The following is a 57,671-nucleotide window of genomic DNA, read 5'->3' as shown; positions in this document are numbered from 1 at the left end:
CGCAATGACAAAAAGGACCAAGCCAGAAATTTTGGCTCAGCAAACTGTCGCTCAATCAAAACTATTCTCTATCGAGTCTCTCGACTTACGCTTTTCAAACGGTGAAGAGCGCACTTACGAACGCATGAAGCCTAGCGGGCGCAACGCAGTAATGATGGTTCCGATTACTGAGCATGGCGATATTCTATTAGTGCGTGAATACGCCGCGGGTACTGAACGCTATGAGCTCGGCTTTCCGAAAGGGCTGATTGATCCAGGTGAGCAACCGAGTGAGGCCGCAGTTCGTGAACTCAAAGAAGAGATTGGCTTTGGTGCCAACAAGCTTACTCCACTCAAGGAAGTGATCCTCGCTCCCTCATACTTTTCTAGCAAAATGACGCTGTTTATCGCAGAAGACCTCTATCCAGAGAAGCTAGAAGGTGATGAACCTGAACCGCTGGACATTGTGCGCTGGCCGCTTGCTCAAGCCGAAGAGCTATTAACGCATCTCGACTTCTGTGAGGCTCGCAGTATTACCGCCCTACTATTGACCCTTCGATCACTCAATAATAATTAAAGCCATAAGCGCACTCGAAGAGTAAGAGAATATTTATGCCAACAACAAAAGATTTGTCTCATCTCCTACCCTCTGTGATTGAGGTTGCTCGCTCTGCAGGCCAACTCATCTTGGAGATCTACGAAAAGAAAGATTACGAAGAGTTCACCAAAAGTGACGATACGCCAGTCACTAGTGCCGATCTAGCAGCGCATAAGCTGATCTCGAAAAAGCTCAGTGAGCTAACCCCAGACATCCCAGTATTGTCTGAAGAAGCCGCTGACATTAGCCTAGAAAAACGTGCGCAATGGGATCGTTACTGGTTAGTAGACCCATTAGATGGAACGCAGGAGTTCATCGCAAGAAGTGGTGATTTTGCAACAATTATCGCCCTAATTGAGCATAACAAACCGGTAATGGGTGTAGTGTATGCGCCTGTTTCTGGAGTGAGCTATTACGCTTACAGTGGCAAAGGGGCTTGGAAGATCCCAGATCTTAATGACAGCGTTAAAATTAAAACGCATCGTCACGAATTGCCAAACCAATCCATCGCAATGGCGATCAGCCGTCGCCAAGACATCAACCGCATCACGAGCCGCATGAGCTCGGCCTGGAACTATGACTTGGTGCCTCTTGGCTCTGCCGCACTGAAAGCCTGTTTAGTCGCGGAAGGCGCTGTGGATTGTTATCTACGCCTTGGACCTACTGGCGAGTGGGATACCGCAGCAACCCAGTGCATTGTTGAGGAAGCTGGCGGTCGTATCTTGAGTACGCAATTAGAACCGCTCTCTTACAACGAAAGAGAGACCCTTGAGAACCCAAATTTCATCGTGCTTGGTGACGCGGACTTACCTTGGGCTGAGATCCTACAGGGCAAAGACTAAAGCCACTTAGTCTCATAACAATCTAATATTCAAATAAAATGGGCACCTCAGTGAGGTGCCCATTTTTTATCTTGCTCTCGGATAACTAGCGGATAACCAACGGATACCAGCTCAGAAATCGATACTGGGCTAGAAACGTCCTTGGTAGCTAAACTGGTACTTACCTTGGCTATCTGGGTTACCTAACCACTTAAGCTGACTCTGCATGGCTGGCGGGAACTCAGCCCCTGGTTTAAACCATGCTGCCGAGGTGTAGCTTTGATTAGGCGTAACACTCGCAGAGAACTCACTATCCACTTGGTCGCTCTTCTGAGTACCTTTCGCTGCAATAGTGTTGTCTTCACAAGTTATGTCTGCAATCACTGGGCCTAGGTCTAAAGAACCCACCGGAGAATCAACGGCAGCACCAGACCAAGCAAGCGTACCTTCGCCCGATTGACACCAAGGCTGAGTATGAATCGCATGTTTGATTGTCAATTCAACTTGCCCACCAATCGAAACAGGCACTGGAATGGCTGGGGCATATTTCATCACGTTCGCAGCAGGCATTGATGCCACTAAGTTTTCCGCATACGCGCCACTCATGCTGTACCCAACACGCCCTTTTCCTGACAAGTTCATGTCACTATTGCGACCAAAACGAACCGCTAGCTCTGCTTTGGCTTGGAACAGTTTAGAGAACTGGAAGTCCCACTGTACTGAGCCGTAATTAACACGCTGCCACACGACATTGTTAGCGCGACCTTGCCAAACCGTCCCTTCAACGCCTTCAATGTTCAAGCCACGAACAACAGGTGCGTGCTTGAGAGCAAATGAGGCCGGTAAGTGCAGCAACAGACTAACCGAGAAAAAGACAATAAAGATGCCGCCAAAGAGCAAACCTAACTTCAAAGATAAACCGCGTTTCACATTAACCTCGTTTAAACTGTAGTCGGTTGACGTCAATAACCCCGGGGCTATCAGAACGGTCAATATCCATGAACTCAACCTCAACACCCTGCTTTTTTTTCAGGTATGTTAGCCAATCTACGAACTGATTAAAGGGTACAGGTTTAACCCATACTTGCAGCATCTCGCCACGTGGCTGTACACGAATTAACTCAATCTTAAAGCGACGCATAGAAGCAGGTACGGATTGGTTCAACGGCTGACTGGCACTGATGCCGCCACTGCCTCGTAGTTCAACCACTTCATTGGCTTTGTTGGTTACCCAAGCCAGCAGTTGCTTCTCGCTCTGAATGCGGCTTTGCGCGAGTTCAGCTCGCTGACTGAGTGGCTGTATTAGCCCCCAATAAACCACACCTACCACCAATAAAATTGAACAGCCGACAACTAATCGCTGCTCCCTTTGACTTATTGAAGTCCACCACGCTTGGAGTGGTTCAATCATATTTCTCATCACTGATCTCCTTGCGCAGGTTACTGACGGGGTTTAAGAGTAAAGCTGCCAAACACGGCATCGCCATTACGATTCAATGGCCCTTGCTCAACGGTAAACTTCTCTTCGAGCTTCACTCTCGCGGTCTCAAAATGTTGGAAGTCAGAGCTTTTAGCCTGTAGTCGAACCTCTGAACGGTTGCCATCGTAGCGAATGCTTTCGACTTCAATCGATTTCACCTGCCCTAAAGTCTCTGGCAACAAGGTTAGCCAACCGAGTAAGGTATCACCATCGCCTGAGCCGCCATACTTCTTGGCTTCATCGTTCATTTGACGCTTAAGGTAGCTCACAGTTGGAATACGCTGTTTACCTGGCAATACAGTTCTAAAGATGCGCTCACTTTCCATTCGGTAAGCTTCAGCTTGCGCTTCATATTGCTGAACCTTCAACACCTGTTGAGTCACAATCACCGCCACCAGCAAACAAGCCGCAATTGCCACTTTTTGCCAAACACGCCAATATTTACTGAATGAAGATTTGGTTTTAAAGGTGCCAGTCAGTAAATTCACGCTGCTTGTGATCGCTTGTTGGCTCAGTAGAGACATCACCAACTCAGCAGGCTTAGCTTGCCACTCCACTCCACTTTGCTGCTGAACGTCGTCGCTCGGCATTGAGGTGTAACTGAAGATCGTCGCAGGCTTTTCTTCGTCATCAACGACAACCCAATCACTTTGCAAAAACATTGGGAGCCATGCTTCACTGATTGATACCGCCTGATAGTTGCCTTGGCGCAATAGCCAATGCTGGTCTATCTGCAACGCACTGATGCCTTGCTCTTCCAAAGGCACAGCTAGCGTATCTGGTAGTACCTTACGGAAGACAATATTGGCTTCACGGAACTGTTCTAAAGCTTGTTTTAGCCATTCACGTTCAACACCACACACGGTCGCATGAGTAGCGTCTTTATCTAAAATAGTCAGGTGTAAGTCTTCGATATCTTGTGCAACTTCGTCTTCTAACAAAAACGGCAGCATAGAATCGAACTGGCGAGCAGCACCTTTCGGGATCTCAACACGCTTAATTAAGCATTCATTTCCCGGCAATAAAGCGATGCAGCTGCGCTTTTCAGCGTAGGGCGTTAACTCATCAAGCTGCTCCCAGCTAGACAATTCGCCACTTGCTATCACTTCTTGTTGGCTTGTCGACCAAACTAACCACTGCACAGGGCTTTGTGGTTCGCTACTCAGTCGAACGGTCAGAAACTCGCTCACTGATTCCTCCAAAACGACGGCGTACTACCGTCACTGTTTCTCGATTACTACTATAGAAAAGCGTCCGTATACGTACACGCGACTGCTCAACTAATACCTCTGCATCTAGCTCAAAATAGGCGCTATCTACAGTTAAATATGCTTTGGCTTTTTTGCTGACTTCGCCACTGACACCAGCAATGGCAGACTCTTGCATAAAAGCATCCACCGTATCCCAACCATCAAATGGACGTTTGTCTATCAGCTGTTTCGCATCCGATTCACTTAATCCCGGAGCAAACATCGCTTCCAGTAGAGGCGCTTGCTTTTCCGTTAGTGTATTCACGTTCAAACGGAAGTCATCGCTCGGTAGAGCACAAACAAATGGGCGAACCTTATTCATCACCTCACCCGTGACTTGATAAACCGCTCGTAACTCTGATTCGTCTGCCATTAAGCCATTAGCCGTCAAGTAAGATGGCTTCATCGCCTCATAGGTACTGTCTTCTACGCCAGCTGAAGAGGTCGCTCGAGTATCGCTATCCACAAACTCCCAGCTTGAATGCGCGATAACCTCGGCTTGATAAGGCTCTACATCTTGGTTTTCCAATAAGGTTTGCCAAACTGTCACTAAATAAGGTGTCTGGTTGCTTGAAGTCGTCGTAACGCCAGCTAGCGCATTGAGATTAAAACACGCTTGAGCATCAACGATACGCCCCTTCACTTGGCCATAATCAAGTGGGTATACTTGTTCTTCTAACGCCCACGGCTGGCTTAAGTTTACGGTATCACTGTCTTTGTAGCTTTGCCTAATTCCGTCTTGCACAAGCGCTTCTACGCCAATGCTGTACCAATAGGCCTGTTGGTAGTTCAGCTGGTTACCGACACGTTTAAACTGAGTAAACAGACGCTCAGACATACTGCCAGCAATGGTTGCCATGATAGCCAGTAGCATCAAAATAATGATCAGCGCGACACCACGCTGTTTACGGCCAAAAGCCGAACTTGTCGCTACAAGCTTGTTAGGTCGATGAGTCATTATTCCCCTCACTACCACCTGAAGAGTCACTGCTTGAAGAATCATCAGCCTGATCTAGGGTCCCACCGGGAGTAAGATAAACTCGTTCTATCTCACCGTAATCTTTCAGTGTCAGCTTGAGTCTCACCGCTTTAGGCAGTGACTTGTCGGTTTGCCACTCTTTACCCCAGCGACTCCCATCATAAAACTCGATTTCAAAGCCTTCCACATCATCAAGCAGCGGAGTAATCACACCCTCCTGGCCTGCAGGAGTATCGGGATAACGCCACCATACACGCTCAAGCGTTTCCTCTTTGATGCGGTAGCCAACCTTGGTGACTTCTCCGCGAGGAAACTGTTGCTGTGGATTATGCCAACCAAGGCGAGTAAACATGATGCCAACACTGTCGGAATCCAGTAGATACTCTTTCATTAATATCAGCTTAGATGATGCTTCTTCACCGTTGCTACGAAATTGTCGTACTGCCATCTGGCGAAAATCATTATCTAAAATGACCAAACTACGTTGCAGTTGATTCAAACGGGCACTGCGCTCGATTGAAAGCTCGTTGCTTCGTTGAACCTGATTTACGACCTGATAAGCCGCCATGCTCAATGTGGCAAAGATAGCGATCGAGACCAAGACTTCAATTAAGGTAAAGCCTCTCCCTTTTGAAGATAGACCTTGTTTACGAGGCACACGTTTACTAAAGGACACGCTCTTAGTTGACCACATAACTGCGCACCGTAACGACTGGAGACGCTTGCTTACTGGTTGCTGCACTCACATCAAACGCCTTTAATAAATCATCGCTGGTATCTATCGGTGTCACCTTCCAGAACCACTCTCTTCCCGCTAGCTCTTGTGTACCCTGCGTTTTTTTGAGCTTCTCTGGATGCAGCATCACCAAGGCCATTTGATTATCGACAACCATAGCGGCGAAGGTTTTTTCTTCTAAGTAACTGAGTGTATTGATGTGCTGGGTTACAGCTCGAATCACACTGATCGCCGCAGTAGCGAAAATAGCAAGTGCCACCAACACCTCAAGCAGAGTCATTCCTCGAGAACCAAGAGTCATACCACGAGAGCGATAAGGAGAACGGTTATTCTTCTTCATCTTCTTCTCCCGGTTCAAGTAATCGAATGACACCATTGTCTAACACGCGAATACGCCAACCATCTTGTACTGTGTCACCCGTACTTGGGTAGAAAGAGAGCGTAAAAGGTGTTGTTTCAGCACTCGACAAGATGTAGATCTGCGGTGGCTTCGGCTTCTTTTCCTCTTCAAGATCAGCAAACATATCTTCATCAAATAAGCTTCCCGGATTAAAAAGGCGATCGTCGTCTTCCCAAGCACCGCCACCAAGTGTCAGCGTCAGTGCGAGGTCTTCTGGTAATTCAGTGGAAGAAGGGATCTTTTCGAACTCGGTTTCTTGCCAACCATCAGACTTCAAAGTCATCAGAACGTAAATCGATTTCTTTTCATCAACACGAACGCCAAAATCCAAACCGCTCAAAATAGCTTCTTCATTGAGTAGCTGAACTCGCTGATAAAAACTTTGGGCGTATTTTTTGGCAACATCTTTACTATTGGTAGGAATGGTCGCGATAACCGCGACCGCCGTTACTGACAGTAATACCAGTACCAAAAGAATCTCAATCAAGGTGAAACCCGGCTGTGTTTGCTTAGTTTTCACCTTTAGACTCCATTTGTTTACGTCCTACCATCAATAACGAATCAAACAACAATAACGCATCAAGCAACAAGCCGAGGCTTATTGAAAGTCTTGCATGTTCCAGTTGCCGATATCCGCAGCAATACCTTCACCACCTTCTTGGCCATCAGCACCAAGAGTAAAGATATCAATAGTGCCGTTATCACCAGGGCTTAGGTATTGGTACTCGTTACCCCATGGGTCGTTTGGCAGACGCTTGATGTAGCCACCGTCACGGTAGTTACGAGGCTCTGGGCTGCTTGGCTTAGAAACCAATGCATCAAGACCTTGATCCGTTGTTGGGTAAACGCTGTTATCCAGTTTGTACATATCCAGCGCGTTCTCTAGCGCCACGATATCAGTGATGGCTTTTTGTTGGTCAGCCTTCTCTTTGTTGCCCAATAGGTTAGGTACAACAAAGCTCGCCAATACGCCAAGGATAACCACAACAACCATCACTTCTAATAGGGTAAAGCCTGATTGTTTCTTCATTTTATTTTTCATTATTTTCTCCAAATTACAGACCGCGAGTTAAAGGTAATGATGTCCTTCTTCTCGATAATCCAAAAACTAACGTCTGATGAGCAATACGTTAACCGCTCATTAAATTGTTCATTTCAAGCATCGGCATTAGAGTCGCCATCACAATGAACAGCACTAAGCCTGCCATCAAAGCGATAAGGGCTGGGGTAAATATGCCTAGGGCAATATTCACGGTCGACTCAAAGCTTTGGTCTTGGTTATCTGCCGCTCTTGTCAGCATCTGTTCCAATTGACCACTCTGCTCACCACTGGCAATCATATGCAGCATCATCGGTGGGAAGAGTTTGGTTTGATCCAAGGCTTTACGCAGGCTCGCTCCTTCTCTTACGCTATCCGATGCTTGTAATACTTGTTGTTTCACATGGTGATTAGACATCACGTCAACCGCGACCTTCATCCCTTCAAGGATGGGAATCGCACTCGAGGTACAGATAGAAAGTGTTCGTGCAAAACGAGAGGTATTGATCCCTTTTGCTATCTTGCCGATAAGCGGAATGCTCAATAATTTGCGATCCCAACTCATGCGAACGCCCGGCTTTTTCAGTGCGGTCTTAACCAGAACAATCACACCAATGATCAACAACAGTAATTGGATGCCCCAATTCTGGATAAATTCACTCGATGCCAATAAAAATTGTGTCGATTGAGGAAGCTCTTGGCCCATTTGGATGATCGGCTCGACGATTTTAGGTACCACGGTTGCCAACAGGAACGAAACAATCGTCACCGCAAACACCACCAGCACCACTGGATAGATCATCGCTTGTAGGAGTTTAGATCGCATTTTCTGACGGTTTTCCGCGTAATCAGCTAATCGTTCCAATACCGCATCTAAGTGCCCTGATTTCTCACCTGCCGCAACCATGGCTCTAAACAGCTCATCGAAGATATGTGGGTAATCAGACAGGCTGTCAGCTAGCGAGTAGCCCTCAGTAACTTTAGAGCGAACCGCCAATAGCATAGTTCGAATACGTGGCTTTTCAGATTGCTCTGCGACTGCCTTCAAGCACTCTTCTAGAGGCATACCCGATTGAACAAGCGTTGATATTTGACGAGTAATCAAGGCAAGGTCAGGCGTGCTGATACCTCGCTTAAAGCTAGTCGAAGGCTGTGACCCCTTCGCCGTTTTTGCTTTGGCTTCGGTCATTTCGACCGGCATCAAGCCTTGCTCTTTTAAGCGCTGGCGAGCCTGACGAGCGTTATCCGCCTCAATCGAGCCCTTTTTGCTTTTACCTTTAGCATCCAGCGCTTTGTATTCAAATGCCGCCATACTAGACTTCCTTGGTCACGCGCATCACTTCTTCTAGGGACGTTACCCCTTTCAGAACTTTGCTCAAGCCATCCTCTCGAATACTTGGGGTTGTGCCACGAATTGCTTTCTCAATCGCTTGTTCGCCCGCCTCGCTATGAATCAGCTCTTGAACCGACTCATCAACCATCAGAAGCTCATGAATGCCGGTACGGCCTCGGTAACCTTTATGGCTACAGTGCTCACACCCTTTGGCATGGTAAAGCGTCAGGCTGTCTTTTTTCTTCAGTCCAAACAGCTTCTTTTGCTCTTTGTCCGCTTCATAAGGTTCTTTACAGTCGTTACACAAGGTACGAACTAGGCGCTGTGCCAGAACACCAAGCAGTGAAGAAGATATAAGGAAGGGTTCGATGCCCATATCACGCAGACGCGTAATCGCACCTACCGCGGTATTGGTATGGAGAGTCGACATCACCAAGTGACCCGTCAAAGAGGCTTGAACGGCAATTTCTGCGGTTTCTAAATCACGGATCTCACCAATCATAACCACATCGGGATCTTGACGAAGAATGGCACGTAAACCACGAGCAAAGGTCATATCAACCTTAGGGTTCACTTGTGTTTGACCAATGCCATCGATATCGAATTCGATTGGGTCTTCAACGGTAAGGATGTTACGTTCGTTGCTGTTTAGCTCTTGCAGGCCTGCATACAAGGTCGTCGATTTACCCGAACCAGTAGGACCCGTTACCAAGATAATACCGTGCGGACGTTGAATCAGTTTACGGAAGTTCTCATGGTTCTCTGCCGTCATCCCCAAACTGTGCAAGTCTAGACGAGTCGCGTTTTTATCCAACAGACGCATTACCACGCGTTCACCGTGTGATGAAGGCATGGTAGACACACGAACATCGACCGCTCTACCACCAATACGCAGAGAAATACGACCATCCTGTGGCACGCGTTTTTCCGCAATATCTAGCTTAGCCATAACCTTCACACGTGACACCAACAGCGGAGCCAGTTTACGGCTCGGTGCAAGAACATCACGCAACACACCATCAATGCGGAAACGGATAGACAGTGACTTCTCAAAGGTTTCGATATGGATATCTGAAGCGCCTTCTTTGATCGCCTCACCCAGCATCGCATTGATTAACTTGATGATTGGCGCATCGTCTTCTGACTCAAGCAAGTCTTCATCTTGTGGCAACTCTTCCGCCAACGAGAAGAAGTCGTCGTTGTCGGCACCAATATCTTCCATTAACTGACGCGCTTCCGACGAGTCACGCTGATAAGCATCGGTCAGTTTTTTATCAAATTCGTCTGCGCTGATCGCTTGTGGCGTAAAGCCATTTTTCACAACGCGGCTGACTTCAATGATCGCTGCCGATTTCAGAGGCTCTACATAATAAAGCACCGGCGCGCGCTCTGGATGTTGATATTCCAACACCATCTTGTAGCGGTTCGCAAAGCTAAACGGCAAGCGCTGATAAGTACGTGCCGCCCCTACCAATTCAGCCATTATTCTGTTTCCATTTGATCGATGAAGGCTTGGATCTCAGCCGGGTGATTCATATCGGCACCAAATTTAGGCAATACTGGGATGTTATCGTCATCCAACAGTTTCAAACCTTGCTCCGCCTTGTACAACTGCTCAGCTCGGATGAAGTTGTATTTACGCTGAGTGATACCATCAGCCGTCATGCCATCACGAATTATGGTTGGCTTAATGAATACCATTAGGTTCTTTTTCTCAACCTGAGTACTGGTTGATTTGAACAGGTGCCCAAGCACTGGAATATCACCTAAGAATGGCACCTTAGATTCACTCTCTAATGCGCGCTCATCGATCAGACCACCAAGTACCAACATTTGACCATCTTGAACGATCACTGATGTATTCAATTGACGCTTAGCAAAACGCACATCAACCGCGCCATTCGCGCCCAATACGTTTGATACTTCTTGTTCAATATTTAGCTGAACTGAGTCGCCTTCGTTGATTTGTGGAACAACCTTCAGCTTGATACCCACTTCTTTACGTTCAACGGTTTGGAATGGATTATCGTTACTTGAACCGGCTGTTGAACCTGTTAGAACAGGCACCTCTTCACCCACAATGAATGACGCTTCGCCGTTATCCATTACCGTAATACTTGGAGAAGATAGAATGTTTGAGTTTGAATCGGTCGCTACCGCGCTGATCAGTGCAGTCCAGTCACCCATCACCACACTCATAGCCGCACCATTAACACCAGAAAGTGCTGATGCTAGTGTTGAATAGTCGCCCTTTTCAGTAGTCGTCTCATTACGTTGGAAGTTACCATCAGAGTCGTAGACTGCAGTGGTCGTTTCAGTGTCTTTGGCCTCTTCTAGACCAACCATTACGCCACCGATTGATGCACCTGTGTTGCCGTACTGAATCACAGCACCTGTATCAAGGTTACCCCATTGCACACCAAGGTTGATGCCGTCACCCTCAGCCATTTCGACAATTAAGGCTTCAATCAATACTTGAGCACGACGAATATCTAGCTGAGCGATCACATCTTGCAACGCGTTCATAATGTCTGGTTGGGCAGTAATCACTAACGAGTTGGTATCACTGTGGGCAGAGATCATCACTTGGTTACGTTGCGATGAGCTACCTTTGGTTGATGACTGTTTCTCTGATTGCAGGTTGTCCGACACACCTTTCAACACATCAACTAAATCTTCAGCTTTCGCATACTTAAGGTAGATAACTTGGTTGTTACCCTTAGTAGCCATTTCGACATCAAGTTGCTCGATAAGCTTTCTTAGGCGGCTACGAACCTTAGGGTCACCGGAGATAAGGATTGCGTTGGTACGCTCATCAGCAACCAATTTAGGTTGAAGGAAGGCAGGTGTATTCTTTGCGTCTGTGGTTTTGTTCAAAGCATCTACGATACGCACCATCTCAGCGGCTGAAGCATTCTTTAGCTCAACAACTTCAATTTCTTTGTCACCAGCTTGGTCAACACGCTTGATGATTTCCGCTAAGCGATTTACTACCGCCGCTCGGCCTGTAATAAGGATGATGTTGGCTGGGTCGTAGTGCACAACGTTACCCGCGCCTGCGTTGTCGTTCAATTGACGAAGCAAAGGAGAAAGCTCACGAACCGACACATTACGCACCGTCACAACTCGTGTCACGACGCTATCGCCGTTGATTGAGTCACGGTCACCGACTACTGGAATTGCCGATGTTTTAGAGTCTTTGGCTTTGATGATCTTCAAAACACCCGAGTCCATCTCAACGACCGCGTAGCCGTACACCTCTAAAACGTTTAAGAAGAAGCTGTAATATTGCTCTTCGTTAAGGACGTCGTAGCTACGTACATCGATTTTCCCGCGCACCGATGGGTCAACGATGATCGTCTTCTCTAGGTTACGACCAACGATATTAATAAACTCTTGAATATCAGTGCCCTTAAAGCTGGCACTAAAATCACTAGCGATGGCTGCGGGTGTGCAGATTAAGCTTCCTGCCAGTAACCATGCACTTTTCTTAAACCAATGCTTCACGTACTTCTCCTACACTTTCGTCCTTCGTTAGACGCAAAGTTTTAAAATTCAATAAACACTTCATGTTGTTGCCCATCTCGCTCAACGACGAGATTTAGCTCTGTCAGCTCTGAGATGGAACGGAATATGTTGCCCATAGCGGCGGGGTCTGTCAGGTCTTGCCCATTTAACTGAGTGGCAATATCTCCGTTTTGGAGCCCAACAGAGTTAAAAAGTTCTGAATCTTTGCCAGGGCTCACACGATAACCAATAACACTATCGTCGCGCTTCACCTGAGACAGGCGAACATATTGGAAGATTTGTTGCGGATCTTTCATTATCTTCGCTTTAATTTCATCCAACTTCTCTTCTGCAGAAGCGGGGTTATTACCACGAACAGATGAAGAAGCACGAGGTGGCGCAGGGGCTGATACCGCCAAACGCTTGTACTCAATACCTTCAAGCATCAAGGTTTCATCACGGCCTGAGTTATCAATGATCACGCGATCCACTAACACGGCTTTGAGCTTAGCTCTGGTGCCTTCTATCTCTTCGTTAATTCCGTAGGTTGCTTGCGTGCCACGATTAGCAATCACAGCTAAGCTTAATTTAGGATTCGAACTGGCAACCGCACCCACCAATACCAGGTTCAATCGCGTCTTTGGTGCATCTTGGATCACTTGTTGCTCAACCACTGGAGCCGTAGTTGGGTTATAGGCACCAAAAAGGTTACTCTTCTGCAAAGATGAGATATCAAGGGTCGATTGAGGTGCAGAAGACGATGAAGCCGTTGCTTTCCAAGGCACGACTGTTTGCTCGGCAGGTTCAATAAACCATGCAAGCTGTCCTAAAATCCATGCAGAAGCTGCAATCAACACACAACACGTAGCTAGGCTCAGTTTCTGCTGAAGTACAAATCCATTCTCTAATAAGCGGCTCAACACAGGAGAATTCCCTACGCTATTTTTGAGCTCTAAAAAGTTCACTTTCCTTGCCCCTTTTCATGACGACAAACGCTGCAAATCATTAAACTTTCAGCTTTTTTATTCATTCGTTCGATACCGAGCTTATTTAAGCATAAGATCCTGAACTATATCATAGCAAATCTATAAATCGGCATAACATGGCTATTTTGTAATATGACTTGAAAAAAATGCCAACCGCCTCCACTTAAAGCTTCTACTTAATGTGATAAGCATCATCAAAAACATGTTGCGCACTGTTCATTACAGTTAAACCGCATTCATTTCTCACTTAATAAGGCACAGCCCTATATGAAAACTGCTAATGAAGCTGTCAGACTCGATAAATGGTTGTGGGCAGCACGCTTTTACAAAACCCGGTCGATTGCTCGCAACATGGTCGATGGTGGCAAAGTCCACTATAATGGTCAGCGCAGCAAGCCAAGTAAAATTGTCGAACTTGGGGCAGTAATTACACTGCGTCAAGGTAATGAAGAAAAGACGGTGACTATCGAGAAAATCTCTGCCCATCGCGGTGGAGCTCCGATCGCTCAAACCCTCTATGAAGAAACCACCGAGAGCTTGGCAAAGAGAGAAGAGTTTGCCAAACAGCGCAAACTGAATGCTCATAACCCAGCTCCAGAGCGTCGCCCTGATAAGAAGCAACGTCGTGACATCATCAAGTTCAAGCATCAATAAGCTAGAAGGAATAGCCAAATGGCAGACCCAATGTCTACAAGTAATGTTCTAAATCGCTACCTATTTGAAGATCTATCAGTACGTGGTGAATTGGTACAAATGGATGAAGCGTACCAACAGATTATTTCTAGCAAGGAATACCCAGCACCCGTGCAAAAACTACTGGGTGAGCTATTGGTTTCAACAACGCTACTAACTGCGACCCTAAAGTTTGAAGGTTCGATCACTATGCAATTGCAAGGTGACGGCCCAGTATCTCTAGCAGTTATTAATGGCGATCACGATCAGAAGATCCGTGGTGTTGCTCGCTTTGAAGGCGATATCGCTGACGACGCTGGTCTGCACGATCTTATGGGTAAAGGCCACCTAGTGATCACTATCGATCCTAAGAAAGGTGAGCGTTACCAAGGTATCGTTGGTCTTGAAGGCGACACTCTTGCTGAAGTACTTGAAGGTTACTTCGCTAACTCTGAGCAGCTTAAGACTCGTCTATGGCTACGTACTGGCGAGCACGAAGACAAAGCACACGCTGCAGGTATGTTGCTGCAAGTTATGCCTGACGGCACTGGCACACCAGACGACTTCGAGCACCTAGAGCAGCTAACAGACACAGTGAAAAACGAAGAGCTGTTCACTCTAGAAGCCAACGAACTGCTTTACCGTTTGTACAACCAAGAGAAAGTACAGCTGTTCACACCGCAACCGGTTGAGTTCTTCTGTGGTTGCTCTCGCGATCGCAGCGCGGCGGCTATCATTACCGTTGCTCAAGAAGAGATCTACGACATCCTAAGTACAGAAGGTAGCGTTGCTCTGCACTGTGATTACTGTGGCACAAACTACTCGTTCGACAAGAACGATGTTGATGCTTTGTACGCAGAAGCAGCAGATAAAGGCAGCAATACGGTTCATTAATTTACGGCGTACCAAAAACACGTAATTTACCCCAAAAAGGTCAGCACTCAGCTGGCTTTTTTTGTGATCAAAATAGCGCAAACTCCTTAACATTTCGTAATAAAATCACCGCTTAATTTTAATCAATTAATAATGTTCTCGCCCCTAGCGCAAAGGTTTGCGTACAGGATAGACTAGTTGGGCCAATATGTGACGAGACGCTTAAAACCCCAAGGTTAATATGGATATTTTTTGAGCTGTATCCCTGTTTCCCCCGAGTCTCGTTGCTAGCATGGTGAGCAGATAACAATAAAAAATTAATACAAAATCCCTACAAAATATCCTACAAGGAGCACCTATGACCGTTATGGAACATACTAAGGCTGCACAAATTGATCTAACTAAGCACGGACTGACTGGCGTTACTGAAGTTCTTCGTAATCCTAGCTACGAGCAGTTATTCGTTGAAGAAACACTGCCAGGTTTGGAAGGCTACGAAAAAGGCGTAGTAACGGAACTAGGCTCTGTTGCGGTTGACACTGGTATCTTTACTGGCCGCTCACCAAAAGATAAGTACATTGTTAAAGATGACACGACCCGCGATACCATGTGGTGGTCAGATCAAGGCAAAAATGACAACAAACCGATTACAACTGAAGTATGGAATGAGCTGAAAGAGCTTGTGACAACTCAGCTATCTGGCAAGCGCCTGTTTGTCATTGACGGTTATTGTGGTGCTAACCCAGATACGCGCTTAAGTGTACGTATTATCACTGAAGTAGCGTGGCAAGCGCACTTCGTTAAGAACATGTTCATTCGTCCAACTGACGAAGAACTGGCAACGTTCGAACCTGATTTCGTGGTAATGAACGGTGCTAAAACAACCAACCCTAACTGGGAAAAACAGGGTCTAAACTCTGAAAACTTCGTTGCTTTCAACCTAACAGAGCGTGTTCAAATCATCGGTGGTACTTGGTACGGCGGTGAGATGAAGAAAGGCATGTTCGCAATGATGAACTACCTACTGCCTCTACAAGGCATCGCTTCAATGCACTGTAGTGCAAACGTAGGCGAGAAAGGCGATGTAGCCATCTTCTTCGGCCTATCTGGTACAGGTAAAACAACCCTATCTACCGATCCTAAGCGTGAGCTAATCGGTGATGATGAGCACGGTTGGGACAACGACGGTATCTTCAACTTTGAAGGTGGCTGTTACGCGAAGACCATTCGTCTATCTAAAGAAGCAGAACCAGAAATCTACAACGCTATCCGCCGTGATGCACTGCTAGAAAACGTAACGGTTCGTGGCGATGGCTCTATTGATTTTGATGACGGTTCTAAAACTGAAAACACTCGTGTTTCTTACCCGATCCACCACATCGACAACATCGTTAAACCAGTATCAAAAGCAGGTCATGCTCAAAAGGTTATCTTCCTGACTGCTGATGCATTTGGTGTACTACCACCAGTTTCTAAGCTGACCCCAGAACAAACGAAGTACCACTTCCTATCTGGCTTCACAGCGAAACTAGCCGGTACAGAGCGTGGTATTACTGAACCAACGCCAACGTTCTCTGCGGCATTTGGTGCGGCGTTCCTTACTCTTCACCCAACTCAGTACGCTGAAGTACTTGTGAAGCGCATGGAAGCAGCTGGCGCTGAAGCGTACCTAGTAAACACAGGTTGGAACGGAACTGGCAAACGTATCTCTATCCAAGATACGCGTGGCATCATCGACGCAATCCTAGATGGCTCTATCGACAAGGCTGATACTAAGGTTATCCCTATGTTCAACCTAGAAGTGCCACTAGCGCTACACGATGTTGACCCAGCGATTCTTGACCCACGCGACACGTACACTGACCCGCTACAATGGGAAAGCAAAGCGAAAGATCTAGCAGAACGCTTCATCAACAACTTTGACAAGTACACAGACAACGCTGAAGGTAAGTCACTGGTTGCAGCTGGTCCTCAACTGGACTAATCCAACCATCTGCTCGGGCTTAGTCAAAAGCGAACGCCCAATTTAAAATGATATTTTTGTAGCAAGCCCCTCTTTTGAGGGGCTTTTTTGTTGATGCTTGACCCTTTTTGTTCCACTCTGTTTTAAGACTATTGAGATTTAAGGCTTTCAGGGAATGAAAAAGGTATTCATGGTGTTTGGCATTGTGTTGGCTATCGCCGTTGCGGTGATCGCAGCGTTGCTATTAAGCCTACAAACTCAATACCGCGCCGATGTTGCTAACTTTTTTATCAAGCATACGATTGAACAACCGGTGCTCATTGAAGATGTTGAGTATCAGGCGCCTTATCACATCACCTTGATGGGCATCACCCAAAGCCAATCTGAAAAACACCCCCCTCTGTATATCGACAAGGCCGACATCTGGTTCAGCCCAGACTCTCTTCTTGATGCTAAGCTGGTTTTGGACTCTGTATTGATCAGCGGCCTGCAGTTAGAAGCCGACGATCTGGACACACTCACATCAGTGTTTACCCAACCAAACCTCAAGCTCCGTCAGCTAGCGATCAATAATCTAGATTTCTCAACTCCAGACTTTAATGCACGAGGCATCGACCTTCAGATCGCCGATCCCGTGTGGGATAACCAAAGCTCACTACTACCCTATGGCAAAACCCAACTTTCAGCCTCGCAGTTATACTGGCAAGGCGAAGCCTTCGATAATCTGTTGATTGACCTAGACCTCAAACCGAGTGACAGCACCCTTTATGGCGCTTCCTTTGATTGGCGTGGTGCCAAGATTTCTGGGCAAGCTGAACAATATCAACATGACTGGTCGTTGGTGAATGTGACGATTGATGGTTTGCGATTAAATGAAGAGCAAACTCAAAGCCTATTGAACAAAGAATGGGATGTGGCAGGTATTCAGATCAACCACATCAATAGCTTAGATATTCTGCGTAGTGACATAGAGTGGAAAGATGGTCACCTTGTAGCCTTTGATGCCTCACTAGAAAATATCCAATTGCCTTTTGAACTGTGGAAGCAACAGAAAGCCATTTTCTCTCTGCAAGCTGAAGGCGTCACCTTGGACAATGATCAATTCATCGATCCAAGTCTCAAGCTGAACCTAAACCCCAACCAAATTTTGGTTGAAGACTTCTATACACAATTCCTACAAGGCAGTATTCAGCTAAATGGCAAGGTTACCCCTACTACCATTCATTTGGCACAGCTTGATCTTCAAGGCATCAAATGGATTACCGAAAGCCAAGATAATCATCTCCCCGCCTCACGCTTAATACCTTGGCTTACAGAGCTTCAACAAGCCTCTATAGACCGACTAAATGTAGAACGCACCCAACTCATCCAGCTTGCAGAGAAACCTTACTGGCAGGTATCAGGGCTGCATGTCGAAGGGCATCACGTTCAACTGCTGCAAAATAGAAAGCTAGGTTTGTGGCAAGGTAAATTAATGGCCAGCGCCAACGATGCCAGCTACCAAAGTATCCTCAGCGCTCAACCTGTGGTTGAAATGAATAGCGAACAAGGGAAATGGACGCTGACACGCCTGTTTATGCCATTAAAGAATGGTTATGTTGAAGCCAATGCAACACTCGACTTTAACCAAATCAGCAAGCCGTGGAGTATAGATATATCTGCCGATGGCTTGCCTATCTCGCCAATGCTGCAACAACTGGAATTACCGCTTGATGCAACCGGTTATGGCGAATTCGAACTTCAAGCAGCCGGTTTGTATGGTGACTCACTGATGCTTGGCTATTCAACCACAGGCCAACTCACTGGTAGCGTTCGCCAAGGCGTGATGACCTTTAACGACATTCTTTCTGAAACCTCAACCGATAACGTATTCGAGATCCCAGAGCTCAATGCGAATTTTGACCGTGGCCGTTTCACACTCGAACCAATGCACATTATTGGTGCATCCGCAGACGAGGAAGGTTCGCAAAGGGTTCAAACGTTAAATGGTCAGGTAACGGGAGAGCTCGACTTGCTTAAAACCGATCTACACACGCTTTCGATTACTCTGTCCGACCAATGCCATCAAATCTCAGGAAAGCTTGACCACGCTGAATATTCAGAGATTGATGACTGCCAACAAAAAAGCGCCACTCCACAGGAATAGCGCTTTCAATCGATAACTCAATCTACAATCAAGCAAACGTTCATCAAGGAATAGTAACGCTATTCACTCACCTTGCTATCAGTCGATAGTATCTTCTTGTAGTCAGGGATCAGCATATAGGTTCCGGTAAACTCTACCGCTTCCACATCGCCACTATGAATGGTCACGTGAATGATGATACGCGCCTTTCTGCCTGATGCGAGGCGGTCCAAGTCACCACTGATACCGTCTAAAGAAGTTGAAGCGACAGGGTTTTGCTCGACCGGATGACGATAACGAATATTACTGTCTGCTAGAACGATATCACCGGTTAAGCCGCGCTCTTTCATCAGTAGCCATGTCATACCCCAGCCCGTTAAGGTTGCTAGCGTAAAAGCTGAACCTGCAAACATGGTATTGTGCGGGTTCAGGTTTGGATTCAGTTGAGCACTACACTCAAATTGGTAACCCGTGTACTGGTTAATCTTAATGCCCATCTTGTCACTGATAGGGATCTGATGCTCCCAGCGCTGCTGCAGCTCATTACACCATTCCGGTTTGCGCAGTACGTCTGCCATTGGATCAAGATGCTTAACCATCTGCTGGTGACGCACAGGGCCGCGTTGGTCATTAATCTCACCACGACGTTCAAAATCATTCTTCTCATAGAATGAAATCGCATCTTCGCGTGCATTACACACCAAACGCTTGGCACCTTCTTGGCGAGCCAACGACTCTAGCGCGACCAAAATCAGTGAGCCCATGCCTTTGCTACGACGAGAGTTTTTCACCGCCATATAGCGGATCTGACCTTCGAGATCGGGAGTGATATACAGACGGCCGATCGCCATTGGGCGGCCTCGACCATCGACAATCATGCGATGGTGACTCATGCCATCATATTCATCGCGCTCTGAACCGACAGGCATTCGCCATGGTTCGCGCAACATCTGCCAACGAAAATGGTAATACTTGTTCAGTTGATTTTCGGTGGTTGGAGTTATGAGTTTAAACATGCTTATTCCTTTAAGCCTAAACCTGCAGCCAGAATGTTACTGGACCATCATTGACCAATGACACTTTCATGTCGGCTGCGAATCGGCCACGTTCCGTTGGCAACACTGATTCACATTGGTCAGAGAAATAGTTGTAAAGACGCTCTGCATCTTCTGGGTGAGCACCGCGAGAAAAACCTGCTCGTGTGCCTTTCTTGGTATCGGCCGGCAGGGTGAATTGAGATACCACTAATACCTTACCTTCTACCTGCTTCACGTTGAGGTTCATTTTATCGTCTTCATCTCCAAAGACACGATAAGTGGTCACTCGTTCCATCAAACGTTTGGCTTTGGCTTCATCATCACCTTTTTCTACGCCTAACAGAACTAATAAGCCTTGCTCAATCTCACCAACTACTTCGCCATCAACACGGACGGCAGCTTCACTTACTCTCTGGATCAGTGCTATCACTGTTGTTTCCTTGCTCTGTGATTTTGTCGTTATCCGAAGAGTGTACCATTTCTTGCGTGTCACTCCACTGTTCGTGCTCACCGAGCGCAGCCGTCACCTCAGCACCAACCAGTACGATCAGCCAACACAAATACACCCAGACAAAAAGAATCGGAATCGCTGCCAAAGCGCCATAGATCAGCTGATAAGAAGGGAATTGAGTAATGTAGGCCGCGAAGCCTTTCTTACTGAGTTCGAACAACAGAGCCGCAACCAGAGAGCCTGCTGCTGCGTGAGAAAAATGTATCTTTTTGTTGGGGACCAACAGGTACAAACCGAAGAACGCAAAGAAAGAGAGAATCAAAGGAAGTTTGCGAATCACGGTATTAAAGGCGCCAGATACCACTTCATTTTGTAGCAGACTGAGCGATGTCACATACGAAGTAGCCGCAATGCTCGCCCCAACCAAGATAGGCCCAAGTGTTAGCACCATCCAGTACATAGAGAAAGACAACACTGCACGTCGTTTCTCATTAACACGCCAGATGTAGTTTAGGTTCTTATCGATATTCGAGATCAACATCAGTGCTGCGATAAATAAGAACACACTACCGACCGCTGTCATCTTACCCGTGTTTGCAACAAACTCGAGCAAGGCACCATGCACCGCATCTCCTGACGCTGGGACAAAGTTGGTAATGACGAAGTTTTGAATCACGATACCGACATCAGCAAAGATAGAGAATGACGATAAGATAGAGAGCAGAACCGTCAACATCGGTACGATTGAGAGCAAAGTAATGTACGCCAAGTAACCCGCATTCACGTTGACTCTATCGTGCGTCATTCGCGCCAAAAGATAGCGAGAAAAATGAATGCTGAGTGTGCCGACCTTTTTTATCTTCAACTTGTAACTCCCTTGTAACTCGTTCATAGTCCTAATTATTATTCCGACATATCAATCACAGTGAATAAATGTTCAAAAATAGCGTAGGAAAAAGGCTAGAGAACAAGGCAACCCTTCTCGGCAAAGAATAGTTTTGATAAGTAGTTATTCTACAATCAAAAACTCTAACGCCGTTATCGAGCATTTTAACAAGCTAGATTGAGCGGATATTTACTACGATTGATATTATTTAACTATAGGAAACTAGGATGCCTTATTTAATAGTTATAGTCCTCTCTATTTTTACTCTTACTGGATGCCAGTCAGCTTATTACTCCGCAATGGAGCAAGTGGGTTACCACAAACGTGACATTATGGTCGACAGAGTAGAAGACGCAAAAGAGTCACAGCAGGATGCTCAGGAAGAGTTTACCAGCGCACTTGAAGCGCTCAGCAGCCTGACTAACTTCAGTGGCGGCGACCTAGAAGACATGTACAACCAAATCAACGACAAATACCAAGACAGCGAAAAAGCCGCTCAAAATGTCAGTGATCGTATTGCTGCAATTGAAGATGTGTCGGATGCTTTGTTTGAAGAGTGGCAGGGAGAGTTAGACCTCTACACCAGTGACTCACTGCGTCGCTCAAGCGAGCAAAAGCTGCGCGAGACTCAATCCTCTTACAAGACCATGTTGTCAGCTATGAAGCGTGCAGAGAAGAAAATGGATCCGGTACTCAATACCCTTCGAGACAACACGCTTTACTTAAAGCATAACCTCAATGCGAGCGCGGTTGGTTCACTGCAAGGCGAGTTCATGAGCTTAGAAAAAGACATCGCCTACGCGATTAAGCAGATGAATGCTGCTATCGAAGAATCGGATAAATTCCTAGCTCAACTGAACCAGAAATAACATCAGTAGAAACTCATTAGACAGCCCGTATGAACCCAATCATTATTACTGGCGGCCCTGGTGCCGGAAAGACTACACTAATTAATGCCTTGGGAGATACGGGTTACCCAACCTTTGCCGAGTCCTCTCGCCAGTTAATAGAGCAGCAGAGTCAGCTTGAAAACGGTATCTTGCCTTGGCTAGATCTTCCGGGCTTTGCTGAGCTTTGTTTAGGTGTGATGAGCGAACAGAAAGGGCAAGCCAGTCAGCACCCAATTGCGTTCCTCGATCGCGCCATTCCGGACATCTGTGGATATTTAGCTCAGGCGAAACTAGAGATAGATGCGACCTATCGAGAAGCAAGCCAAGGCTATCACTCACAAGTCCTCTTCTGCCGCCCAGAGGCTTCGATTTATGTTCAAGATAATGTGCGCCCTTATCCCTTTGAAGAAGCATTAGAGATTCACCACACGCTAGTCAGCGTCTATCAAACGCTAGGTTATGAGGTGGTTGAAGTGCCATTTATGTCGGTCGCTGATCGAGTGCAGTTCGTTAAAATTCACTTAGCAATCAAAGCTACGCTCTAACTCAGTAAGCACCTCTTTCCTGCCACCAGTGCATATCGAAGAGAGATTCCAGATATTTCGTTCCTCAATTCTGGAATGACGATTCACTGAATACATATCGAATATGCTCTTCGTATCCCGTTTACTCGTAACCACCAAACAAACACCCGTCATTCCCTACAGCGAGGCACGAGCGTGATAGGGAACCTCACACAGCTTATGGTTTCCGATACTTTTCTAAACTGCACATAAAACAAAAAGCCCTGAGCAGCTTGGCTACTCAGGGCTTTCTTATTTACTTAGCTAGAAGCTAGTCAGCTGGCAATTAAGCCTTAGCTGGACGTGCTGCGCGCTTACGTTCGTTTTCAGTAAGAAGCTTCTTACGGATACGAATGCTTTCTGGCGTTACTTCTACTAGTTCGTCTTCGTCGATGAACTCAAGAGCTTGCTCTAGAGTGTGACGGATAGGTGGCGAAAGAACCTGTGCTTCATCAGTACCAGATGCACGAACGTTCGTTAGCTGCTTACCTTTCAGACAGTTTACTGTCAGGTCGTTTGAACGGTTGTGAATACCGATGATTTGACCTTCGTATACTTCATCCGCGTGCTCAGCAAATAGACGACCACGTTCTTGTAGGTTGAATAGTGCGTAAGTCAGAGCTTTACCAGTAGCGTTCGAGATTAGAACACCGTTGTTACGTTGACCGATTACGCCGCCTTTGTGAGGACCGTAGTGATCAAATGAGTGGTAAAGAAGACCAGAACCAGACGTTAGAGTTAGGAACTCAGTTTGGAAACCGATAAGACCACGAGAAGGCATCATGAAGTCCATGCGAACACGGCCTTTGCCATCTGGAGACATATCAGTTAGTTCACCTTTACGTAGACCGATGTTTTCCATGATGCCACCTTGGTGCTCTTCAAGCACGTCGATAGTCACAGTTTCAAACGGTTCAGTTAGGTTGCCATCTTCGTCTTTCTTGATGATAACTTCTGGACGAGATACAGCTAGCTCGAAGCCTTCACGACGCATGTTTTCGATCAGGATAGATAGGTGAAGTTCACCACGACCTGAAACACGGAAGCGATCTGGGTTATCAGTTTCTTCAACACGTAGTGCAACGTTGTGTACTAGTTCTTTTTCTAGACGCTCAAGAATGTTACGTGAAGTAACGAACTTACCTTCTTTACCCGCGAACGGAGAAGTGTTTACTTGGAACGTCATTGTTACTGTTGGTTCGTCAACAGAAAGCGGAGTCATTGCTTCAACATTGTTTTGGTCACAGATAGTGTCTGAAATCTTCAGCTCGCCAAGACCAGTGATTGCAATGATGTCGCCAGCGTTAGCTTGCTCAACTTCGTGACGGTCAAGACCTAGGTAACCAAGAACTGTACCTACTTTACCGTTACGCTTCTTACCGTCAGAACCAACGATAGTTACTTGTTGGTTTGGCTTAACAGAACCACGTGTAACACGAGCAACACCGATAACACCTACGTAAGAGCTGTAATCAAGTTGCGAAATTTGCATTTGTAGAGGACCGTCAAGGTCAACTGCAGGCGCGTCTACTGTATCAACAACAGCTTGGAACAATGGTTCCATGTCTGTACCAGTTTCGCCTTCTTCCATTGTTGCCCAACCGTTTAGAGCTGAAGCGTAAACAACGGTGAAGTCTAGTTGCTCATCAGTAGCACCTAGGTTGTCGAAAAGGTCGAATACTTGATCCATAACCCAATCAGGACGAGCGCCTGGGCGGTCAATCTTGTTGATTACAACGATTGGCTTAAGACCGTGTGCGAATGCTTTTTGCGTTACGAAACGAGTTTGAGGCATTGGGCCGTCAACTGCGTCAACGATAAGCAGAACAGAGTCAACCATAGACATAATACGCTCAACTTCACCACCGAAGTCCGCGTGTCCCGGGGTATCTACGATGTTGATGCGGTAATCGTTCCAGTTGATTGCTGTGTTCTTAGCAAGAATGGTAATGCCACGCTCTTTTTCGATGTCATTCGAATCCATGACACGCTCTTCAGCTTCACCACGAGACTCAAGAGTGCCTGACTGTTGTAGCAGTTTATCAACCAAAGTCGTTTTACCGTGGTCAACGTGCGCGATGATCGCGATATTTCTTAACTTATCAATCTGTGGAGTAGACATGGATTCTCGATTCACTCATAAAAGTAGCCGTCACTTATCTCAAAAGTTTGGATAATAACCGCTAGCTTGATTTAAAAAACGGTCAATAATATACCAGATTCTAGACAAAAACCCAGAAATATGTGATCTGAACCAAGGCTTTTTTCTTAGTTAGCGATTCATATCCTCTTAACTTTGATTCAGTACAGTGTTGGGTAGCCCGATTCGTAGGATTCTAAAAAAGCATCACGCGCGAGTCACAAGCCAAATCTCCGGCAAAATGACAAAAGTGGATTGACAACTTAGGCAATTCATTGCTGAATGGTGTTCGCTTATTGTCTCATATTGGTGCACAGACAAACGATTGCACCAACAAGGTGCAACTAGAGATCATTTTGGTGCAAAAAGTAGATTGAGCAAAACTTAAAAACAGTTAAATTATTGAAATTAATGGAATAATTTTTTTGGCACGTTTTTGGCTATAGATAAATCAGCATCGATTAATGCACTTATAGACATTAATCAATGCTAGTTTCAACCGAATCGAGCTAATACCGAATTAATAACACTGGAGGTTATCCAAGATGTCAGTAGAAAATGTACTATCCCTGATCCAAGAGAACGAAGTTAAATTTATCGACTTACGTTTTACTGATACAAAAGGTAAAGAGCAGCATATCTCTATTCCTTCTCACCAAGTTGATGCAGACTTCTTCGAAGAAGGCAAAATGTTTGACGGCTCTTCAGTAGCTGGTTGGAAAGGCATTAACGAATCTGACATGGTAATGATGCCAGACGCAGCATCTGCTGTACTGGACCCATTCACAGAAGACGCAACGCTAAACATCCGTTGTGACATTCTTGAGCCTGCAACAATGCAAGGCTACGACCGTGACCCACGCTCTATCGCTAAACGTTCTGAAGAGTACCTACGTTCTACAGGTATCGCAGACACAGTTCTAGTTGGTCCTGAGCCAGAGTTCTTCCTATTTGATGACGTTAAGTTCTCAAACGACATGTCTGGTTCTTTCTTCAAGATCGATGACGTAGAAGCAGCTTGGAACACAGGTACTGACTTCGAAGGCGGTAACAAAGGTCACCGTCCTGGCGTTAAAGGCGGTTACTTCCCAGTAGCTCCTGTAGATTCATCTCAAGACATCCGTTCAGCAATGTGTCTAGTAATGGAAGAGATGGGCCTAGTAGTTGAAGCTCACCACCACGAAGTAGCAACTGCGGGTCAAAACGAAATCGCTACTCGCTTCAACACGCTAACAGCGAAAGCTGATGAAACTCAAATCTACAAGTACGTTGTACACAACGTTGCTCACGCATTTGGTAAAACAGCGACATTCATGCCTAAACCACTAGTTGGTGATAACGGTTCTGGTATGCACGTTCACCAATCTCTAGCAAAAGACGGCGTTAACCTGTTTGCTGGTGATAAGTACGGCGGCCTATCTGAAATGGCTCTTTACTACATCGGTGGTGTAATCAAGCACGCTCGTGCAATCAACGCGTTTGCTAACCCATCAACTAACTCGTACAAGCGTCTTGTACCTGGTTTCGAGGCACCTGTAATGCTTGCTTACTCAGCACGTAACCGTTCTGCTTCTATCCGTATCCCAGTAGTACCAAGCCCTAAAGCACGCCGTATCGAGCTACGTTTTGGTGACCCAGCAGCTAACCCATACCTATGCTACTCAGCAATGCTTATGGCTGGCCTTGACGGCATCAAGAACAAGATTCACCCAGGCGAAGCTATGGATAAAGATCTATACGACCTTCCTGCAGAAGAAGCAGCTGAAATCCCAACAGTTGCAGAATCTCTACAAGAAGCTCTAGCAGCGCTTAGCGAAGACCGTGAGTTCCTAACAGCTGGCGGCGTATTCTCTGACGACTTCATCGATTCTTACATCGCTCTGAAATCTGACGACGTACAACGCGTGAACATGGCTACACACCCACTTGAGTTTGAACTGTACTACTCAGTTTAATCTCTGGTAGAGATAAGCCATTTCTTACTGCAACCTTGTAAGAATCGCTAACTAAATATTAGGCTCGCCTCGCAGGCGGGCCTTTTTTATATTCTCTCGATGCTCCCCTCCTCGTACCATACCTTAGACAAAAGCCCTCAGAGGCTGTCGCGCTACATACAATAAAATCAAAACCAATAAAACCAATAAAACCAATAAAACCAATAAAACCAATGCCAAACGTGAAACCACCCAAGGGTGGAAAGAGGCTAAAGATATGAAAAACATACTGTTCCTAATCGGGTTAACAGTCGCGTTCTCGTGCTCTGCTCAAACTGTGTATACCTGGGTCGATGAGGAGGGCGTACTCCACTTTAGTGACACACCGACCGATCAAAGCGCTAAGTCTCTTCGCCTGCCTGATGTACAAGCATCAGCACCCGCCCCTAAATTTGAGGCCTCGACTCCCGTTGACGCTGCAACTTCAACAGCAACGCCCGCTCAAGCTCAGCTACAAACCGAAACCAAAGAACGCGAGGCACCGACTCCGTTAACACTCACTATGCTGACACCCATCCATGATCAAACTATCCGTAGTAACCGCGGTTTAATCCCAATTCAAATCGAGCTTAACCGAAAACTCGGTATTGGAGAGCAGCTGCAATTGATGCTCGATGGCCGCCGTTACGGGGCTCCTCAAACCCAACCTAACTGGGAATTAAAAGGTATCGATCGAGGTACTCACACCATTGCAATTCAAGCACATAGAAGCGGCAAGCTTATTGCATCTACTAGTCCAGTCACCGTGTATTTACATCGAGCGACGCTCAAGTAGGCCAATGTGTTAAAAGAGACTGAATTACCTCTACTTTTCACCTAATCGAAGCAGCTTTCAGCAACTCTAATGAATTATCTTTAGCTTCTGGTTGATATGCGCCATACTTGAACTTAGCTACGCACCAATTTGGTGCAGTGAGAAAAACACCAGTTCAAGGACGAAATAGTGAATCGATCAGCCAAAAGCGACAGCATAGATACACATCATCTTTCCAGCGCCATTCTCGACAATATGGTGACTTCGACATTAATGCTCGATGAGCAACTCTATGTGCGATACGCCAATCCGGCGGCTGAACAACTCTTTTCACAGAGTGCGCGACGCATTGTTGATCATCCACTGAGTCAGCTTATCCAACACGCCTCTCTTGACTTGGCACTGCTGACCCAACCACTACAAAGTGGCCAAAGCATTACCGATAGCGATGTGACCTTCGTTGTTGATAACCGCCCTCTGATGCTTGAAGTAACGGTTAGCCCAATCTCGTGGCAACGTGAGACGCTGCTATTAGTTGAAATGCGCAAGATAGACCAGCAAAGACGACTCAGCCAAGAGCTTAACCAACATGCACAACAGCAAGCGGCTAAGTTGCTAGTACGTGGATTAGCTCATGAAATTAAGAACCCATTGGGTGGTTTAAGAGGTGCTGCGCAGCTGCTTGGAAAGATGCTCCCTGATCAGTCTCTGAATGAGTACACCCAGATCATTATTGAGCAAGCCGACCGCTTACGCGCTTTAGTCGATCGCCTGCTTGGCCCACAAAAGCCAGGAACCAAATCAGAAGAGAACCTTCACCAGATACTCGAAAAAGTAAGGCAGCTGGTTGAGCTCGAATCGGGTTCGACGCTCGCTATCGAACGAGATTACGACCCAAGCTTACCAGCGATTTTGATGGACTCTGCGCAAGTTGAACAAGCCATGCTCAATATCGTGAGTAATGCGGCGCAGATTCTAAAGACTCAGGAATCTGGGAAAATCACCATTCGCACCAGAACGGTGCATCAAGCAAACATTCATGGGCAGCGACACAAACTCGCTGCTCGAATTGAGATCAGCGATAACGGCCCGGGCATCCCCGACGAATTAAAAGACACACTGTTTTACCCAATGGTCAGCGGACGAGAGGGTGGCACAGGCTTAGGGTTATCGATATCTCAAAACCTGATCGATCAGCACAACGGAAAGATTGATGTTGAGAGCTGGCCAGGTAACACCACATTCACGATTTATTTGCCGATATAAACCAAGCGACACTTCTCGATGAGAAAGTGAGCTTCATGGCAACGAAGAATACGAACAATAAAAACAACAATGATTATCACAATAGATTTGGCTGCAAAGGAATTGAATTATGAGTAAGGGATACGTTTGGGTCGTCGATGACGACAGCTCTATCCGCTGGGTAGTAGAGAAAACACTTTCATCTGCGGATATAAAGTGCGAAACATTTGCTGATGCAGAGAGCGTGTTGCTTGCTCTTGAGCGCGAGACGCCAGACGTATTAGTGTCTGACATTCGCATGCCTGGCATCGACGGGATTGAGCTGTTACATCAAGTACATCAACGCTCTCCTGACCTGCCAGTGATCATCATGACCGCGCACTCCGACCTTGATGCTGCAGTAAATGCTTACCAAAAAGGTGCCTTCGAATACCTACCAAAGCCGTTTGATATCGACGAGACACTCACGCTAGTAGAGCGAGCGATCGCACACAGCCAAGAACAGAAGCGCGAACAAGCCAGCGAAGTCACTGAAGAGACCAACGCACCGGAGATCATCGGTGAAGCACCGGCGATGCAGGAAGTTTTCCGAGCTATTGGTCGCTTATCTCGTTCATCCATTTCGGTGCTCATCAACGGTGAATCTGGTACGGGTAAAGAGTTAGTAGCTCATGCCTTACATCGCCATAGCCCAAGAGCAAAGAAGCCCTTTATCGCCCTAAACATGGCGGCTATTCCTAAAGACCTGATTGAATCAGAGCTATTTGGTCACGAGAAAGGTGCCTTTACCGGAGCCAACAGCGTTCGCCAAGGACGCTTCGAACAAGCCAACGGCGGCACACTGTTTCTTGATGAGATCGGTGACATGCCACTCGATATTCAGACCCGCTTATTACGTGTGCTTTCTGATGGTCAGTTTTATCGTGTCGGCGGTCACTCTGCGGTTAAAGTTGATGTGCGTATCGTAGCGGCAACCCACCAAGATCTTGAACGATTGGTGCATGAAGGCGATTTCCGTGAGGACTTGTTCCACCGACTCAATGTAATCCGAATTCACATCCCAGCACTGCGCGAACGTAAACAAGACATTGAAAAGCTGACTCATCACTTCTTGGCATCAGCCGCTGAAGAGCTCGGTGTTGAAGTGAAAACACTGCACCCAGAAACTATCATGAAGCTAAACCAGCTCAATTGGCCGGGTAACGTGCGTCAGCTTGAGAACATTTGTCGTTGGTTGACCGTAATGGCGAGCGGCAGTGAAATACTCCCTTCGGACTTACCGCCTGAGCTGTTGGAAGAGAAAGTAGTGACCACTTCCGGTACTGGAGATAACTGGCAACAATTGCTTGCGAATTGGGCAAAATGTGCGCTTGATTCAGGAGAAAAGGAGCTGCTGACTTATGCTCTGCCAGAGTTTGAACGTATACTGCTAGAGGCTGCACTCAACCATACTAATGGTCATAAACAGGATGCAGCGAAGGTTTTGGGATGGGGACGAAACACCCTAACTCGCAAGCTTAAAGAACTGTACTAGGCATTATATGACTCTCGATGCAGCTACTTTTTAACCAAAAAAGTGTCGCTTGGTTTGAATAGTGTCGGTACAATTACAGTACACTATTCACCAAAGTTGTAGCTAAAGATGTCTTTGAAAACACAAATTACATTGAGAACCGCAGTGGTTCTGCCCTTCGTGATGATATTTCTGTTCACTATGGGCGTAATGGTTTTCACTCAAAAGCAAAGCTACAAAGAGATGGTGAGTGATATTAGTGCACGTCAGCTAGCATCACTCACTGACAACGTTCATCAAAGTCTTTCCGATTTTTTAGAAAAACCCTTTCACGCGAACCTCTCCCTCAGCCACAACATTGGTTACCACAAGCTCTATCAGCCCGGTAATCTCAGTAAGGTTCAAGATTACATCCTTTATAAGTTTTCCGACCATTTCACTGCCGTGCCGCAGTTGGATGTGATCGGCTTTGGTTCTGAAGATGGCAACTATGTCGGTTTTCGCAAAGAGGCCAACAACGGCTACACCTTAATGGTGCAAGATGAACGAACCCAAGATCAACTCGTCATCTACCGCGGTAGCAAGATTAGCGAAGACATTCGCTCGGTCATTTCCGGATACGATCCGAGAGTCCGCCCTTGGTACACACCGGTTGCTAATGAGAAAAAAGCTGTATGGTCACCAATTTATGCCAATGCGGATGAACGCCAAGAGATTACTCTTTCAGCCCTCGCTCCTATCTATTCCGACAATGAGTTTAAAGCGGTCATCGTCAGTGACATCAAGATCAATACCTTTAACGCATTCCTGAAGAACTTAAAAGACAAGACCGATGCTTCTGTCTATATCATCGATCAGCAACAACGCTTAGTCGCACACTCCGGTGGCGGCAGTATTGTCTCTTGGGGAACAGGTAAGACACACAAAGGCCAACGCTTACTGGCGACAGAAAGTGCCAACCCAGTAATACGAGAGAGTGCCAATTACGTTGATCAACTGCATTTGATTGACGACATGGGCGTACAACGCTTCAGGTTCACATTGGATGGCGAGCAATACTTTAACCAAATAACACCTTATGAAGATAAACATGGCCTCACTTGGTTTATTGGTATGTCGATTCCAGAAAGTAACCTGCTCGGTGAATTGCCAGAAAACCAAAGAGACAGTTGGCTACTTGGACTCGCGCTTAGCTGCATTGGGATTATCGCAGGATTAATTGCTTTTAATCGTGTGACCCAACCCATCACCTCCACCGCAGACGCCGCAAAACGCCTTGCCAAAGGGGATTGGGACAGCAGTATGCCGAAGTCAGGCAATATCTACGAAACCAGTATGTTGGTAGAGGCCTTCAACGAAATGGCCAACAACCTGAAAGCGTCATTCCAGCAATTGCAGTCTCAACTGACCTATGACTCATTGACCAAACTCTACAGCCGAGAAGGCTTTATCGATGCAGCAAAGAAAAACGCAGTAACCGAAAAAGGCACTCTGTACTTGGTTGGTATCGATCGCTTTCGAGACATCAATGATAGCCTAGGTCACTACAATGGCGACCAACTGCTGATCATCTCTGCCGCTCGCTTGAGAGGCACGCTACCATCGGATTACCTGTTGGCGCGCACGGGCGGTGATGAGTTCGCGATATACGCGCCTAACGTCACCCAAGAGGAAGACGTTCAACTGCTTGCTAACCGCTTGGTTCAAACCTTTGCTTCTCCGTTTGCAATGGAATCTGAAAGTGTTGTGGTTAAGGTTTCGATTGGTGTTGTACATGTCTCAAACGATCAAGATATTACGTCGTGGCTTCGTAACAGCAGCATTGCACTCAGCAATGCTAAACAAGATAAAACACGCGTCAGCATCTATAGTCCTGAGATGGGTAACGCCTCTCGACACCGCACTAAGATGTTGGCTCGACTGAACAAAGCGATTGAGCTGCAGCAATTTGAACCCTTTTATCAGCCAATCATCGACCTAGAATCAGGCACCACGATAGGCGCTGAGGCTTTGGCTCGCTGGGTCACCGACGAAGGTATTATCTCACCACTGGAATTCATTCCACTGGCAGAAGAAACCGGGCTTATCTACGACATTGGTAAGCAGATCCTGCACAAATCTTGTCGAGATACTGCAATTGCAATTGAGTCAGGAAAATGGAGCGAAGACTTCTCAATTCACGTTAACTTATCTGTCGATCAGCTCAGTGAAAGTGGGTTTATTAGTTTAGTGAAAAACACGCTAAGTGATACCAAACTACCGGCCAAAAACCTTACGCTGGAAATCACTGAGTCACGCATCATCGATAATGACCCAACCATCATCGACAATATGCTGACTCTCAAAGCATTGGGAATCTCAATTGCCATTGATGACTTTGGTACTGGTTATTCGTCATTGGCCTACCTGCACAAACTGCCATTTGATTGCTTGAAGATAGACCGCAGCTTTGTCAGTAAGCTAAACAAAGAGAATCTAGACAGCTCTATCGTTGCAGCCATCGTCAACATTACCAAAGGCTTCAAGGTCAGCTTAGTCGCCGAAGGCGTTGAGACTCAGCAGCAAGCAGACCTACTTAAACAGCTGCAATGCCCGCAAGCACAAGGGTTCTTATACAGTCGTCCAGTGCCTTTTGACCAGTGGCCAACCGATCTAAGTAATGCTCAACAGAATGCTAAAACCAAGCAGAATACTGAAGCTAAAGAGAGCATCAGTTAAACCAAGCTGACAGCCTCGAGTGAACAAACCACAGATACAAAAATGCCAGCATGATGCTGGCATTTTTTATGTCTCTATTTTTTATGTGCCTACTCTCAATCGCGCGATTAGATCACGCGAGAGAATTGCTGCTGGCGAGCCTTAGCACGTAGGTATTTGTCGAAACACATACAGATGTTACGAATCAACAAACGGCCACGCAGAGTCACGCGAATCTCTTTGTCGTCGACTTCAACCAACTCATCATTAATGAAGGTTTGTAGAAGCTCTAAGTCTTCCTTGAAGTAACGATTAAAGTTAACCGAGAACTCAGACTCGATCATGGTCTTATCAAGCTTAAAGTTACAAATAAGCTGCTTGATCACTTCACGACGTAGAAGGTCATCGCTATCGAGTGCCACACCTTTCCAAAGTGCGTGGCGCAGGTCGTTGACCTGAGCGTAGTATTTCTTCAGCTCTTTTTGGTTTTGTGCGTAGGCATCACCCACCATAGAGATAGCAGAAACACCGAAACCAATTAGGTCAGCTTCACCTTGGGTCGTGTAGCCTTGGAAGTTACGATGCAGAATGCCTTCACGCTGTGCAACCGCTAGCTCGTCTTCAGGTAGAGCAAAGTGGTCCATACCGATGAACTGGTAACCCGCACCCGTTAGAGTCTCGATAGTATCTTGCAGGATGGCCATTTTCTCTTTTGCTTCCGGCAGGTCTTCATCTTTAATCTTACGCTGCGCCGCAAACAGTTGTGGCATGTGCGCGTAGTTAAATACCGATAGACGACCCGGCTTCATCTCAAGCACTTGCTTCAGTGTTTCAGCGAATAGCGCTTGAGTCTGCTTTGGCAGGCCGTAGATCAAATCTAGGTTAGTCGAACGGAAGCCTAGCTCTTTAGCACGTTGAACCATCGCAATGATGAACTCTTCATCTTGCTCACGGTTAACTAGCTTCTGCACTTCTTTATTGAAGTCTTGAACACCGATACTCAGGCGGTTAAAGCCTTCGTTACGTAGGTGATCGAGCACATCGAGCTCAATCTCACGAGGGTCGACTTCGATACTGATTTCAGCATCCGCCGTGAAGTTAAACTCATCACGCAGAATCATCATCAAACGAGTGATTTGAGTCTTGCTCAAGAAGGTTGGTGTGCCGCCACCGAAATGCAGTTGAGTCACTTCGCGACCATTAAGCAGAGACGCACGCTGGCGGATTTCATGCTCAATCACATCTAGATACTCATCCGCTTTGTGCGAGTGACGAGTAATAACCTTATTACAACCACAGTAGTAACAAAGCTTGTGGCAGAACGGGATATGCACGTAAAGAGAGAGTGGACGCTCTGGGTATTGCGTACACGCCATGTCGTAATCAGCGACGGTAAACGCTTCATGAAACTCCAACGCAGTTGGGTATGAGGTGTAACGAGGTCCCGAATAGTTGTACTTGTTTAAGATCTCTTGATCCCAAACGATTTGCTGATTCGTTGTTACTGGCTTGCTCGACATAGCGGTACTTCCAATTTAGATCCGCGAGAACCTAAGGTCTCTCAAATCATTTTACATACATTAAAATATAGACGGGTTATTTTGCCACACGACTTGTAAGGTCGTTTCAAGACAAAATCTTTTTTTCAGATAAAAACTCAGAACTGCTAGCTTGATCACTAACAATGCACCGAAATACAGGGGTGCAAGAGGTAAGAAGGCTCATTCAGCACTCGGGATTAAAGATAATGAATCTTAAATACACCGTGTATTAAACGAGCCTCTATATTAATAGTCTTAGCGACTAGATCATCTGAATATTGATTTGGTTGTTGAGAGGTTTAACCTTCTCCTGCAACCTTTTCAAATCTTCGATAACCGCATCGTTCAAGCGAGTCTCTGCCTTGTGGCGTGTGAGATTCTGCTGCATGCGTTCTTTCTTCGTCAGTTCCTGTCTTTCCTCTCCGCGCGCCATATCTTTAACGATGTGGTACAGCTCAGAAAGAGCAGGATATTCAGAATCTAAATCGACACGCTCATCACCCTGAACGTTATCCATAATGATACACACTCGGATACTGATCTCAGGTAAATCACACTGCCCTTGAATGCCCGCTAAACACAAAGTATTTACGTTGTCGTAAATCGTCGCGTTACGTTTTTCAATGGCTAGTGCTTGATGCTGCTTTTGCAACTCCGTCTGCTTCTTCACTTGAAGTAGAAGGTAACCTGCGTAAGAGCCCAAGCCGAGAATGATAATTCCACCAGCAATTGCTAATAAGGTTACGTTCATTGGCTATTAACCTTTAAAGCTGTCTAAGTCGAAGTCTTCGAATTGAGATAGCAAGTCTTCGTCAGAGCTTGCTTTCTTCTTAGAGGCAACTGGTGCTTCTTCGAAGATCTCTTCTTCATCTTCTTCTGGCTCTAACAGACCTAAGCGGCCCATTAGGTGTTCGATGCGATCAAGCTTCTCGTCAACGAACTTCTGTAGACCTGCACCTAGGTTTTCACCATTTTCGAGGCGATCTAACAGCGTGTTCAGTTGAGCATCGTTCTCAAGCATCTCTAACTCTTGTTCGTTAGACAGCTTACGCTCTTGTTTCGTTGGCTTCTTCGCTGGTTCAATAATCAGCGGGATTTTTTTCTTGCTGCCTAAACGAGGGTCGCGAGCTTGTGCAGCTTTACGCTGTTTTGCTTCGCTACCATCTGAGTGACGGCTGCCAGATTTTAGGCCTTTACGCTTTTTAACACGCTTACGTTCACGACCTTCAACATCAGATTCGCTACGGTTACGAGTAACCATAGGTTCCGGAGCGCCAAGAGCTCCCGGCTTTCTTGATTTTTTACTACGAGCCATTACTGCACTTTCCTCAGTAAAATTACATCATTTCCAAAAAATTCTAGTTCGAGCTTATCCCGCTCTGCCAAAAACTGGAATGTTTGACGACTAAAGAAGACAACATGAGTCGGGTCATTCTTATAGTGCCAACCAGCAAACGCATCTACGTCTATTACTAGCTTAGTCATAAGACCAATCCAGCCTCTGGGTTTAACTAAATTCAACCATTGCTGCCACACTTTGTCTGGGTGATAAATATGTTCAATCACCTCGGTGGCAGTCATAAAGTCGTACGTTTTTTCCAACACAGAAGTCTCTGGGTGGTAATAGATATCGTACAACTCCATGGTGTGTCCGGCTTCTTCTAACATGATAGATAGCGTAGGGCCTGGGCCACAACCAAAATCCAACCCTTGTGAGTTAGATGAAATTTTGTCTGTTAGTGGATCTGCGATGCGAGATAAAAAGCGGCGATAGCCTGCATCACTAGGATCGTTCTCATGGAGATCATAGTGTGCTTTTTCTTCTTTTGCTTCTAACCTTTGTTCAGGTTTAACAAATACCAGTTCACATTGCTGACACTGCAGATAGGCTCTGCGTTTGTCTTCAAAATAGTGATTCACGCCTTGGTGATGGCATAAGGGACAAGTATACATAGCACATCCTTAAACAGGGATGCGAAACATACCAGAAACTGCGTTTATAGTGGAGAGGTATTGGGTGTTTTTTCATCAAATCAATAAAAAAAGCGATAGGAAAACCTATCGCTCTCTAAATCTGCCTATATCGGCCAAAATTTGCATACTCAACTTGGTACACAAATCTCCATTTGTTATTGGTGCTTTCCATGCCAAATTTGTTTGTTGTTCATCGTCCTGATGAGTTTTGGCTATCCTTTTCTAACACCTTGTTGCTGGGCTGTCCTAGCCTGATCCATTTCTGTCTATACCGTTAGACTAGATGATCATCCATATCTAAGTCAGCTCCTAGCTGATGGCGGTTACTTTACCGTGTTACAAAAAGACTACAATAGTGCGAGTTCACACTTTCGAACACAAATTGATCACACATAGATAAATCAGACATAAGCGATTGATTCATAACTGGTGGCAATCAAAAGAAACTAACCAAAAAGAAAACGCCCCGACCATAATTGATCGGGGCGTCTCTTCAATCTCGCTCGAACGTACATTTCCTCACTCTGGCTAAGAGCAAGAAACCGACAAATTAGTGTAGACCACCAACGTACTTCGATAAGGTATCAATTTCTGCGTCTGTTAACTTTTTAGCTACATCACGCATCATCGCATTCATGTCGTTATTACGGTTACCATCGCGGAATTTTTCAAGTTGAGCCTTGATGTAATCTGCGTGTTGACCAGAAATCTTAGGGAAACCAGAAAGTTCGGTACCGTTACCACGTGGGCCGTGACAAGCAATACACGCCGTTAGGCCGCGTTCTGCGTTACCCGCCGTGTAAAGAACCTTACCTTCATCTACTACATTTTCAGGAGTAGAGTTACTAGAGATAGGTAGAGATGCGTAGTATGCCGCTAGGTCAGCCATATCTTCTTCAGATAAAGGCATCGCCATTGCACCCATTACAGGTTCGTAACGACCTTGCTTACCACCACTTGTCATACCTAGCTTAAGCTCTTTTAACTGCTTCTCTAGGTACTTCTCATGTTGACCAGCCAGCTTAGGGTACTGAGTGATCAGACTGTTGCCGTCAGCACCGTGGCAGGCAACACATGTTTGTGATTTGGCTTTACCAGCTTCAATACTACCTTGAGCCCATACTGAGCAGCTGGCTAAAAGACTCAAAATTAGCGCTAATTTCTTCATGACATTCCATTATAATTATCAAGCTTCCAGTACCACTCTATGTTGCCACTCATGGTACAATAGGCGACCTTATGCCGAGCACGGTTATTTTACACAAATTCACAAAAAAGTAATCAATCGACTACACAAAGTCGAGATGGAGTTAACAGTGAGCGTAAAAATTCATTATCAAAACACGCATTTCATTACCAGTGCACCTGATATTCGTCATTTACCAGAAGACGAAGGGATCGAAATTGCGTTTGCAGGACGCTCCAATGCTGGTAAATCTAGCGCACTAAACCGCGTTACAAACCAAAAAAGCTTGGCGAAAACCAGTAAGACACCAGGTCGAACTCAGCTAATTAACCTATTTAAGGTGACAGACGGTTGTCATATCGTCGATTTACCTGGATATGGCTTCGCTCAAGTACCACTTGAGATGAAGAAAAAATGGCAGAAGTCACTAGGTGAATACCTACAACGACGTGAAAGCCTAAAAGGTCTAGTGGTATTGATGGATATCCGTCACCCAATGAAAGACCTTGACCAACAAATGATCTACTGGGCTATCGATAGCCGCATCCCAGTACAGGTTTTGTTAACAAAAGCAGACAAACTGAAAAGCGGTGCGCGTAAAGCACAGCTACTGAAAATCCGTAACGATGCAAAATCTTTCGGTGGTGATGTAGCAGTTGATGTCTTCTCTTCTATGAAAGGCATCGGTGTTGACCAACTGCGTGCCAAGATGGATGAGTGGTTCGCGCCAGCGCTTGCAGACCAGCTTATCGATGAGCTAGCAGACGAAGAACACAACGATTCAGAGTAGTCTCTATATAGAGGGACTCGATCACGACTATCAAGTGATCGCACCTTATCAATACCCTGCCTTATATAGGTGGGGTATTTTTTTACCTATAAATTAGCGGGTTAAACTCAAAAACTAAGGATAAAAAACAAGATAAACCCGTTATAAGCAACAGAAGTGGACCATACTAAAAAACAGACTTTGATAAACAGAATATAGAGAAAGGAATACTCATGTGGAAAACACTCTTGGCCGTAATGGCAATGATGCTGATACCTGTTATAGGCCACGCCTCTGAAGCAGAACCCACGGAAGCACCGCTGATCAACGTCGATATGACCTTAGACCTCGACGGTATGGAAAAGTACGCTCAGGAAGCAACTGAGTCACTCGAAGTGATATCACAATCTTTGCAAGCCATCGTCAATAATCCTAACCTCAGCGACGAACAACAACTGGCGCTTAATCAAACGGTTGAAAGCATCAACAAGCTTGCAGACACAACCAAGACCTCGCTCAATCAACTGCCACAAGCCTTAGATCAATCACGCGTCGCCTTTAAACAGACAAGCCAAACGTTGCTCGATGATATCCAAACCAAAGTCATCATCGCGCTGGTTGCCGTTGTCGGTGTGATAATTATCGCTCTGACCGCTATTTACCTGCTAATCCTCAAGCCCATACAACAAACCTTGGTTAAAGCGACCAACAATATCTCCTCTATGGCGCAATCTATCCAAATCACTGCCGAAGCACTGAAATACAGCACCGAGAAGCAGCAAGAAATCATGGACTACATTGAGCATTCACCTACTCAATGCTCTGATAAATAAGGCGTGAGCCATCAATCCTTTATCGGCAACTTGTAAAATAAAAGTTATTTCAAATGACAAAACAATCAATTTAAGTGTGGATTTAAATTACCAATTGCTGATCAAATTCCAGATTTAGGACAAATTGTGGATTAGCTAGAGTGTGAGAAAAAGAGTAATACAAGGCACTAAAAAGAAGCGGATTTACAGGGGAATGGTAGGTTGGAAATATTTTTCTTTCGCACAAGAAAAAACGCCCCAGTCAAATGCTGACTGGGGCGGCTGAATCAGCCTAATCCAATAACGTGAAACAAAAGGTCTGAAAGATAGAACATCTTACCTCTGTACCCTACGAGATTTAATGTACAACAATTGCTCAGAAATGAAAACAACTTTTGTAGTTTTTTTTCATGAATGTTTTATTAAAACACCTAAAACCTTTTCACGATTCAACTTTATTCGAGACAAAAAAAAGCCAGTGTTTGTGCACTGGCTCATACTAATTTGCGTAATAAGGTCAAAAACTGATTAGTGGGCTTGATCCCAGTTGTCACCGTGGCCAGCTTCCGCCACAAGGGGGACTTCTAGCTCTGCAGCTGATTCCATCAATTCTTGTACTTTACTTTCAATTTCGGCTAAAGATGACTCTTCTACTTCAAATACCAATTCATCGTGTACTTGCATCAATAACTTAACTCGACCATCGCCTTCCGCTTGGATCCATTCATCAACCAATAGCATCGCTTTCTTGATGATGTCTGCCGCTGTACCTTGCATTGGCGCGTTGATCGCCGCACGCTCAGCTGCTTTACGACGCATGCCATTACGAGATTGAATTTCAGGAAGGTGCAAACGACGACCGTAAATGGTTTCAACGAAGCCCTGCTCTGAAGCGGCACTGCGTGTGTCTTCCATGTACTGCATTACACCAGGGTAGCGCTCGAAGTAAGTATCCATGTAATGCTGTGCTTCGCCACGAGGAATGCCTAGCTGCTTAGCTAAACCAAAGGCACTCATACCGTAGATAAGACCGAAGTTAACAGCCTTGGCACGACGACGTTGTTCTGTCGTTACATCCTCAATATTAACGCCGATGATCTCAGCCGCCGTTGCTGCGTGGATATCTTTGCCTTGTTGGAATGCTTCCAGAAGCGCTTTGTCACCCGATAGGTGCGCCATGATACGCAATTCAATTTGAGAGTAATCGACCGCTAGAATCTTCCAACCATGCTGTGCAACGAATGCTTGGCGGATACGACGACCTTCATCATTACGAATTGGGATATTCTGTAGGTTTGGATCAGTAGAAGACAGACGACCCGTCGCCGTTACCGCTTGGTGGTAAGACGTATGAACACGACCGGTTTCAGCGTTGATCATCTTCGGCAGCTTATCGGTGTAAGTTGATTTCAGCTTCGCAAGGCCACGATACTCAATGATCAGTTTAGGTAGCGGGTAATCAAGCGCCAGCTCTTGTAGTACTTCTTCATTGGTTGAAGGGGCACCTGATGGCGTTTTCTTAATAACAGGCAAGCCCATCTTTTCAAAAAGAATCGCTTGCAGCTGTTTTGGTGAGTTCATGTTGAACTCTTGCTCTGCAATCTCGTAAGCTTTCTGTTCTAGTTCATCAAGACGAACCGCAATCTCTTGCGATTGAGCGCCTAGCAACATGTCGTCGATGAATACGCCAGTGCGTTCAATACGAGACATCACTGGAATCAGTGGTACTTCTATCTCTTCATAAATCGCTTTTAGCTTTTCATCTTGCTCGATGTTTTCCATTAAACGGTTATGAAGACGTAGTGTTACGTCCGCATCTTCTGCAGCGTATGGAGACGCTTCACCCAGCTCAATCTGGTTGAAAGTAAGCTGCTTCTTACCTTTACCTGCGATCTGCTCGAATGAGATGCAGCTGTGCTGTAGGAAGCGCAGCGCTAGGTTATCCATATCATGCTTGCCGCCAACACTATTGAAGACGTAAGACGCTAGCATGGTGTCGTGCTTGATGCCTTTCATCTCGATACCGTAGCGCGCTAAAACGCTCATGTCGTATTTCAGGTTTTGACCGACTTTAGCTTGTGCGTCATCTTCAAGAATCGGCTTAAGCTGTTCAAGTACCCAATCACGATCGAGTTGTTGAGGTGCATCTAGGTAGTCATGGGCAACTGGTACGTAAGCGGCAACGCCTTCTTCGGTTGCGAATGATAGACCAACAAGGTTAGCCACCATGTAGTCCAAGCTGTCTGTTTCAGTATCAAAGGCAAATACCTCTGACGCTTTCAGTTTCTCTAGCCACGCATTAAAAGAGGCTTCATCTAGGATGGTTTCGTAGTTGCTGCGATCAATCGTCACTGCAGAGGTATTCATTTCTACAGTAGATGTAGTTGATGCCGCGCTGCTGCGCACTGCACCCGACTTCTCATCCGCCTCAACCACACCGCTGCCGCCTTCAAGTAGCTCGTTCAACCAAGATTTGAAGACCAATTGACCGTATAGCTTAATCAGCTCATCCGTGTTTGGTTGTGCTTTTACAAGCGATTCAGGTGTCTCTTCTAGCTCGACGTCGAGTTTGATCGTTGCCAGCTCGTAAGACATCTCAGCGTTGTCTTTATTATCAATCAGCTTCTTAGCCATGGTCTTTGAACCACGGAAACCAAGCGCCGCAATATCATCAAGATTTTGGTACAGCTTTTCGATGCTACCAATGCCTTGCAGTAACGCTGTCGCAGTCTTATCACCAACACCCGGAACACCTGGGATGTTATCGACTTTATCGCCCATCAGCGCAAGGTAGTCGATGATAAGCTCTGGTGGAATACCAAACTTCTCAATAACGCCTTCACGATCCATCACCACGTTAGTCATTGTGTTGATCAGGGTAACGTTGTCATCAACCAGCTGCGCCATATCTTTATCACCAGTACTGATAAGCACAGGCATACCCATCTCAGAAGCTTGAGAAGCAAGCGTACCTATCACGTCATCCGCTTCAACGCCAGGAATTGAGATAAGTGGCAAGCCCATCGCACGAATCACATTGTGCAAAGGTTCGATCTGGCAACGAAGATCGTCAGGCATTGGTGGACGGTTTGCTTTGTACTCTGGGTACATGTCATCACGGAACGTCTTTCCTTTCGCATCAAAAATAACCGCAATACGATCAGAAGCAAATTGACGCATCATGCTACGCAGCATGTTAACTACACCATAAACGGCGTTAGTTGGGATATCACCATTGCTCATTGTGCCAGGGTAAGCATGGAACGCGCGATATAGGTAAGAAGAGCCATCGATCAGAATCAATGGATTATCAGGAATACGAGCCATAATATTTGTGTATCCAGTAAGTACAGAAATTATCTGTTAAGAATGCCACGTCTGTTGGTTGGATTCCACGTTGTCGATCCGTATCCGTTCACTCGGTTGTGTTCGTTATAATCAATTTGTTGTTATTTTTTTGTTCTTAGACACAAGCGTTCTGTGGATAACTCTGTTTATATTATTTATCCACCCTGTTGAGAACTAAGGTAAACCAAGTAAAAAACAAAAATAAACAACTGAAAATAAAGGATAAAATTACAGATCGAACATATGATCAACGATCTTTTTTCGATCTTGCATTGTGGAAAAGAATGCTGATGGCGTTTTATTCATAAAAATACGTGCCACTAAATATGCATCTTGTTGAAATAGAGATATAAAAAAAGCGACACCCGAAGATGTCGCCTAGCAAAAACCGGTAAAGCCATTCAAATTGAATACCACAGCTTTACCTAAAAGCTATAAATTACACTGGAAGCAATGTGAGCAATGTCGTGTCAAAAAGAACTTAGTACAAGTTCGCGAGAATTCTGTTGGGTAACCAAGTTGATACTTGAGTACTTAACATCCTTGTGAACATTTCCTCATTCCCTAAGACAGGTTTAATAATAATGATTCTCATTTAATAGTCAACCAGTAAATGATAATAAATCTCATTTAATTTCATTTTCATGTTTTATCTCGCGGCTAAAAACAATTCACAGTACTGATAATTGCTTCAAAAAATGGATTCTATTTTCATTAATATCTTCTTTTTCTTCCAGTTTTTCGATTTGATAACCGTTTCTCAATAGCAGGCGTAACATCGCGGGGAACTGGTTACGAGATTTCACTTTCAGCTGCTTATAACCTTGTTGTTGCGCCCACAGCTCCTGAACATCTAATTGAGACTGTGCGACCCCTTTGTTTCTTGCGAGTGGTGACACACCACCAAACCAACTGTAAAAAGTCTGCTGATCCAATTCATAACCGATCTTAAAGCCAAGCAGCACTCCTGCCTCTTCTGCCACTAAGATCAGGTTCTTCTTTCCTGATAATCGCTCAGAAAGAGAAGTCACACTCTCTTTTTTAGCAAACTCAGAGATCTGATCCACAATCGAAACCACTTCTTCCAGTGAGCCTTCACGTACGATGACTGACATCTTATTTCATCCTCATAAACGAAAGGGCTGGCACAATGGCCAACCCTTTTAGTGATCAGTTAAGCAACGCTAGATCGTTACTTTTCTTTTAGGTGCTCTGCTGCTTGTGCGTTGTCTTCTGCAAGCCACTCAGCCACATCTTTAGCGAAGTAAGTCAGAATGCCATCGGCACCAGCACGCTTAAAGCACAGCAGTGATTCCATAACGGTGTCGCGCTCTTTCAGCCAACCGTTTTGAATTGCTGCTTTGTGCATCGCGTATTCACCAGACACTTGGTAAGCAAATGTCGGCGCTTGCAGTTCATGCTTCACACGGCGCACGATGTCTAGGTAAGGCATACCTGGCTTCACCATCACCATATCTGCACCTTCATTAAGATCCATCGCCACTTCGTGAATTGCTTCATCGCTGTTTGCAGGATCCATCTGGTAGTTCTTCTTGTTACCACCTTTCAGGTTCGAAGCACTGCCAACGGCATCGCGGAATGGGCCGTAGTAGCAAGAGGCATATTTCGCCGAGTAAGCCATGATTTGGGTGTGAATATGACCCGCTTCTTCTAGCGCTTCACGGATTTTACCAATACGACCGTCCATCATATCCGATGGCGCAACCACGTCAGCGCCCGCCTCAGCATGAGACAGCGCCTGCTTGATCAGAACCTCAGTGGTCTCATCATTCATCACGTAGCCATCTTCATCGATGATGCCGTCTTGGCCGTGTGTGGTGAACGGGTCTAGTGCTACATCAGTGATAACACCAATGTTTGGGACATGTTCTTTTAATGAGCGTACTGCACGCTGAACCAAACCTTCAGAGTTATGGGCCTCAGCTGCGCATAAGCTTTTAGCATCTTGGTTCACGACTGGAAATAGAGCAATCGCAGGAACACCCAGCTTAGACAGGTAGTCCGCTTCCTCAAGCATAAGGTCGATCGACAGGCGTTCAACACCCGGCATAGACTCTACAGGCTCGCGGCGGTCTTTACCCATCAGGATAAACATTGGGTAGATTAGATCATCCACAGACAATTGATTTTCTGCCATTAGGCGACGGCTAAAGTCGTGCTTACGCATACGGCGCATACGGCGACCTGGGAATTGACCTTGAATTGAAACAGACACTAGATTCTCCTTGCCTAGTCTAAGCACCGAAATACTTAGATATGAAAAGTGCTAAATACAGGCAAAAGCATATCACTGATGGCTCAGGACGCTAGCAGTAAAATATAAAACCCACTCAAAAACAGGGAGAAATGGCAAAAAATGACCTTCTCCTCACACTGCCGTATACTCATGACAACTCAGTAAAGACCGCTTTCAGGACAAAACAATGATCGATACCCATGCTCATATTTATGCGAGTGAATTTGATGAAGACCGCGAGCAAGTTGTAGAGCGCGCACTGGCTCAAGGGATTGATACCATTCTATTGCCGAACATCGACTTAGAATCTATCGAGCCAATGCTAGCGACGGAAGCTCAGTTTCCTGATGTGTGCCGTTCAATGATGGGCTTACACCCTTGTTATGTGAATGGAAATATTGAAGAAACACTAAAGACCATTCGTGCTTGGTTCGACAAGCATAACTTCATCGCCGTGGGTGAGATTGGTATCGACCTGTACTGGGATAAAACCTTTAAGGCCCAACAAGAGATGGCTTTCGTGACTCAGTTACAGTGGGCAAAAGAGCTCGATCTACCCGTGGTGATCCACACGCGCGACTCCATTGAAGAGACACTTGAGCTACTGAAACAAGAGCAAGATGGCAGCTTACGTGGCGTATTCCACTGTTTTGGCAGCAGCTTAGAAGAAGCTCAAGCGATCAACGCTCTAGGATTCCACCTCGGATTAGGTGGTGTTTCGACCTTTAAGAATTCAGGGATGGATAAGGTGATCCCACATCTGGATATGAATTACGTCATCCTAGAAACAGATTGCCCCTACTTGGCACCGACACCAAATCGCGGCAAACGCAATGAGCCATCCTACACAGAATTGGTCGCAAAACGCATCGCCGAACTGCGCGGAATTACCCTAGAAGAAGTCGAAAACATAACCACAACAAATGCTAAGTCATTGTTTAATTTATGATAAATCTATTAATAAGATAATTTTATGAATTTATAGCCGATTTATTTGTTAAAGCAAAGTGATGTGTATACTATCAACCACCTGCATATGGAGGTAGTTGATTATGTGTGACCATTCACAACATTTACAACGTCAGCATCGAACCCTATGGCATAAAATTTTGGGCATTAAAGAGCTCTATATATGTCAGAACTGTGGCTATCAGTTAAAGATTCGATAAACGGACATAATAAAAAAGCGGCCCTAGGCCGCTTTTTTATTATGTGATTTTTGCTTGAGAACGCGCTCGAACATGTTCTCAAAGAATCTTGCGAATCAAGACTCGGCTTCTTCTTCGTCAGCATCTGGCTTACGCACATAGAAGCGCGCAAAGAACAGACCAATCTCAAACAGAATACACATTGGAATCGCCAATAGTGTTTGTGAGATCATATCTGGTGGTGTCAGCATCATACCGATGATGAAAGCACCCACGACAATGTAAGGACGCTTTTCAGATAAAGCCTTCGGCGTTGTTGCTCCAGTCCAACACAACAAGATAATCGCGACAGGCACTTCAAAAGCAATACCGAACGCAAAGAACAGCGCGAGTACAAAATCGAGATAGCTCGATATGTCTGTTGCGAACTCTACCTGCCCCAAAGAGATAGCCGTGAAGAAGCTAAATACCAGCGGGAATACCACGAAGTAAGCAAACGCTACACCACAGTAAAACAACAAAGAACTCGATGCCAAAAGCGGCATGATCAAGCGCTTCTCATGCTTGTATAAACCCGGAGCAACAAACGCCCACACCTGATACAAAATAAACGGCACCGCGACAAAAATAGACGCGATTAAGGTTAATTTCAGTGGTGTGAAAAATGGCGATGCAACATCCGTTGCGATCATCGTCGCCCCTTCAGGTAGACGATCTACTAAAGGTGCTGATACGAATTCATAAATATCATTAGCAAAATAAATTAGCCCGATAAACACAACCAGAACCGCGACAATCGCGCGCAATAGGCGATTACGTAGTTCCAGAAGGTGGCTAATTAAAGGCTGTGTCTGCTCAGTCGAAGACATGTCAAACCTCTTAAACAGGAAGATCGAAAAGGAGCCGCGCACCTATCTATCCAGTTGAATTGGTATCCACTTGAATAGATATCTACTTGAATAGCTATCGACTTAAACATCTAGCGACTCAAGTATCAAACGACTCCTCCTTGCGAGACTATTCGGCTTTCTTATCTGACGGTGCTGAAGCTTCGCTGCTAGTCTGAATGGTTTCAGGCTCAGCAGTTTCCGTGACACTAGGTTTAGTCTCACTTGGCTTATCAGACTCAGGCTTAGCATACGGACGTTGAACCTCAGCAGCGGCCTGCTTAAGTTCATCGACTGACGCCTTAAGGTCTGGAGATAAATCTTCCATACCCATTTGTTCCGCCTTACGTAGGTTTTCTTGTAGCTCTTGCACCTTAAGCTCGTGAGAAAGTTCATCTTTCACACTGTTTGCCATACTTTTCGCCGCACCAACAAACTTGGATACGCTACGAATCGCAACAGGCAAACGCTCAGGTCCTAAAACCACTAACCCAACGACAGATATTAATACCAGTTCCCAAAAACCGATATCAAACACGATTTACGCCTGCTCTTTGTCTTTCTTTGTTTCAGCAGTCGCTTCTGTCTTCTGCTGTTCAATATTCTTTGGTTCGAAGTCTGCATCTTTCTTATCTGCAGGCTTGTCTTCATCGCTCATCGCTTTTTTGAAGCCTTTAACCGCTGAACCTAAGTCACCACCCATGCCGCGCAGTTTCTTTGTTCCGAATAGCAAAATTACAATTACAGCAATGATTAGAAGTTGCCAAATACTGATACCACCCATTGTCATTGTCCTCGGGTCTGTCTACACATAAAAAAATATTAAGAGAGTCTACTGTCTAACGACGGTAAGCTCGCCAACTAAGCAACCAAAATGTGACACCTGCGATGCCACAGCCCATAGATAGCTGCTCATAAGGGCTTGAAACTAATATTGCGGAGCATACGACTAAAGTTGCTCCAACACCAAACAAAAACTTTCCAGTTGCTTGTTGGCGCTTACTATCTCTATAGCCTTGATAGAGCTGATCCATTCTGTGGTTCATCGCTTTACCTTGGCGTAAGCTGTCATAAAGTAGCTCCGGCAGCTCTGGCAGTTTTTCTGCCCAGAATGGCGCGCGCTCTTTCACTGCGTTGATCACAGCTTGCGGCCCCACCTGATTCATCATCCAAGTTTCAAGGAAAGGCTTAGCCGTTGCCCACAAATCAAGTTGCGGATACAACTGGCGACCTAGGCCTTCCACATACAACAAGGTCTTCTGTAGAAGCACCAACTGAGGCTGAACCTCCATGTTGAAACGTCTTGCTGTATTAAATAAGTTTAGCAACACATGGCCAAATGAGATCTCGCCAAGTGGTTTTGCAAAAATTGGTTCACACACCATGCGAATCGCGAACTCAAAGTCGTTGACGTTGGTGTCGTGTGGCACCCATCCCGAATCAACGTGCAGCTCAGCGACTTTACGGTAATCTCGGTTGAAGAAAGCCAGCAGGTTCTCTGCTAAATAACGCTTATCTTCGCTGTTGAGTGTGCCGACAATGCCGCAATCCAAACCTATCCACTGCGGGTTATCTGGATTTTCTGGGTTAACGAATACGTTGCCCGGGTGCATGTCTGCATGGAAAAAGCTATCACGGAACACTTGGGTGAAGAATACCGTCACACCACGTTCGGCGAGCAATTTCATGTTAGTGCCGTTGGCGTTTAGCGTCTCAATATCCGAAACCTGAATACCATAGATTCGCTCTGACACCATCAAGGTTTCACTGCTTAAATCAGGGATAACCTCTGGAACATACAGCTCTTCACTGCCTTCAAAATTACGTCGAAGTTGAATCGCATTGGCCGCCTCACGGCGCAGGTCTAGTTCATCCAGTAAGGTTTTCTCGTACTCGTGAACCACCTCAACAGGTTTCAAACGACGTGCTTCAGGAAGCGACTTAGCGACTATACGCGCCATTCGGTGCATCAGTTTTAGATCTGCATCAATCACCGGGCGAATATCAGGGCGAATTACCTTGAGAACAATCTCACGGCCGCTCTCTTTGAGTTTCGCAGTATGCACCTGAGCAATAGAAGCCGAAGCCAAAGGCTCAATATCAAAGTCGGTAAACCAGTTATCTAAACTGCCACCGAGCGCCTTTTCCATATCTTGTTTAGCCAGTTCACCATCAAATGGCGCAACTTGGTCTTGCAACAGTGCCAGCTGATCCGCGATATGAGGAGGGAACAGATCGCGACGTGTCGACATCATCTGTCCGAACTTGATCCACACAGGGCCAAGTTCTTGCAGCGCGAGGCGTAAGCGATGACCCAACTCTTTATCTTGATGCTTGTTTTTAAGCCAAAACAGTGACTTTCGCGCCAATAAAGGGGCTTTGGTCAATTGGTGCTCAGGCATCAATTCATCAAGGCCATATTCCAACTGTACCTTGATAATATGATAAAGACGTTTCAGTTCTGTTGGGGTCATGCTTTCTCCAACAAAGCGTTCAACTTAGCTTCAAGGCGTGCTGCTGAGCTTTTTACGTCATCAACCTGATCGCAAAAATGTGCCACTTCTAATGGCGCTGGAGCAATCTTCCACTCTTCAGTTAATACCTGAGCGAGGTGGTTTTGATGCTTAGTCGCTTGCTTAGCCACAAGGCCGCCAACATTCTTAACGCCTTGCACCAAGGTATGCGCAACCACATCACCTGTCACACGCGACAACCACTCTTCCAAATCCGGCTTGCAGTCTGTCATCAGTTGAGCGAATTTTTGAGCCAGTTGAATATCACCTTCTAAGATCAGCTTATCTTGCTTGATCAGCTTGGTGATGTTCGATTGCTCACGCAGTTCAGGTAACACCGATAGGTTCAAAGATAGGTAGCAGTCAGGCTGCCCTTCGTATTCTGACAACACATCAATCTGTTGGCTGAAAACGAAAGTGAGTGTTTTATTCAACTCTTTCAAATTGACTTGAATGATCTGCCCCTTTAAACGAGACAAACGACGAACCAAAGCTGGATCATCGTTCACGAAAGTATTTAAAGAGGTTTCAATAACCGCGGTTACCAATGGATCAAATGGCATGACTGTCCTTACCTTTGAAAACGGATAAGCCTTAACCTATCCGTTCTATCTTTATTCTTATTGTTTAGCACGCTCAGCGAGCCTGCTACCAAGTTCGACTAGAACTTGTAACCGCGGTGCAGCGCAACAATGCCGCCCGTTAGGTTGAAGTATTTTGTATTTTCAAAACCCGCTTCTTGCATCATGCCTTCCAAAGTCTCTTGATTTGGGTGCATGCGGATAGATTCTGCAAGATAACGGTAACTGTCTGCGTCGTTAGCAATTAGCTCACCCATTTTTGGCAATAGGTGGAAAGAGTATGCGTCGTAAACCTTTGATAGTGGCTCAAGCACTGGCTTAGAAAACTCAAGAACCAACAGACGACCACCCGGCTTAAGCACGCGGTACATAGAACGCAGCGCTTGGTCTTTATCGGTTACGTTACGCAGACAGAAGCTGATGGTAATACAATCGAAGTAGTTATCTGGGAAAGGTAGCTCTTCAGCGTTCGCTTGTACGTAGTGTACGTTGCCAACAATGCCGCTATCACGCAGCTTATCACGGCCAACATTCAGCATTGAGTTGTTGATATCAGCAAGAACCACGTGGCCTTTTTCACCAACAATACGCGAGAATTTCGCAGTAAGGTCGCCAGTACCACCACCAAGATCTAGGATACGCTGACCAGGGCGAACGCCACTGCAATCAATCGTGAATCGCTTCCACAAGCGGTGAACACCACCCGACATTAAGTCATTCATGATGTCGTATTTAGCGGCTACAGAGTGAAATACCTCTGCTACTTTCGCGACTTTTTCGTCTTTCGCGACTGTTTCGAAACCAAAGTGTGTGGTTTCTGACTCTACTGCTGAATTTGTCTGCACGCTTGTGTCCATAATGCTGTTATCTACCATGGTAAGTTCTCATCGACAGCACGCTCCGTGTTTAGAGGCGCTGCGGCCGATTAGTTTACTTTATCCTCAGCGGGTTGTCTTTCTACTAAGGAGGCATTTTCTGAAAAAGCCTCATTTTGCGCCATTTCGGCCAAACCAATCGAGATAGGTTTCTTCACCTCAACCCCAAGTTGCTTGAAGCTTTCGGCCTGACGAATCACGTTGCCACGGCCTGTGACTAGCTTATTCATCGCACCTTGATAGCTTTGGTTAGCTCTATCTAGTGAGCTACCAAGGCCTTCCATGTCATCAACAAACAAGCGTAACTTGTCGTAAAGCTTGCTTGCACGTTCCGCGATAACTTGTGCGTTCTGATTCTGCCTTTCGTTACGCCACAGGTTATCAATGGTACGCAATGCCACCAGCAGAGTGGTTGGGCTGACCAAGATAATGTTTTGCTCCATCGCATCTTTCACCAAGCTAGGGTCGGCTTGAATCGCGACTTGGAATGCAGGCTCGACGGGAATAAACATCAACACGTAATCCAAGCTTTGGATACCTTTAAGCTGATGATAATCCTTCTGGCTTAGCCCTTTGATGTGCGCTCTTAACGACACCAAGTGATCACGCAGTGCAGCATCACGCTGCTGATCGGTTTCAGCATTGAAATAACGTTCAAACGCGACCAACGCCATTTTCGAATCCACCACTACTTGCTTATCTTGTGGCAGGTGGACAATTACATCGGGTTGATAACGCTTGCCAGCATCGTTTTGTAGGTTCACTTGCGTTTGGTATTCATGACCTTCTCGCAGGCCTGATTCAGCAAGCACACGAGCCAATACCACCTCACCCCAGTTACCTTGCTGCTTATTATCACCTTTAAGCGCCTGAGTCAGGTTAACCGCTTCACGCGTCATACTTTCATTGAGGCGTTGTAGATTTTTCAGTTCATGCACTAAGGTGTGGCGCTCTTTGGCTTCTTGGCTAAAGCTGTCATTAACCTGCTTCTTGAAGCCTTCTAATTGCTCTCTCAACGGCGATAACAAGCCTTCTAAGCTTTGCTTATTCTGTTGATCGACCTTAGCGGTTTTGGTTTCAAACAGCTGATTGGCAAGATGCTCGAACTGTTGCTTTAAGCGTGATTCCGCTTGTTCTAACAGTTGCAACTTTTCACTGTTGGCGAGGTTTTCCTGATCGTGCCTTGCTTCTTGCTCGCGAAGTTCGGCTTCCAATTCAGATTTATGGTCTTTCAGCACATTGATCTCATCGGCATACTGCTGACGTTCTTGCTTCACCGCTTCAAAGTAGCGAAGCTTTTCCATCGCAGCCATCACCTTGCCGTGCGCTTGCTTAAGTTCGAATGCCGCTTTGTCTCGGTCGTCGTCCAACTCATCAAGCTCTTGCTGCGCCTCTGCGAGTGATGATTTGAGCTGCGACTGCTGAGATTCATGCAACAAACGATCGGACTCTAGCTGCTGCTCGAGCAATCGCTGCTGAAAAGAGAGCTTCTGTTTAACCCACCAACCCACGACACCACCACTGACGAGCGCGCCAGAAATTGCAGCAATAAGCGTTGCCTGATGTTCGATAATCCATTGCATGATAATGATTTAGCCTAATTGGAAATAACTCATTAAATGGTATTTTGATACTGGATAAATGTCCAGTTTGCCGTATTAAAATTCGACAGATAGACTAAGCGCTCCGTATTCTGTCCCATCAAATTAGAATGAGTTGCTATGAACGAACGTCGTGCCTTGGGCTTTGGTCTTTCCGCAGTGCTACTGTGGTCAACGGTCGCTACCGCTTTTAAGCTGACCCTTGCTGAGTTTTCACCGATTCAAATGCTGACTATTGCCAGTATTGTGTCGTCGATTGCGCTGATCGTCGTTTGCGCCTTTCAAGGTAAACTTTCTCAGCTAAGTACTACGTTTCTTTCAAACCCTTGGTATTACCTGCTGCTCGGTTTAGTTAACCCACTGGCTTACTACCTGATTCTATTCAAAGCATACGACCTGCTGCCCGCTTCTCAAGCTCAAGCGATTAACTACAGCTGGGCAATCACCCTAACTTTAATGGCAGCGGTTTTTCTGGGACAAAAGATTCGTAAGCAAGATTGGATTGCGTGTACCTTCAGCTACGCAGGTGTCGTGGTCATCGCCACTAAAGGCGACGTGTTAGGCATGCAGTTCGATAGCCCACTCGGTGTCGCATTGGCTCTGCTTTCAACTCTACTTTGGGCAGGCTACTGGATTCTCAACACCAAAAACAAGGCTGATCCTGTGGTTGGCGTACTGCTTGGGTTCTTAGTGGCGCTGCCATTCGCGATTGGTTTAACCATTTACGAGGGCGAAAGCTTTAGCCAAATTACGGCGCAGGGTTGGATGGCGGTGACTTATGTTGGCCTATTTGAGATGGGGATTACCTTTGTGTTATGGCTATCGGCACTGAAACTGACCAACAACACAGCCCGTATCAGTAACCTAATTTTCGCCTCACCGTTTATCTCGTTGATGCTACTTTCGACCATTATTGGCGAAGAAATCCACCCCGCGATACTGTTTGGTTTGGTACTGATCATTGCTGGTTTGGTGATTCAACAGATCAAGTTTTCAAAAAACAAGACCGTTGCTAATGAGAACTAAAAGCGTCGATTGATCGCGAAATTCTTCAATTTAGTCGGCTTTAACTCTAAATAAGATACAAAAATGGCGAGTCACGTGACTCGCCATTTTTATGTAACCTGAACTAGTGGATAAGCGAAGTGCTTACACCCACTGACCTGCTGCAAAGCCAGAACTCCAGCACCATTGGAAGTTGTAGCCACCCAACCAGCCCGTCACGTCCATCACTTCGCCAATGAAATAGAGGCCAGAAACGCTCTTACATTCCATGGTTTTTGAAGATAGATGGTTAGTATCGACGCCGCCTAAAGTCACTTCTGCAGTTCGATAGCCTTCAGTACCATTAGGTGCGATTTTCCAGTTCTCTAGATGCTCGACAATGTCATTCAACTGCTTTTCGTTGAACTGCTTAAGCGGTTTGTCTTCCAGCTCTTTACGATCAATCAATACCTCTACAAAGCGCTTTGGTAGTGCTTTTGCCAAGGTGTTCTTCAAGCTCTGGTTTGGGTGTTTCTCGCGAGAATTCGCCAACAACTCGGCCACATCAACCTCTGGTACTAGGTTAATCGAAACCGACTGACCCGCTTTCCAGAACGAAGAGATTTGCAGCACAGAAGGGCCAGATAGGCCGCGGTGCGTAAACAGCAGTGCTTCTTTGAATAAGGTGCCATCTTGCGCCGTGATCTCCGCAGGAATCGCGATGCCAGAAAGCTCCGCGAAGTCTTCTTTGTCTTCTTTATGCAGCGTGAACGGCACTAAACCCGCTGTGGTCGGCATGACTGATAAACCGAACTGCTCTGCAATCTTGTAACCAAATGGGGTTGCGCCTAGCTTAGGCATCGACAAACCACCTGTCGCGACAACTAACGAGTCACACTCAACTTCGTCGGTGTTGAGGTGCATCTTGAAGCCAGAATCGGTCTTTTCAATTGAGTGAACATCACAACGATAGCGCTGCTCAACTTTCGCTTGCTTGCACTCATCAAGCAGCATGCTCACTATGTCTTTTGCGGTGTGGTCATTCACACAGAACAGTTGGCCGTGATCGCGCTCTTCGAACTCAATACCGTACTTGCTTACCATCGAGATGAAATCCCAGTTAGTGTATTGAGATAAAGCTGACTTCACGAAATGAGGGTTGTTACAAAGGAAGTTGTTCGCTGACACGTCATAGTTAGTGAAGTTACAACGACCACCACCTGAGATTAAAATTTTTCTGCCTGGTTTTTTCGCATGATCAACCACCAGCACTCGTCGGCCACGTTTACCAGCTTCCGCAGCACACATTAAGCCTGCGGCGCCCGCACCAATCACGATTACATCAAATTTTTCACTCATTGTGGTTCTGCTTTCTTCACTTTTGCATCACGAGTACACCCTGTTCTCGAAATGCCATCAATAAAAAAGGATGTGCATAAACAGCACATCCTTACTAATTGCTCGCTATTTTAGCGGCAATTTTCAACTTTGCAATTGATGTTCAATTGTACAAATTCCAGACAGCTTCAATTGAGCTATCAAGCTTAACGAACGAACAACCAACACTCTATATCACACGAACTGGATCACCTAGACGATGAACGAGGACAATAACGTCACGCCAAGCAGAGCAGAAGAGAGTATGAATAACTGTCTTACACGATCACACTTGGAAGTGAACACCTCGTCATGGTGATGGTGATACTCTTTGCTTTTGATGTAACTAAACAAGCGGACTTGTTTGGTCATATTGCCATGAGTTGTGAAGAACCCACCTCCGTCTACTTGTTGATAAAGCAGAGGATGTGCTTCTCGCATAATATAAATCAGTGTTCTTAGCGCAGTAAAATAACGCGCCCAGTTCACACAAGTCACAACCATTAGTGCAAATAGAATAGTGTCGCCGCTGATCATCCTTTCCTCCCTACATCTTCATCAGAAAACTCAAAAGAAAAAGATAATCAGTGTCTTTCTCGTACTACCTAAACGGCAGGAGCTTCCATAATTGAAGATGAACCATCTTTTGCCAATTGCGCTAGGTCTTTATCAATAAAGAACAGTGCTTTACCGTCTTCACCAACAAGTTCTAGCTTATCCAATACACCTTTAAACAACTTCTCTTCTTCGTGTTGCTCTGCAACGTACCATTGCAGGAAGTTAAAGGTTGAGTAGTCTTGTGTGCTGAAAGCAACGTGAGCCAGTTTGTTGATCTTTTCAGTAATCATCTGCTCATGTTCATAAGTTTCACGGAACACTGCGCCAAGGCTTTCGAATTCGTGTTTTGGTGCTTCAATTGCACCTAGAATTGGCATCGCACCTGTCTCGCTTACGTAAGTAAAAAGACGCTGCATATGCTCCATTTCTTCTACCGCATGAACACGCAGAAACTCGGCTGCACCTTCAAATCCTTTGTCTTCACACCAAGCACTCATTTGTAAGTATAGATTGGATGAGAAAAATTCTAGGTTAATTTGATCATTCAGTTGCTCAACCATAGTTTTTGACAGCATTTAAGACTCCTAATTACATCCTCAATTTTCTCTACTATATCACTATTTTATTAATATCTCGCAGAGCATTAGTTAACCAATTTTGAATCATCACTACGCAAGACAGTGGATATGAGATCACTTCAGCAAAAAAAGCCATCGCATAGTGCTAATCTTTAATCAGACAATGAATAAAGGAGGTAGCGATATGAGTTACAAACATATTTTGGTCGCAGTCGATTTATCAGATGACAGCAAATTAATTGTGGATAAAGCGGTAGCATTGGCAAAGCCATTGGAAGCCAAAGTCTCTTTTATCCATATCGACATTAACTACGCAGAGCTCTATACCGGCCTGATTGATATCAACATGGCAGAAACCCAACACAACGCGATGGAAGCCTCTCGTATTCAACTGCAAAACTTTGCCGAACACGCTCAATACCCAATCACTCACACCTTAGTGGGCAGTGGTGACCTGAGCCACGAGTTGTGTGACACCATCAACGAGTTCAATGTGGATTTAGTGGTTTGCGGACACCATCAAGATTTCTGGAGCAAACTGCTCTCTTCAACACGCCAACTGATCAACGCCTCACCGGTTGATATGCTGGTCGTGCCTCTAAGAGATTCAGAAGACTAATGATTTAAGGTTAGGTAACATACAGCTCATATCTTATTAACGAAGTTTTACTATGAGCTATTTAGCTGGTGTTACCCTCCTATGGGCCTTCTCTTTTAGCCTGATCGGCGTCTACCTTGCAGGTCAGGTTGATTCTTGGTTTTCAGTACTAATGCGCGTTGCCCTTGCGGGTATCGTGTTCCTTCCTTTCCTTAAATTCCGCGGTGTGTCACGCAAACTGATCGGAAAGTTAATGGCGATTGGCGGTATCCAGCTTGGCTTAATGTACTGCTTCTACTATCAGTCCTTCTTGCTACTATCTGTACCCGAAGTCCTTCTGTTTACTGTCTTTACTCCAATCTACGTCACCCTGATTTATGACTTTCTCAAAGGACAATTCTCACCTTGGTACCTAGTAACGGCTGCAATTGCTGTATTGGGCGCTGTGTTCATTAAGTTCGCAGGAATTAACGACAACTTTTTAGTCGGCTTCCTTGTCGTGCAAGGCGCGAACCTATGTTTTGCTATCGGCCAGGTTGGCTACAAGGTGGTGATGGAGAATGAACCCACTGAGTTGCCTCAACACACGGTATTTGGCTACTTCTACTTAGGTGCTTTATGTGTAGCTTCAGTTGCTTTCATGCTTTTGGGCAACCCTGAAAAACTGCCAACCACCACACTTCAATGGGGAATCCTGATCTACCTGGGTTTAATCGCTTCAGGTTTGGGTTACTTTATGTGGAATAAAGGCGCATGCATGGTGAATGCAGGTGCGCTTGCAGTAATGAACAACATCCTAGTGCCTGCTGGCTTGGTGGTGAACATTCTGATCTGGAATAGAGACGTCGACTTGGTTCGACTGTCGATTGGTGGTGGGGTTATCTTGCTTTCATTGTGGGTCAACGAAACTTGGGTGAAAAAGCGTGTCGCGAGATCCGCTAGCAACGCTTAATCGGCTTGATTGAATCGATTTTGAGTTACCCCAGAAAGCAAAAGAGCGACCTAAGGTCGCTCTTTTTAATTGGGTTGTACCGTCCTAACTATGGTTGACACATTTCCAACATGAAATTGGAGAGTGTCATGAAAACAACAAGTAGACGTACTCAACGAGATTATTCTCTTGCCTTTAAATTGTCAGTCGTAACCCAAGTTGAAAAAGGCGAAATGACTTAT

At 45.8% G+C, this 57,671-nt stretch carries 53 protein-coding genes; 19 read left to right on the top strand and 34 right to left on the bottom strand.

The window, feature by feature from the left end; genetic code table 11:
• Nucleotides 1-4: 4 nt before the first annotated feature.
• Nucleotides 5-556, top strand: coding sequence for an ADP compounds hydrolase NudE (gene nudE, locus L1D37_RS11390; RefSeq protein ID WP_239847948.1), 552 nt, complete (start codon nucleotides 5-7; stop codon nucleotides 554-556).
• Between the two features lie 35 nt (nucleotides 557-591).
• Nucleotides 592-1,419 (top strand): 3'(2'),5'-bisphosphate nucleotidase CysQ, encoded by an 828-nt coding sequence (gene cysQ / locus L1D37_RS11385; RefSeq protein WP_048663063.1) that lies wholly within the window; start codon nucleotides 592-594, stop codon nucleotides 1,417-1,419.
• 129 nt (nucleotides 1,420-1,548) lie between these two features.
• On the opposite strand, the gene L1D37_RS11380 is transcribed toward cysQ, so the two are convergent.
• The 12 genes from L1D37_RS11380 to gspC form a co-directional block, all read right to left on the bottom strand.
• Nucleotides 1,549-2,328: a type II secretion system protein N gene (locus tag L1D37_RS11380; protein WP_239847947.1), complete on the bottom strand. Its 780-nt coding sequence runs from the start codon at nucleotides 2,326-2,328 to the stop codon at nucleotides 1,549-1,551.
• Between the two features lies 1 nt (nucleotide 2,329).
• Nucleotides 2,330-2,818, bottom strand: a complete 489-nt coding sequence (locus L1D37_RS11375) for a type II secretion system protein M (RefSeq protein WP_239847946.1) — start codon at nucleotides 2,816-2,818, stop codon at nucleotides 2,330-2,332.
• A gap of 20 nt (nucleotides 2,819-2,838) precedes the next feature.
• The gene (gene gspL, locus L1D37_RS11370; protein WP_239847945.1) at nucleotides 2,839-4,068 is read right to left on the bottom strand and encodes a type II secretion system protein GspL; all 1,230 of its coding nucleotides are present in this window, start codon (nucleotides 4,066-4,068) and stop codon (nucleotides 2,839-2,841) included.
• Nucleotides 4,037-5,086 (bottom strand): type II secretion system minor pseudopilin GspK, encoded by a 1,050-nt coding sequence (gspK, locus tag L1D37_RS11365; RefSeq protein WP_239847944.1) that lies wholly within the window; start codon nucleotides 5,084-5,086, stop codon nucleotides 4,037-4,039. Before gspK ends, gspL begins: the two co-directional genes overlap by 32 nt.
• Nucleotides 5,070-5,801: a type II secretion system minor pseudopilin GspJ gene (gene gspJ, locus L1D37_RS11360; protein ID WP_239847943.1), complete on the bottom strand. Its 732-nt coding sequence runs from the start codon at nucleotides 5,799-5,801 to the stop codon at nucleotides 5,070-5,072. Before gspJ ends, gspK begins: the two co-directional genes overlap by 17 nt.
• Complete coding sequence (gene gspI / locus L1D37_RS11355; protein WP_239847942.1) at nucleotides 5,788-6,183, bottom strand: type II secretion system minor pseudopilin GspI; 396 nt, start codon at nucleotides 6,181-6,183, stop codon at nucleotides 5,788-5,790. Before gspI ends, gspJ begins: the two co-directional genes overlap by 14 nt.
• The gene (gspH, locus tag L1D37_RS11350) at nucleotides 6,170-6,763 is read right to left on the bottom strand and encodes a type II secretion system minor pseudopilin GspH (RefSeq protein WP_239847941.1); all 594 of its coding nucleotides are present in this window, start codon (nucleotides 6,761-6,763) and stop codon (nucleotides 6,170-6,172) included. The genes gspI and gspH overlap by 14 nt, the downstream gene beginning before the upstream one ends.
• Before the next feature lie 78 nt (nucleotides 6,764-6,841).
• On the bottom strand, nucleotides 6,842-7,285 hold the full coding sequence (gene gspG, locus L1D37_RS11345) for a type II secretion system major pseudopilin GspG (protein ID WP_004741459.1): 444 nt from the start codon (nucleotides 7,283-7,285) through the stop codon (nucleotides 6,842-6,844).
• 88 nt (nucleotides 7,286-7,373) lie between these two features.
• Nucleotides 7,374-8,594: a type II secretion system inner membrane protein GspF gene (gene gspF / locus L1D37_RS11340; RefSeq protein ID WP_017629477.1), complete on the bottom strand. Its 1,221-nt coding sequence runs from the start codon at nucleotides 8,592-8,594 to the stop codon at nucleotides 7,374-7,376.
• A 1-nt stretch (nucleotide 8,595) separates the two neighbouring features.
• The gene (gene gspE, locus L1D37_RS11335) at nucleotides 8,596-10,098 is read right to left on the bottom strand and encodes a type II secretion system ATPase GspE (RefSeq protein WP_017629476.1); all 1,503 of its coding nucleotides are present in this window, start codon (nucleotides 10,096-10,098) and stop codon (nucleotides 8,596-8,598) included.
• The gene (gene gspD / locus L1D37_RS11330) at nucleotides 10,098-12,122 is read right to left on the bottom strand and encodes a type II secretion system secretin GspD (protein ID WP_132940732.1); all 2,025 of its coding nucleotides are present in this window, start codon (nucleotides 12,120-12,122) and stop codon (nucleotides 10,098-10,100) included. Before gspD ends, gspE begins: the two co-directional genes overlap by 1 nt.
• 41 nt (nucleotides 12,123-12,163) lie before the next feature.
• Nucleotides 12,164-13,087 carry a type II secretion system protein GspC gene (gene gspC, locus L1D37_RS11325; RefSeq protein WP_239847940.1) on the bottom strand — a complete coding sequence of 308 codons (924 nt, stop codon included), beginning with the start codon at nucleotides 13,085-13,087 and terminating at the stop codon, nucleotides 12,164-12,166.
• 288 nt (nucleotides 13,088-13,375) lie between these two features.
• Here gspC and hslR point away from each other — a divergent pair, with 288 nt between their 5' ends.
• From hslR to L1D37_RS11305, 4 genes are all read left to right on the top strand, one after another.
• Nucleotides 13,376-13,762: a ribosome-associated heat shock protein Hsp15 gene (gene hslR / locus L1D37_RS11320; protein WP_017629473.1), complete on the top strand. Its 387-nt coding sequence runs from the start codon at nucleotides 13,376-13,378 to the stop codon at nucleotides 13,760-13,762.
• An 18-nt stretch (nucleotides 13,763-13,780) separates the two neighbouring features.
• Nucleotides 13,781-14,674, top strand: a complete 894-nt coding sequence (gene hslO / locus L1D37_RS11315) for an Hsp33 family molecular chaperone HslO (protein ID WP_176680693.1) — start codon at nucleotides 13,781-13,783, stop codon at nucleotides 14,672-14,674.
• Between the two features lie 337 nt (nucleotides 14,675-15,011).
• Entirely contained in the window at nucleotides 15,012-16,637 is a 1,626-nt protein-coding gene (gene pckA / locus L1D37_RS11310) for a phosphoenolpyruvate carboxykinase (ATP) (protein WP_048663054.1), read from the top strand.
• A gap of 169 nt (nucleotides 16,638-16,806) precedes the next feature.
• Entirely contained in the window at nucleotides 16,807-18,762 is a 1,956-nt protein-coding gene (locus L1D37_RS11305; RefSeq protein WP_239848036.1) for an AsmA family protein, read from the top strand.
• A gap of 59 nt (nucleotides 18,763-18,821) precedes the next feature.
• Here L1D37_RS11305 and L1D37_RS11300 read toward each other — a convergent pair whose 3' ends face one another.
• The 3 genes from L1D37_RS11300 to L1D37_RS11290 are packed head-to-tail and all read right to left on the bottom strand — an operon-like array spanning nucleotide 18,822 to nucleotide 21,121.
• Complete coding sequence (locus L1D37_RS11300) at nucleotides 18,822-19,757, bottom strand: bifunctional GNAT family N-acetyltransferase/hotdog fold thioesterase (protein ID WP_017633229.1); 936 nt, start codon at nucleotides 19,755-19,757, stop codon at nucleotides 18,822-18,824.
• A gap of 16 nt (nucleotides 19,758-19,773) precedes the next feature.
• A complete protein-coding gene (gene dtd / locus L1D37_RS11295; RefSeq protein ID WP_004735590.1) occupies nucleotides 19,774-20,208 on the bottom strand; it encodes a D-aminoacyl-tRNA deacylase in 435 nt (144 codons plus the stop codon).
• Nucleotides 20,180-21,121, bottom strand: coding sequence for a virulence factor BrkB family protein (locus L1D37_RS11290; RefSeq protein WP_123322543.1), 942 nt, complete (start codon nucleotides 21,119-21,121; stop codon nucleotides 20,180-20,182). The genes dtd and L1D37_RS11290 overlap by 29 nt, the downstream gene beginning before the upstream one ends.
• Nucleotides 21,122-21,342: 221 nt before the next feature.
• On the opposite strand from L1D37_RS11290, the gene L1D37_RS11285 reads away from it, so the two are divergent.
• A complete protein-coding gene (locus L1D37_RS11285) occupies nucleotides 21,343-21,984 on the top strand; it encodes a DUF2959 domain-containing protein (protein ID WP_239847939.1) in 642 nt (213 codons plus the stop codon).
• Between the two features lie 29 nt (nucleotides 21,985-22,013).
• Nucleotides 22,014-22,550 (top strand): AAA family ATPase, encoded by a 537-nt coding sequence (locus tag L1D37_RS11280; RefSeq protein WP_239847938.1) that lies wholly within the window; start codon nucleotides 22,014-22,016, stop codon nucleotides 22,548-22,550.
• Between the two features lie 304 nt (nucleotides 22,551-22,854).
• On the opposite strand, the gene typA is transcribed toward L1D37_RS11280, so the two are convergent.
• Complete coding sequence (gene typA / locus L1D37_RS11275; RefSeq protein ID WP_086711625.1) at nucleotides 22,855-24,690, bottom strand: translational GTPase TypA; 1,836 nt, start codon at nucleotides 24,688-24,690, stop codon at nucleotides 22,855-22,857.
• A 563-nt stretch (nucleotides 24,691-25,253) separates the two neighbouring features.
• Here typA and glnA point away from each other — a divergent pair.
• From glnA to L1D37_RS11250, 5 genes are all read left to right on the top strand, one after another.
• Nucleotides 25,254-26,663 carry a glutamate--ammonia ligase gene (glnA, locus tag L1D37_RS11270; protein ID WP_017631962.1) on the top strand — a complete coding sequence of 470 codons (1,410 nt, stop codon included), beginning with the start codon at nucleotides 25,254-25,256 and terminating at the stop codon, nucleotides 26,661-26,663.
• Between the two features lie 256 nt (nucleotides 26,664-26,919).
• A complete protein-coding gene (locus tag L1D37_RS11265; protein ID WP_239847937.1) occupies nucleotides 26,920-27,477 on the top strand; it encodes a DUF4124 domain-containing protein in 558 nt (185 codons plus the stop codon).
• A 168-nt stretch (nucleotides 27,478-27,645) separates the two neighbouring features.
• Nucleotides 27,646-28,722: a nitrogen regulation protein NR(II) gene (gene glnL / locus L1D37_RS11260; protein ID WP_017095622.1), complete on the top strand. Its 1,077-nt coding sequence runs from the start codon at nucleotides 27,646-27,648 to the stop codon at nucleotides 28,720-28,722.
• Nucleotides 28,723-28,831: 109 nt separating this feature from the next.
• Entirely contained in the window at nucleotides 28,832-30,235 is a 1,404-nt protein-coding gene (glnG, locus tag L1D37_RS11255; RefSeq protein ID WP_017631965.1) for a nitrogen regulation protein NR(I), read from the top strand.
• 108 nt (nucleotides 30,236-30,343) lie between these two features.
• Nucleotides 30,344-32,932: an EAL domain-containing protein gene (locus L1D37_RS11250; protein ID WP_239847936.1), complete on the top strand. Its 2,589-nt coding sequence runs from the start codon at nucleotides 30,344-30,346 to the stop codon at nucleotides 32,930-32,932.
• 107 nt (nucleotides 32,933-33,039) lie between these two features.
• Here L1D37_RS11250 and hemN read toward each other — a convergent pair whose 3' ends face one another.
• From hemN to L1D37_RS11225, 5 genes are all read right to left on the bottom strand, one after another.
• Nucleotides 33,040-34,431, bottom strand: coding sequence for an oxygen-independent coproporphyrinogen III oxidase (gene hemN, locus L1D37_RS11245; protein WP_176680688.1), 1,392 nt, complete (start codon nucleotides 34,429-34,431; stop codon nucleotides 33,040-33,042).
• A gap of 283 nt (nucleotides 34,432-34,714) precedes the next feature.
• Nucleotides 34,715-35,203 (bottom strand): DUF2489 domain-containing protein, encoded by a 489-nt coding sequence (locus L1D37_RS11240; protein ID WP_017631968.1) that lies wholly within the window; start codon nucleotides 35,201-35,203, stop codon nucleotides 34,715-34,717.
• A gap of 6 nt (nucleotides 35,204-35,209) precedes the next feature.
• A complete protein-coding gene (gene yihI, locus L1D37_RS11235) occupies nucleotides 35,210-35,767 on the bottom strand; it encodes a Der GTPase-activating protein YihI (protein ID WP_176680687.1) in 558 nt (185 codons plus the stop codon).
• Nucleotides 35,767-36,405 carry a class I SAM-dependent methyltransferase gene (locus tag L1D37_RS11230; protein WP_239847935.1) on the bottom strand — a complete coding sequence of 213 codons (639 nt, stop codon included), beginning with the start codon at nucleotides 36,403-36,405 and terminating at the stop codon, nucleotides 35,767-35,769. The genes yihI and L1D37_RS11230 overlap by 1 nt, the downstream gene beginning before the upstream one ends.
• Before the next feature lie 571 nt (nucleotides 36,406-36,976).
• The gene (locus L1D37_RS11225) at nucleotides 36,977-37,594 is read right to left on the bottom strand and encodes a c-type cytochrome (protein WP_017631971.1); all 618 of its coding nucleotides are present in this window, start codon (nucleotides 37,592-37,594) and stop codon (nucleotides 36,977-36,979) included.
• A gap of 148 nt (nucleotides 37,595-37,742) precedes the next feature.
• Here L1D37_RS11225 and yihA point away from each other — a divergent pair, with 148 nt between their 5' ends.
• Nucleotides 37,743-38,402 (top strand): ribosome biogenesis GTP-binding protein YihA/YsxC, encoded by a 660-nt coding sequence (gene yihA / locus L1D37_RS11220; RefSeq protein WP_017631972.1) that lies wholly within the window; start codon nucleotides 37,743-37,745, stop codon nucleotides 38,400-38,402.
• Between the two features lie 212 nt (nucleotides 38,403-38,614).
• Nucleotides 38,615-39,214: a GTP-binding protein gene (locus tag L1D37_RS11215; protein ID WP_239847934.1), complete on the top strand. Its 600-nt coding sequence runs from the start codon at nucleotides 38,615-38,617 to the stop codon at nucleotides 39,212-39,214.
• Nucleotides 39,215-39,721: 507 nt separating this feature from the next.
• Here the strand turns inward: L1D37_RS11215 and polA are convergent.
• The 3 genes from polA to hemB form a co-directional block, all read right to left on the bottom strand.
• Nucleotides 39,722-42,520 carry a DNA polymerase I gene (gene polA, locus L1D37_RS11210; RefSeq protein ID WP_239847933.1) on the bottom strand — a complete coding sequence of 933 codons (2,799 nt, stop codon included), beginning with the start codon at nucleotides 42,518-42,520 and terminating at the stop codon, nucleotides 39,722-39,724.
• A 692-nt stretch (nucleotides 42,521-43,212) separates the two neighbouring features.
• On the bottom strand, nucleotides 43,213-43,656 hold the full coding sequence (locus L1D37_RS11205) for a GNAT family N-acetyltransferase (protein WP_239847932.1): 444 nt from the start codon (nucleotides 43,654-43,656) through the stop codon (nucleotides 43,213-43,215).
• Nucleotides 43,657-43,733: 77 nt separating this feature from the next.
• Entirely contained in the window at nucleotides 43,734-44,777 is a 1,044-nt protein-coding gene (gene hemB, locus L1D37_RS11200; RefSeq protein WP_239847931.1) for a porphobilinogen synthase, read from the bottom strand.
• A gap of 208 nt (nucleotides 44,778-44,985) precedes the next feature.
• Between hemB and L1D37_RS11195 the strand changes: the two genes are divergently transcribed.
• Nucleotides 44,986-45,747, top strand: coding sequence for a TatD family hydrolase (locus L1D37_RS11195; protein ID WP_239847930.1), 762 nt, complete (start codon nucleotides 44,986-44,988; stop codon nucleotides 45,745-45,747).
• Between the two features lie 315 nt (nucleotides 45,748-46,062).
• Here the strand turns inward: L1D37_RS11195 and tatC are convergent, their stop codons facing one another.
• The 7 genes from tatC to rmuC all read right to left on the bottom strand — a co-directional run bounded on the left by tatC (nucleotide 46,063) and on the right by rmuC (nucleotide 52,385).
• Entirely contained in the window at nucleotides 46,063-46,815 is a 753-nt protein-coding gene (gene tatC / locus L1D37_RS11190) for a twin-arginine translocase subunit TatC (protein WP_017631975.1), read from the bottom strand.
• A gap of 148 nt (nucleotides 46,816-46,963) precedes the next feature.
• The gene (gene tatB, locus L1D37_RS11185) at nucleotides 46,964-47,371 is read right to left on the bottom strand and encodes a Sec-independent protein translocase protein TatB (protein ID WP_239847929.1); all 408 of its coding nucleotides are present in this window, start codon (nucleotides 47,369-47,371) and stop codon (nucleotides 46,964-46,966) included.
• 3 nt (nucleotides 47,372-47,374) lie between these two features.
• Nucleotides 47,375-47,617: a Sec-independent protein translocase subunit TatA gene (gene tatA, locus L1D37_RS11180; RefSeq protein ID WP_017631977.1), complete on the bottom strand. Its 243-nt coding sequence runs from the start codon at nucleotides 47,615-47,617 to the stop codon at nucleotides 47,375-47,377.
• A gap of 55 nt (nucleotides 47,618-47,672) precedes the next feature.
• Nucleotides 47,673-49,307, bottom strand: coding sequence for a ubiquinone biosynthesis regulatory protein kinase UbiB (gene ubiB / locus L1D37_RS11175; RefSeq protein WP_017631978.1), 1,635 nt, complete (start codon nucleotides 49,305-49,307; stop codon nucleotides 47,673-47,675).
• Complete coding sequence (locus L1D37_RS11170; protein WP_017631979.1) at nucleotides 49,304-49,909, bottom strand: SCP2 domain-containing protein; 606 nt, start codon at nucleotides 49,907-49,909, stop codon at nucleotides 49,304-49,306. The genes ubiB and L1D37_RS11170 overlap by 4 nt, the downstream gene beginning before the upstream one ends.
• A 98-nt stretch (nucleotides 49,910-50,007) precedes the next feature.
• Nucleotides 50,008-50,787, bottom strand: a complete 780-nt coding sequence (ubiE, locus tag L1D37_RS11165; RefSeq protein WP_026012235.1) for a bifunctional demethylmenaquinone methyltransferase/2-methoxy-6-polyprenyl-1,4-benzoquinol methylase UbiE — start codon at nucleotides 50,785-50,787, stop codon at nucleotides 50,008-50,010.
• Between the two features lie 65 nt (nucleotides 50,788-50,852).
• Nucleotides 50,853-52,385, bottom strand: coding sequence for a DNA recombination protein RmuC (rmuC, locus tag L1D37_RS11160; RefSeq protein WP_017631980.1), 1,533 nt, complete (start codon nucleotides 52,383-52,385; stop codon nucleotides 50,853-50,855).
• Nucleotides 52,386-52,523: 138 nt separating this feature from the next.
• Here rmuC and L1D37_RS11155 point away from each other — a divergent pair, with 138 nt between their 5' ends.
• Complete coding sequence (locus tag L1D37_RS11155) at nucleotides 52,524-53,429, top strand: DMT family transporter (protein WP_239847928.1); 906 nt, start codon at nucleotides 52,524-52,526, stop codon at nucleotides 53,427-53,429.
• A gap of 123 nt (nucleotides 53,430-53,552) precedes the next feature.
• Here L1D37_RS11155 and L1D37_RS11150 read toward each other — a convergent pair whose 3' ends face one another.
• From L1D37_RS11150 to ftnA, 3 genes are all read right to left on the bottom strand, one after another.
• Nucleotides 53,553-54,746 (bottom strand): NAD(P)/FAD-dependent oxidoreductase, encoded by a 1,194-nt coding sequence (locus L1D37_RS11150; RefSeq protein ID WP_239847927.1) that lies wholly within the window; start codon nucleotides 54,744-54,746, stop codon nucleotides 53,553-53,555.
• A 231-nt stretch (nucleotides 54,747-54,977) separates the two neighbouring features.
• Nucleotides 54,978-55,301 carry a universal stress protein UspB gene (gene uspB, locus L1D37_RS11145; RefSeq protein WP_009848060.1) on the bottom strand — a complete coding sequence of 108 codons (324 nt, stop codon included), beginning with the start codon at nucleotides 55,299-55,301 and terminating at the stop codon, nucleotides 54,978-54,980.
• Nucleotides 55,302-55,369: 68 nt separating this feature from the next.
• The gene (gene ftnA, locus L1D37_RS11140; RefSeq protein ID WP_017066029.1) at nucleotides 55,370-55,897 is read right to left on the bottom strand and encodes a non-heme ferritin; all 528 of its coding nucleotides are present in this window, start codon (nucleotides 55,895-55,897) and stop codon (nucleotides 55,370-55,372) included.
• A 187-nt stretch (nucleotides 55,898-56,084) separates the two neighbouring features.
• Here ftnA and uspA point away from each other — a divergent pair, with 187 nt between their 5' ends.
• Both uspA and L1D37_RS11130 read left to right on the top strand, forming a co-directional pair.
• On the top strand, nucleotides 56,085-56,519 hold the full coding sequence (uspA, locus tag L1D37_RS11135; RefSeq protein ID WP_017631982.1) for a universal stress protein UspA: 435 nt from the start codon (nucleotides 56,085-56,087) through the stop codon (nucleotides 56,517-56,519).
• 52 nt (nucleotides 56,520-56,571) lie between these two features.
• The gene (locus tag L1D37_RS11130) at nucleotides 56,572-57,450 is read left to right on the top strand and encodes a carboxylate/amino acid/amine transporter (protein ID WP_176680673.1); all 879 of its coding nucleotides are present in this window, start codon (nucleotides 56,572-56,574) and stop codon (nucleotides 57,448-57,450) included.
• The last annotated feature ends 221 nt before the right edge of the window (nucleotides 57,451-57,671 follow it).

This window comes from Vibrio sp. Isolate33 (assembly GCF_022397895.1).
Taxonomy (GTDB): Bacteria; Pseudomonadota; Gammaproteobacteria; order Enterobacterales; family Vibrionaceae; genus Vibrio; species Vibrio pomeroyi.
The sequence above is the reverse complement of the archived record's forward strand: the minus strand, read 5'-3'. Positions and strand labels throughout refer to the sequence as shown.

Bases quoted from the DNA above. Each gene is read 5' to 3' on its own strand.
- nudE (WP_239847948.1), top strand. From the start codon at position 5: ATGACAAAAAGGACCAAGCCAGAAATTTTGGCTCAGCAAACTGTCGCT.
- cysQ (WP_048663063.1), top strand. From the start codon at position 592: ATGCCAACAACAAAAGATTTGTCTCATCTCCTACCCTCTGTGATTGAG.
- L1D37_RS11375 (WP_239847946.1), bottom strand. From the start codon at position 2,818: ATGAGAAATATGATTGAACCACTCCAAGCGTGGTGGACTTCAATAAGT.
- gspK (WP_239847944.1), bottom strand. From the start codon at position 5,086: ATGACTCATCGACCTAACAAGCTTGTAGCGACAAGTTCGGCTTTTGGC.
- gspJ (WP_239847943.1), bottom strand. From the start codon at position 5,801: ATGTGGTCAACTAAGAGCGTGTCCTTTAGTAAACGTGTGCCTCGTAAA.
- gspI (WP_239847942.1), bottom strand. From the start codon at position 6,183: ATGAAGAAGAATAACCGTTCTCCTTATCGCTCTCGTGGTATGACTCTT.
- gspG (WP_004741459.1), bottom strand. From the start codon at position 7,285: ATGAAAAATAAAATGAAGAAACAATCAGGCTTTACCCTATTAGAAGTG.
- gspF (WP_017629477.1), bottom strand. From the start codon at position 8,594: ATGGCGGCATTTGAATACAAAGCGCTGGATGCTAAAGGTAAAAGCAAA.
- gspE (WP_017629476.1), bottom strand. From the start codon at position 10,098: ATGGCTGAATTGGTAGGGGCGGCACGTACTTATCAGCGCTTGCCGTTT.
- hslR (WP_017629473.1), top strand. From the start codon at position 13,376: ATGAAAACTGCTAATGAAGCTGTCAGACTCGATAAATGGTTGTGGGCA.
- hslO (WP_176680693.1), top strand. From the start codon at position 13,781: ATGGCAGACCCAATGTCTACAAGTAATGTTCTAAATCGCTACCTATTT.
- pckA (WP_048663054.1), top strand. From the start codon at position 15,012: ATGACCGTTATGGAACATACTAAGGCTGCACAAATTGATCTAACTAAG.
- L1D37_RS11305 (WP_239848036.1), top strand. From the start codon at position 16,807: ATGGTGTTTGGCATTGTGTTGGCTATCGCCGTTGCGGTGATCGCAGCG.
- L1D37_RS11300 (WP_017633229.1), bottom strand. From the start codon at position 19,757: ATGTTTAAACTCATAACTCCAACCACCGAAAATCAACTGAACAAGTAT.
- L1D37_RS11290 (WP_123322543.1), bottom strand. From the start codon at position 21,121: ATGAACGAGTTACAAGGGAGTTACAAGTTGAAGATAAAAAAGGTCGGC.
- L1D37_RS11285 (WP_239847939.1), top strand. From the start codon at position 21,343: ATGCCTTATTTAATAGTTATAGTCCTCTCTATTTTTACTCTTACTGGA.
- L1D37_RS11280 (WP_239847938.1), top strand. From the start codon at position 22,014: ATGAACCCAATCATTATTACTGGCGGCCCTGGTGCCGGAAAGACTACA.
- typA (WP_086711625.1), bottom strand. From the start codon at position 24,690: ATGTCTACTCCACAGATTGATAAGTTAAGAAATATCGCGATCATCGCG.
- glnA (WP_017631962.1), top strand. From the start codon at position 25,254: ATGTCAGTAGAAAATGTACTATCCCTGATCCAAGAGAACGAAGTTAAA.
- L1D37_RS11265 (WP_239847937.1), top strand. From the start codon at position 26,920: ATGAAAAACATACTGTTCCTAATCGGGTTAACAGTCGCGTTCTCGTGC.
- glnG (WP_017631965.1), top strand. From the start codon at position 28,832: ATGAGTAAGGGATACGTTTGGGTCGTCGATGACGACAGCTCTATCCGC.
- L1D37_RS11250 (WP_239847936.1), top strand. From the start codon at position 30,344: ATGTCTTTGAAAACACAAATTACATTGAGAACCGCAGTGGTTCTGCCC.
- hemN (WP_176680688.1), bottom strand. From the start codon at position 34,431: ATGTCGAGCAAGCCAGTAACAACGAATCAGCAAATCGTTTGGGATCAA.
- L1D37_RS11240 (WP_017631968.1), bottom strand. From the start codon at position 35,203: ATGAACGTAACCTTATTAGCAATTGCTGGTGGAATTATCATTCTCGGC.
- yihI (WP_176680687.1), bottom strand. From the start codon at position 35,767: ATGGCTCGTAGTAAAAAATCAAGAAAGCCGGGAGCTCTTGGCGCTCCG.
- L1D37_RS11230 (WP_239847935.1), bottom strand. From the start codon at position 36,405: ATGTATACTTGTCCCTTATGCCATCACCAAGGCGTGAATCACTATTTT.
- L1D37_RS11225 (WP_017631971.1), bottom strand. From the start codon at position 37,594: ATGAAGAAATTAGCGCTAATTTTGAGTCTTTTAGCCAGCTGCTCAGTA.
- L1D37_RS11215 (WP_239847934.1), top strand. From the start codon at position 38,615: ATGTGGAAAACACTCTTGGCCGTAATGGCAATGATGCTGATACCTGTT.
- polA (WP_239847933.1), bottom strand. From the start codon at position 42,520: ATGGCTCGTATTCCTGATAATCCATTGATTCTGATCGATGGCTCTTCT.
- L1D37_RS11205 (WP_239847932.1), bottom strand. From the start codon at position 43,656: ATGTCAGTCATCGTACGTGAAGGCTCACTGGAAGAAGTGGTTTCGATT.
- L1D37_RS11195 (WP_239847930.1), top strand. From the start codon at position 44,986: ATGATCGATACCCATGCTCATATTTATGCGAGTGAATTTGATGAAGAC.
- tatC (WP_017631975.1), bottom strand. From the start codon at position 46,815: ATGTCTTCGACTGAGCAGACACAGCCTTTAATTAGCCACCTTCTGGAA.
- tatA (WP_017631977.1), bottom strand. From the start codon at position 47,617: ATGGGTGGTATCAGTATTTGGCAACTTCTAATCATTGCTGTAATTGTA.
- ubiB (WP_017631978.1), bottom strand. From the start codon at position 49,307: ATGACCCCAACAGAACTGAAACGTCTTTATCATATTATCAAGGTACAG.
- L1D37_RS11170 (WP_017631979.1), bottom strand. From the start codon at position 49,909: ATGCCATTTGATCCATTGGTAACCGCGGTTATTGAAACCTCTTTAAAT.
- rmuC (WP_017631980.1), bottom strand. From the start codon at position 52,385: ATGCAATGGATTATCGAACATCAGGCAACGCTTATTGCTGCAATTTCT.
- L1D37_RS11155 (WP_239847928.1), top strand. From the start codon at position 52,524: ATGAACGAACGTCGTGCCTTGGGCTTTGGTCTTTCCGCAGTGCTACTG.
- L1D37_RS11150 (WP_239847927.1), bottom strand. From the start codon at position 54,746: ATGAGTGAAAAATTTGATGTAATCGTGATTGGTGCGGGCGCCGCAGGC.
- uspB (WP_009848060.1), bottom strand. From the start codon at position 55,301: ATGATCAGCGGCGACACTATTCTATTTGCACTAATGGTTGTGACTTGT.
- ftnA (WP_017066029.1), bottom strand. From the start codon at position 55,897: ATGCTGTCAAAAACTATGGTTGAGCAACTGAATGATCAAATTAACCTA.
- uspA (WP_017631982.1), top strand. From the start codon at position 56,085: ATGAGTTACAAACATATTTTGGTCGCAGTCGATTTATCAGATGACAGC.
- L1D37_RS11130 (WP_176680673.1), top strand. From the start codon at position 56,572: ATGAGCTATTTAGCTGGTGTTACCCTCCTATGGGCCTTCTCTTTTAGC.